We start from the raw sequence: 57,671 nt of genomic DNA on the forward strand, positions 1-57,671 counted from the left end.
GTCCTCCGACATCCGCGCCCGTACGTCCTGGCAGGTGAAGGGGGAGACGATCCCGCCCCGAGACCTGTCGAAGACGACACGCGCGGAGAACTTCGACGACTACTCCGCCGGCATCGCTCTCGTCGACGAGTCCAAGGCGAGCGGTACGGCGGTGTCGGCGGCCTCCGACGGCGCGTGGCTGAAGTTCGCGGACACCCGACTGGAGCCGGGCGCCGACGAGTTCGGCGCACGGGTCGCCGGGACCTCGTCCGGCACGGTGGAGGTGCGGCTCGGCTCACCGACCGGCACCCTCGTCGGCACGGCGCGCTTCGCGGGCACGTCGTCGCCGTACGACTACACGACGGTGACCGCGAAGCTGTCGGGCGCGACGAAGGGCCGTACGGACGTCTATCTGGTCCTGAGCAAGGGCGTACGCCTGTCTACGTTCACCCTGCGCTGAGGCCCCAGGCGAGCCCGAGCCGGTAGGCGGCGCACAGGTTCACATCGAGGAGGTAGGCCCCGGCGGCACCGCACTGCGCGGTGCCGCTGCCGGGGTCGACCGGCTGCCCGTGCCCCATGCCGGTGATGCTGTACGTCTCGACGGCGGTGTTCCCTGCCGGGTCCCGGAAGACCTGGTGGGGATAGCCGGCGACGGTGTCGCTGACGTCCGCGGTCTGGTCGGCCCCGTGCACATCGGTCCACTGCTTCATCAGGTCGGTCATGTTGACGGGCTTGACGGTGTAGTCGGCGCTGCCCTGGAAGACGGTGAGCGTGGGCCACGGGCCGGTGTAGCCCGGTCGGGCGGCGCGCACCCGGTCGCCCCACTGTTTCGCCGTCTGCGTGGCGCCGACGTACATGCAGACATACGGCGATCCGGCGGCCTGCGCGCATCCGTACGGCAGCCCGGCGACAATGCCGCCCGCGGCGAACTTCTCCGGGTAGTCCGCCATCATCACGGCGGTCATGCCACCGCCGGCGGACAGTCCGGTGACGTACACGCGTGAGGCGTCGCCGCCGACGTCGGCGAGTTGCCGGTCCACCATCTGCGCGACGCTCGCGGCCTCGCCCTGGCCGCGTTCGATGTCCCCGCTCTGGAACCAGTCGAAGCAGTTCGAGGCGTTGTTGCTGCTCTGCTGCTGCGGCAGCACGACGGAGAACCCCCACCGGTCGGCGAGCTGGAGCCAGCCGCTGCCGGTGCCGTACCCGGATGCGTCCTGCGTGCACCCGTGCAGGGCGACGACGACGGGCCGCCCGGCAGGAAGCCCGTCCGGCACGTACCGGAACATGCGCAGGGCTCCGGGGTTGGAGCCGAAGCCGGTGACTTCCTGGAGGGAGGCGGCGGCCGCCCTGCCCGGGGTGAGGAAGGCGGCGATCAGCGCGACCAGGAGGGTCGCGAGGAGGGTGCTGTGACGTGCGGCTCTGGTCTGGGTCATGGGGAGGGACCGTAGAAGCGTGAACGGTCCCTCGACATATGGTGCGGCACCACATCCGGCGCCGCGGTTGTGGGACTCCGGGCCGGGCCCTCAGGCCGGGACCGGGTTTGCGGCTCCCTCGGCGCGGCGCTCGCGCAAAAGGCCGCGGATGGAGCGGATCCGCCAGGCGGTGAAGGCGAGCACGACGACGCCGGTGAGGGCGGGCCACTTCCACCGGCCGGAGCTGTCCTTGGTCGCGGTGCGGGCCGAGGCCCCGTCGACGCGGGCGGCGAGGGGCTTGTCGGGAGGGGACGTCAGGATGCCGTCGATGCCGACGGCGGGGATCCGCACGCTGTGGTCGTCGGACTCGAACGACCCGGCACAGGCCCATCCGTCCTCCCAGAGGTCGCTCCACGCTCCGGTGGCGCGTCGGCAGTCGGTGACCTGGACGGTCCCGGGCATCCCGGTGAGTTCGGCGTGGGCCTGGACGATGCCGTGGCCGGCGAGGAAGACACCGCCGATGAGCCCGATGACGGCGAGACAGATCTCGCGGGGCAGCCTGGGCAGGAGACGGATCAGGAACATGCGTGGGTGGGTCCTTCGTGGGGTGGGGTGAGACCGTACGGCCGTGCAGAGGTGCGGGCCGAGGGCCCTGCCCAGGTCGGCCCGGAGTTCTTCGGCATACCCCCGGTCGCCGGTCGCGATCACCCTATGGCAGCTGTGTGGGTCCTGTGAAGGTGTACACGACAAAGGCCCCGCCGCTCGGAAGCGACGGGGCCTTGCCCACATGGGATGAGTGGAGATGGCGGGAATCGAACCCGCGTCCAACGGTGCGGAATCAGGGCTTCTCCGTGTGCAGTTCGCTGCGATTTTCTCGGCCCCGGCGATCACGCGAACAAGTCGCCGACGGGCCCAGTCACTGTTTGATTTCCCTCTTCACCCCGTGACCGGGATCAAGGTTTAGTCCCCTAGCTGATGCCAGGATCCGGGTCGGGAACAGCCCCGGGCTGACACTCCCATTAAGGAGCTATTCGATCACTACCTGATCAGGCAGCGAGAGCGAAAAGCTCGGGAGAATCGCTCTTGGAATTGGCGATTATTTTTTGCGGCATATGGTTTACGAGATCATTGCCGCTTCCTCGACACGCTTCCCCTGCTTCGACAGCCGCTGTCGAAACCGATCATCCCCATGTTGTGTTTTCAACCCCTCCGGAGAGGGCCCCTCCGAAGAGGGCGTGCACCCGCTGTGAGGTGCAGTGCCATCGTACGTGAACAACGAGCGACGATGCCACCGTATTCCCGGGCGCCGGGTCTGCTACACGCCGCGCTGCCTGCGCTTCGCCGCCGCGATCGCCCGGTCCGACTCCCGCCGGTCCTGCTTCTCCCGCAGGGTCTGGCGCTTGTCGTACTCCTTCTTGCCTCGTGCGAGGGCGATCTCGGCCTTCGCACGGCCGTCCTTGAAGTACAGGGCGAGGGGCACGATCGTGTGACCCGTCTCCTGCGCCTTGGACTCCAGCTTGTCGATCTCCTCACGGTGCAGCAGCAGCTTGCGCTTGCGGCGCGCGGAGTGGTTGGTCCAGCTGCCCTGGTGGTACTCCGGGATGTGGGCGTTGTGCAGCCACGCCTCACCACGGTCGATCTGGACGAAGCCGTCGGTCAGCGAGGTCCGTCCTTCGCGCAGCGACTTGACCTCGGTGCCGGTCAGCACCAGGCCGGCCTCGTAGGTGTCGACGATCGCGTAGTCGTGCCGGGCCTTCTTGTTCTGGGCGACGATCTTGCGCTTGCCGCCCTTCTCGCCGTCCCTGGCCTTCGCGGCCGCCCCGCCCTGCTTGGGCTGGGACTCCTTCGGTACGTACATTCCCTTGCTCATAGTGCCGTCCATTTTCGCACTACGCGGGGGTGTCCGGGCCAGCCCTTTAACGGCTGTCCGCAACGGCTGTCTAGTCGGCGTCGCCCAGGCCGTCGAGCACGGTCTCGGCCCGCTCGACGGCCGCCTGGCCCGGCGAGGTGACGTCCAGGTCGGGGGTGATGCCCCGGCCGTCGACGCTGCGGCCGGAAGGGGTGCGGTAGTGCCCGACGGTCAGTTCGGCGACGGAGCCGCCGGGGAGCTGGCGCGGCATCTGGACCGAGCCCTTGCCGAAGGTGCGGGAGCCCACGACGACCGCACGGCCGCGGTCCTGGAGGGCGCCGGTCAGCATTTCGGCCGCGCTCATCGTCCCGCCGTCGACGAGCGCGACCAGGGGTCTGGTGGTGTCGCCGCCGGGGGCGGCATGCAGGGCCTGCTGCTCGCCGTCGACGTCGTACGTGGCGACGAGGCCGCCGTCGAGGAAGGCGGAGGCGGTGGTCACGGCCTCGGTGACCAGGCCGCCGGAGTTGCCGCGCAGGTCGAGGATGATCCCGGCGCCTGCGGGGGCCTGCCGTACGGCGGTGCGGACGACGTCGCCGGAGCCCTTGGTGAACGCGGCGATCCTGATCACGGTGACCCCGTCGGCGAGCTTTCGAACGGTGACCGAATCGGTGGACAGATGCGCGCGGCGCAAGGTCTCGATCCACGCGTGCGTGCCGCGCTGCAGGCCCAGCCGCACCGCCGTACCGGCGGCCGCGTCGGTGGCGTCGCCGCGCAGTAACGACACGACCTCGGTGACGGGCTGCCCGTCGACCCTCTCGCCGTCGATGGTGCGCAGCCGGTCGCCCTTGCGGATCCCGGCGGCGGCCGCGGGCGAGTCGGCGGCCACCTTGGTCACCTCGATACGGCCGTCCCGCTCGCGCCTGGCCCACAGGCCGACGCCGGTGTACTGGCCGTCGAGGGCCTCCTCGAACTCCTGGTACTCGCCCTCGGAGTAGACGGCGCCCCAGCGGTCTCCGCTGCGGCTGACCGCGCGCTCCGCGGCCTCCATCGGGGACTTGCCGTCGGCCAGGGCCTCCTCGGCCGCCTTCGCCACGTCCTCGTGATGACCGGCGGGCACGCTCGAACGGGCCGCACCGGACGGGGATTTCCGGTCGCTCTCGGAGAAGGAGCCGGTCGCCGCGCCCGCGACGAGCACGCTCGCGAAGACCAATGTCAGGACGGCCCCGCGGCGAATGCGGCGGGGCTGGCAGAACAGGTCACGACCTGACATGCCGGTGAGTCTAGGACAACGCGAAGGGCCGCACGGCCGGTTGACCGTACGGCCCTCTTGGCATGCGTCACACCTTCAGGTACTTGCGCAGCGCGAAGAACGCGGCAAGCGCAGGCATCAGCAGACTCGTGGCGAGGATGAGCGGCAGCTTGGTCAACACCGCGTCCCAGCCGATGAAGTTGATCAGATTCAGCTTCTGGGACAGGGCCAGACCGTGGTCGATGATGAAGTACCGCGCGACCACCAGGAACCCGCAGGCGACCGTCCCGCCGATGAGCCCGGCGACCGCCGCCTCCGCGATGAACGGCGCCTGGATGTAGAAGCCGGAGGCACCGACCAGGCGCATGATCCCGGTCTCACGCCGCCGGCTGAACGCGGACACCCGCACGGTGTTGACGATCAGCATCAGCGCGACCACGAGCATCAGCGCCATCACGGCCCGCGCGGCCCAGTTCATGCCGTTCAGCAGTCCGAACAGATTGTCCAGAATGCCCTTTTGGTCCTGCACGGACTGCACACCGTCGCGCCCGTCGAAGGCGGTTGCGATGACCTGGTACTTCTCCGGGTTCTTCAGCTTGATCCGGTACGACTCCTGCATCTGGTCCGGCGTGAGGGAACTGGCCAGCGGGGAGTCGCCGAACTGCTGCTTGTAGTGCTTGTACGCATCGTCCTGCGACTCATAGGTGACCTTCTGGACGACCGTCGTCATCTTCTCCAGGTCGGAGAGGATCTGCTTCTTCTGGTCGTCGGTGACCGCGCCCTTGGCGCAGTTGGGGTCGGACTCGGCGTCGCTCTTGTTGCAGAGGAAGATCGAGACGTTGACCTTGTCGTACCAGTAGCCCTTCATCGTGCTGACCTGGTCGCTCATCAGGAGCGACCCGCCGAACAGGGCCAGGGACAGGGCGACGGAGACGATGACCGCGAAGGTCATGGTCAGGTTGCGGCGGAGACCGACACCGATCTCGGAGAGTACGAACTGTGCGCGCATGGCGACTGGTTGAGCCTTTCCGTGGACGTGGCGGTCAGTGCTGGTAGCCGTAGACGCCGCGTGCCTGGTCGCGGACGAGGCGGCCCTTCTCCAGCTCGATGACGCGCTTGCGCATCTGGTCCACGATGTTCTGGTCGTGCGTCGCCATCACCACGGTGGTGCCCGTCCGGTTGATCCGGTCGAGCAGCTTCATGATGCCGACGGAGGTCTGCGGGTCGAGGTTGCCGGTCGGCTCGTCCGCAATGAGCAGTTTGGGCCGGTTGACGAAGGCGCGCGCGATGGCCACGCGCTGCTGTTCACCACCGGACAACTCACCGGGCATCCGATCCTCTTTCCCGCCCAGGCCGACCAGGTCGAGCACCTGCGGCACGGACTTGCGGATCTCGCCCTTCGACTTGCCGATGACCTCCTGCGCGAAGGCGACGTTCTCCGCCACCGTCTTGTTCGGCAGCAGCCGGAAGTCCTGGAACACCGTCCCCAACTGGCGGCGCATCTGCGGCACCTTCCAGTTGGACAGGCGCGCGAGGTCCTTGCCCAGAACGTGCACCTGACCGTGGCTGCACCGCTCCTCGCGGAGGATCAGCCGCAGAAAGGTGGACTTTCCGGAGCCCGAGGACCCCACGAGGAACACGAACTCGCCCTTCTCCACTTCCAGGGACACATCCCTGAGTGCAGGACGGGTCTGCTTGGGGTAGACCTTGGAGACGTTGTCGAATCGGATCACGGATGCACCACGGGTCGCCGGGGGTAGATGAGCGTGACCATACGCGAGTCGGGTGCACAAGCGCAGGCGGCGGTTGGGGTTGGGTGCAGGTTGTGCCCTTTTGTACGGGACTTTGTCAGGGGCAGCCGCGAGACAAGCGTCACCGCCCCTCTCGGGGCGACCCCGCGCGACCTCCGGAGGAACCTGGCACAGTAGAGAGGGGAACGTTCGGCAACGACAAACCGTTCTCCCAGTGGAACGTATTCGCAAGGAGGGCGAGCGCATGACGTACGACCGGCTGGTGTGCGCAAACTGCGCGGCGCCCGTGAGCGAGGGCCGGTGCCCCGTGTGCCGTGCGAACCGCGAGCGGCTGCAGCAGGAGAACTTCTTCGCGGGGCTCAACCCCATGGCGCTGATCGCACTGCTGGCAGTGCTGATCGCCGCGGTGGCGCTACTGGCGCACCAGACCGCGTAGGGCGCGTCACAGGGGCACCGAGACGCCCGAGGGGCCCGGAGCGATGCACGCTCCGGGCCCCTCGTCGTACGTCGTCGCACACATTGCGTGTGCACACGGCTACCGTCAGGCAGCCGCACCGCCACGGCCGCCCACGAGGCGCGGCAGAAGGCGGAAGCCGACGCCACCGGCGATCATGGTGGCCGCACCGATGATCAGGAAGGTCGTCTGGCCGGCACCGGTCTCGGCGAGCTGCTGACCCTTGCCCTTGGTCTGGGTCTCGGTGTTCGAGCCGGTGTCCGTGAGGACCGAGGAGCCCTGGTCCTGGGTGGAGGTGCCGGCGTTGCCGTCGGGGTTGGTGTTGGAGTTGCCACCACCGTTGTTCCCGTGGCCGTGGCCGTTCCCATTGCCGCTGCCACCCGAGTTGCCGTTGCCGCCACCCGTGGTGCTGCCGCCACCCGTGGTGCTGCCACCGCCAGTGGTGCTGCCGCCGGTCGTGGCACCGCCCGTGGTGTCACCGCCGGTCGTCGCACCGCCGGTCGTGGCACCGCCCGTGGTGTCACCGCCGGTCGTCGCACCGCCCGTCGTGGCACCGCCCGTGGTGTCGCCGCCGGTGGTGCCGCCACCGATCACGCCACCGATCACGCCACCCGTGGTGTCGCCGCCGGTCGTGGCACCGCCCGTGGTGTCACCGCCGGTCGTCGCACCGCCCGTGGTGTCACCGCCCGTCGTCGCACCGCCGGTCGTGCTGCCACCCGTGGTGCCGCCGGGGTCGCAGGTCGGGTCGACAACGACGTCGCACGGGCCGCCGCCCGTACCCCCGGTGTCGTCGCCGCCGGTGTTGACACCCACGTTGACACCGGCCACGTTCACGTCGATACCCACCGCGGAAGCGGCACCGGCGGCGGTCAGCGAGGCACCGGCAGCGATCACTGCGCCAGCGGCTACCCGCGCGACGCGGAGCCGCGTCTTCTTCGTCATAAGGTTGCTACCCCCAGTAGCTCATCGTCATTGAGGCGGCGCTCGGGGGCCGTGATCGACGGAGGTGGCTGCGCTGCAAAATTCCCCCGGTTCACATGCGCCCCAGAGATACGCATGCCGCGCTTCACCCTTCCCATTTTTCAAAGCAACGTCAAGGGCATTGCGTGCGCAATGTCCACTTGCGGGTTGTTTACAGCGAGTTGGAACCTGTGAGTGTGATGTAAAACCCAGACAAACAGCAACTGCCGCCCGTGGGGCGGCAGTTGGCAAGTCGACAAAGTTACTTCTCTTGCTGCTTGCGCCAGCGAATACCCGCCTCGAGGAACCCGTCGATCTCACCGTTGAACACGGCCTCGGGGTTGCCGACTTCGAAGTCGGTGCGCAGGTCCTTGACCATCTGGTACGGGTGCAGGACGTACGAACGCATCTGGTTGCCCCAGGAGTTGCCGCCGTCGCCCTTCAGGGCGTCCATCTTGGCCTGCTCCTCCTGGCGGCGCCGCTCAAGGAGCTTGGCCTGGAGGACGTTCATCGCGGTGGCCTTGTTCTGGATCTGCGACCGCTCGTTCTGACAGGAGACGACGATGCCGGTGGGGAGGTGGGTGAGGCGCACCGCGGAGTCGGTGGTGTTGACGCCCTGACCGCCGGGGCCCGAGGACCGGTACACGTCCACGCGCAGTTCGGACTCGTCGATCTCGATGTGGTCGGTCTGCTCGACCACGGGAAGCACCTCGACGCCCGCGAAGGAGGTCTGGCGCCGCCCCTGGTTGTCGAACGGGGAGATGCGCACGAGCCGGTGGGTGCCCTGCTCGACCGAGAGGGTGCCGTAGGCGTACGGCACCTGCACGGCGAAGGTGGTCGACTTGATGCCGGCCTCTTCGGCGTAGGACGTCTCGATGAGCTCGGTCTTGTAGCCCTTCTGCTCCGCCCAGCGCAGATACATCCGCTGCAGCTTCTCGGCGAAGTCGGCGGCGTCGACGCCTCCGGCCTCGGCGCGGATGTTGACGAGCGCCTCACGGGAGTCGTACTCACCGCTCAGGAGCGTGCGGACCTCCATCTCGTCCAGCGCCTTCTTGACGGCGGCGAGCTCGGACTCGGCCTCGGCGCGGGTGTCCGGGTCGTCCTCCTCCTCGGCCATCTCGAAGAGCACGGCGAGATCGTCGATCCGCCCGCGCAGCGCCTCGGCCTTCCTGACCTCGGCCTGCAGGTGGCTCAGCTTGCTGGTGATCTTCTGCGCCTCGTCCGGGTTGTCCCACAGGGACGGCGCGGCCGCCTGCTCCTCGAGCACGGCGATGTCTGCCCTCAGCTTGTCGAGGTCCAGAACGGCCTCGATCGACTCCATGGTCGAGGAGAGGGACTTGAGCTCTTCGGATACATCGACGACTGCCACGCCTCCAGCGTAACGGCTCCGCCAAGCGGTGAGTGTCCGGCTACAGCACCGCGGCACCCTCAAGCGCGGGCAAGCGAACCACCCTGGTCACGGCGACGCCGGCGCCGAGTGCTTGGAGTCCTGTGGAGTCGCCCCCGCGTCGTCTCCCGACGTCGCCAGCCATGTCCCCACCCCGGCCGCCGCCACCAGCAGCGCCGCGGCCGCCCCCAGCACCATCCGGCGCCTGCGCGTCACGGCGCGGTGCCGTGCGGAACCCGGCCGCGGCGCGCCCGCCGGCCGAGGTACCCGGGCCGTTCCGCGGGCGCCGCCGGCCAGCTCGTCCGGGGCCGGGACCCTCATCGACGTATGGGTGTCCCGGTTGGAGTCGGCCGGCTTCGCGCCGGGTACCAGGGGGACCGCGCCGCGCCGTACCCGTTCGCGGGCCGGGGTGACCGCCTCCCCGGCCGCCGGCTCCGGCTCGTCCGCCGGCTCCGTGTCCGGCTCGTCCACGTCCAGCGGCGGCATGCCCGCGACCAGCGGCAGCAGTTCCCGCAGCCGGGCGCCCAGTTCCGAGGCGCGCAGCCGGGAGGCCGGTGCCTTGGCCAGGCACTGCACGAGGAGCTGCCAGAGCTCGTCCGGGATCCCGGGGAGCGGGACCACGGTCTCCGTGACATGGCGGCGCAGTACGGCGCCGGGATGGCCGCCGCCGAACGGGGTGAAGCCCGCCAGCAGCTCGTAGAGGACGGTCGCGAGGGCGTAGATGTCGACGGCCGCGCGTGGCGGCAGGCCCTCCACGATCTCCGGGGCCAGATAGTCCGGGGTACCGATGATCTTCGTCGCGCGGGTGCGGCGCGGGGAGTCGATCAGCTTCGCGACGCCGAAGTCGGTCAGGAGGGCGGGATGGGAGCCGCCGGGGCCCAGCGGGCCCTGCATGTCGAGGAGGACGTTCTCCGGCTTGACGTCGCGGTGCACGACGCCCGCCGCGTGCGCGGCGGCGAGGCCGTCCGCGACGTCGGCCACGATCGCCACCGCCGCCGCGGGCGCGAGCCGGCGTTCGCGGTCGAGGCGGGTGCGCAGGTCGGTGCCGCGTACCAGGTCCATGACCAGCGCGAGGTCGTTGCCGTCCACCACCAGGTCGCGCACGGAGACGACGTTCGGGTGGTCGAGACCGAGCAGCGCCGTGCGCTCCTGCACGAAGCGGCCGACGAGTTCCTGGTCGGACGCGAGATCCTCACGCAGCAGCTTGATGGCGACGGGTCCCTCGGGCCCCTCGCCCAGCCACACCGTGCCGGCGCTGCCCCGCCCCAGGATCTGGTTCGCGGTGTACCGGCTGCCGATCTTCCGTGCCAAGACTGCTCCTACGGGACGCGTTGTGTCGCTAAAGCTACGCGTCCGAGGAGCCAACCTTCACCGCAGAGACGGAAATCACCCGCCAGGTGTCGACAAATCACCAAGCTCGCTGCTCACTTGCCGCCTTTGTTGCCGACGAGGTCGCCCAGTTTTCCGATCCAGCCGCTCACGGTGCTGAACATGTCGGACAGCTGCTGCCAGTAGCTCTTGGTCGTGCCGATCCACTCCTGGAGCGGGCTCAGCTCCCAGACCAGCCAGCCCGCGACGAACAGGATGACGATCGTGAACAGGCAGCCCTTCAGACAGCCCAGCCCGGGAATCTTCATCCGGTTGGGGCTGGGCTCTCGCGACCGGCGCGGCTCACGCGCGGGCCGCTGCGGCTCCTGCGGAGGCGCGTACCGCTGGGGCTGCTGGTGCTGCGGTGGGGCGTACTGCTGTGGCTGTTGCTGCTGCGGATAGCCGTACCCCTGCTGCGGCCGCTGCTGACGGGGTCGCTGCTGCTGCGGGCGGGCGGCCTGTCGCTGGGGGCGGCGGCGCAGCGGGTCCTCGTCGGGGTCGAGGTACTGGACCTGCGTCTGCTCGTTGCGGTCGCGGGCGGCGCGCAGCTGGTTCTGCCAGGGGTGCGGCTGCTCGGGCTGCTGCCCGGGCTGACCCTGGGGCATCGGCGGCATGACGGCGGTCGGGTCCGCGGCCCCGGTGTTCGGGAGTACGGCGGTGGGGTCGGCGGCGCCCGGTGCGCCGCCGGTGTGGGGCAGGAAGCTGGTCGCCGCGTTCGGGTCGTACGAGCCCGCTCCGTGCTGCAGGACCTGCGTGGGGTCGGCCGAGCCGGGGACGGCGGCCGGCATCGGGTCGGGGGCCAGCAGGGCGCCGACGGCCTCCGCGGCGGCGATCTGCGCGGCGTTCGCGTGCACACCGACGCCCTCGGCCACGACGCGCAGGGCGCGCGCGAGGTTCTCGGCGCTGGGCCGTTCCTCCGGGTTCTTGCGCAGGCAGCGCTCTATGACCGTCCAGAGCGGGTCCGGAATCGTGGACGGGCGGCGCGGCTCGGCGCTCAGGTGCTGGTGCAGTACTTCGAGGGCCGAGCCGCCGCCGAACGGGGGACGGCCGGTGACCAGCTCGTACATCAGGATCCCGGCGCCGTAGATGTCGACGGCGGAGGTCTGCGGGCGGCCCTCGGCGGACTCCGGTGCGACGTACGCGGGCGTGCCGACGAACTCGTGGGTGCGGGTCAGGCCCGGGGAGTCGGCCAGGCGGGCGATGCCGAAGTCGGTGAGCATCGGGTGCATCTGGCCGCCGTCCTGCTTGAGCAGGACGTTGGCGGGCTTCAGATCGCGGTGCACGACGCCGTCGGCGTGGCTGGCGGCGAGCGCGTCGGCGATCTGGGCGGTGAGGAGGGATGCGGCCACCGGGCTGAAGGGGCCGTTCTCGCGCAGGTAGCGGTGCAGGTCGGGGCCCTCGACGAGGTCCATGACCAGCGCCAGCAGATCGCCCTCCACGACCAGGTCGCGGACCCGGACGATGTTCGGGTGGGTCAGGCGCAGCAGCACGGAGCGCTCTCTGAGGAAGCGCATCACGATGTCCGCGTCGCTGGCGAGCTCTTCCTTCAGGACCTTGATCGCGACGGTCTCGCCGGGCTGACCGGGCACGGCGGCCTCGGCCCCCGCGGTCTCTCGCTGGCGGGCCCGCCAGACGGTGCCCGTGGCGCCGCGCCCGAGCGGCTCCTCGAGCAGGTACTTGCTGCCTACCGGCCGCACGTCATGTGCTCCCTGCTGCTTGCTTACCGTTCCGACCCACTGTAGTGCCGCTGTGCGCGGCACCGACCTGTCGCCGTCCCAGCGTCTTACGTATGCCTCCCCGTGCATGTTCGAAGGAAAGACGCTCGACTCGGTCCGCCGGTTGCCCGAAGCAGACGTGACCGATCTCAAGCGATCGCCGACAGGTCACCTGTCAGGCACTTTTGCGGGCAGAGCCGACCAATCAAGATCACTTGCCCCCGAGCGGCGGGCGCGTTGTCAGTGGCAGGTGCGAGGATGCCTTGCGTAGCAGTACTGGCCGATGTGCTCGTGTGGGGTGGGGGTAGTCCGCGCCCGCGCAGACCCGCGCAGAAGGGACCGCTGACGGCGATGCAGATCCGGCTGACCGTCGTAGACCCCCTGGGCCCGCCCGACCGCGCGCGGGGCCGCACGGCGAGCTGTGACGTGCTGGTCACGGCGCCCGCCGGTACGGCCCTGGCCGCGGTGGCGTCGGCGCTGGCCTCGGCGGTCGCGGGCGACGCGAGCGCCTCGGCCTCCGGCGGCGCGGTGGTGCTGTACGCGGGCGCGGAGCGCCTGGACGACCGCCGCAGCACGCTCGGCGAGCCTCCGATGATCGACGGCGCGGTGCTCTCCCTGGGCGCCCCCGCCGAGCCGGAGCCGCACCCCGAGCTGGACGACGCCCCGACCCAGCTGCATGTCGTCGCAGGTCCGGATGCGGGCGGCGTGCATCTCCTGCACGGCGGCGAGATCCGTATCGGCCGCTCCGCCGACGCCGACGTCCCGCTCGACGACCCGGACGTCTCCCGCCTCCACTGTGCGGTCACGGTCGCCGCGGACGGCCAGGTCTCGGTCGCCGACCTCGACTCCACGAACGGCACGACCCTGGACGGCACCCGCCTGAGCACCCGCCCCGTGCGCTTCACCCCGGGCGCGCTGCTCCGTATCGGCGAATCGGCGCTGCGGGTTGCTCCGGCCGGGGGGCCGGGCGCGCGGGTGCCGACGGCGCCGGACGGCGAAGGGCACGTCCGGGTGGTCTCCGGGGGTGAGCGGGAGCCGGCGGCCGCCGACGGGACATCGGCGGCCCCTGGGAGTGGCACCCCGGCGCCCGCAGCGACGCTGCACGCACGCGTGGCCGACGGCGGCGACCCCTCCGCCACACCCCCCTCCGCCCAGGGACACGGCAGCGCCGAGCCCCCGCTGGTGCCTGAGCAGGGCGGCGCACCGCGGATGGAGATGAGGGCCGCAGGACCGTCCGCGGCGGGCGGCGACACCCACGCGGGCCACTTCGGCGCGGTCGCATGGGACTCACCGCAGGACACGGACGCCCCCGAGACCGGCCGCCGCAAGGGAACCCCGCTCCGCGGGACGGACGTGCCCCCGGGCCTGCGCAGGCGCGGGGGGCTCTCCGCCTGGGCACGACGGCTGGCCGGCGGCCGCGGCGAACAGGCCATGGCCGAGCATGACGTGTACGACGAGGACGACGATCCGGACCCGACAGCAGGGCCCGCGCCCCGCACCGGCCCCCAGCTCCCGGAGACCTGGCCCGACCCGGCGGCGCTGCTGCTGACGGCGCTCGGCCCCGGCCCCCGGCTGTGGGAGCGCGGGCCGGGGCACCCCGAGGCGCTCACGGTGCGACTCGGTACGGCGGACCGGGCGGCGCCCGACGGCTCCGGGCTGCTGCCCGCGGTGCCGGTGACCGCGGATCTGCGCGAGGCCGGGGCGCTGGGCCTGGCCGGCCCCCGCACCCGGCTGTCCGGGCTGGCCCGCGCGGTGCTGGCCCAGCTGGCCGCGCTGCACTCGCCCGAAGCCCTGGAGATCGTCCTGATCGCCGCGGACCGCTCCCGCCCACTGGAGGAGCGCACCGCGGAATGGTCCTGGCTCGGCTGGCTCCCCCACCTGCGCCCCGGCCACGGCCAGGACTGCCGCCTGCTCCTCGCCTACGACCGCGAACAGGCCACGGCCCGCACCGACGAGCTGCTGCGGCGCCTGGAGGACCAGCAGACGGAGGCACGGCACGGAACTCGGTCGGCGCCCCCCACCTACGACGTCCGTTCCCAGGCCCGCAGGCCCTCCTGGGCCCGGACCGACGACGGCGCGGAGGAGCCGGACGGCTTCCCCGGGCCGTACACCGTGGTCGTCGTGGACGGCGACCCCGGAGGCGCCGCGGTGCGGGAGGCGGTGGCGCGGCTGGCGCTGGAGGGGCCGCGGGCCGGGATACATGTCGTCTGCCTCGCCGAGACGGTGTCGGCCTCGCCCGCGTCACCGGTGACGGAGACGTACGAGGCGGCGTGCGCGGTGGCACCGGCCTTCCGGGACTGCGGCGCGGTCGCGCTGCTGAGCGGGGACGTGGCGACGGCGCTGCGACTGATGCGAGTGGCGCGGACCGGTTCCGCAATCCCCGGGGGCGGGACCGGAGACCGCCCGCCGACGCAGGCGGCGGACCCGGCCGTCCGCGCGGATGCGGCGTCACCGGCCGACACCCACACCATGCCCAGGCCCGTGCCCGCGCCCATGACCACGGCCACCGCCCACCCGCACCCCGGCCCCATAGGCCCCGGCACCGTGGCCGCCGTGGACGCGGTCTCGCCCGCCTGGGCCGAGCGGTTCGCGCGGGCGCTGGCGCCGCTCAGGACGGATGGTTCGGGGACCGAGCGGCACGCACGCGTGTTCGTGCCGTTGCCCCAAGCGGCGCGGCTGCTGGACGAGTTGGGGCTTGCGAGGGCCACCCCGGCGTCACTGATGGCGCGTTGGGCGGACGCGGCGGACGACACGGACTCGCTCGGCGGCCGGGCCTGGGTCGTGCTCGGCGCCGGTCCGCGCGGCCCGGTCAGCGCGGACCTCGCCGCCGACGGCCCGCACCTGCTGATCGAGGGCCCCGCGGGCAGCGGTCGTACGGAGCTGCTGCGGGCCGTGGTCGCCTCGCTGGCCGCGGCCGAGCGCCCCGACCGGCTGGGCATCGTCCTGATGGACGGCCGGGACAGCGTGAGCGCCGGGGGTGCCACCGCCGGGGGCGGCGACGACCTGCGGGTCTGTACGGACGTCCCGCACGTCACGACCCACCTCACCGCCAACGACCCCGTCCGCATGCGGGAGTTCGCGCAGTCCCTGAGCGCCGAGCTGAAGCGCCGTGCCGAGCTGCTGGGCCGCTCCACCTTCGCCGAGTGGCACACGGGCCGGGAGCTGTCGGGCCGCATGGTGGCCCAGCGGGCGACCGGTACGACCGCGACCGGCGACCTGGACTCCCCGCCCAGCTCGACCATTCGGCTGCGCCCGGGGGCGGCGCGCCGCCAGACCGAAGCGGCACCGCCCCTCCCCCGGCTGGTGGTGGTCGTGGACGATCTGGACGCCCTGGTCTCCCCCGCACTCGGCTCACCGGGCCGCCCGGCCGCGGGTTCGGTCATGCGGGCGCTGGAGGCGGTGGCCCGCGAGGGCGAGCGACTCGGCGTCCACCTGGTGGCCGCAACCGCCCCCGGCGGCCGTACGGCGGACACGGAACCGGCCCGGAAGGCCACCCTCCGGGTGGCCCTCGACGCCCCGGGCACCGGCCCTGACGACCCGGCACCGGGCCGCGGCAGCCTGACCCGCCCCGACGGCCGGACCACCCCCTTCCAGGGCGGCCGCGTCACGGGCCGCATCCCCCGCACGGCCACCCTCCGCCCCACGGTCGTCCCCCTGGACTGGCAGCGCATGGGCGACCCCCCGACCCGCAGACCCGTACGAGAACTCGGCAACGGCCCGACGGACCTGGCCCTCCTGGCCAGCGCCCTGGAACGGGCGGCACGCGAGGTCTCGGCGACTGAAGTGCCGTCACTGCTTTAGCTCCGTGGGTGAATCCAGCCCGTCCGGCGTTTGAGGACGAGGCCGTTCAGGCCGAAGCGGGGGTCTGGGGGCGGCAGCCCCCAGTGGGCGGTCACACCACCGCCGGACGCCTGGTCACGAGGCGGTCACGATCCCCCGGTTGACAGCGGACGCACACTTGCCGACCCCATCCCGCGGGCGTAGACCAGATCACACGGGACAGCGCTCGACGTTCGACGAAGAACGGAGAACGGGGCAGTGATGCGCAGCACGAGCAGCAAGAACCGGACACGCAGGGCCGCCAAATCCGCGGCCGCCCTCCTGGCGGCGGCACTCGCGCTGGCACTCACGGGCTGCGGCGGGGGCGGGGGCGGCGACAAGAGCAACAACGGCGGTGGCAGCTCGGGAAGCTCCGGCTCCGTCAAGCTGCCCAAGCTGAACGGCCAGACGCTGGAGGTGGCAGCCGTCTGGACCGGGGCCGAGCAGGACAACTTCATGAAGGTCATGGACGAGTTCAAGAAGCGCACCGGTGCGAAGGTCAACTTCGTGCCGACGGGCAACAACACCTCCACCTTCCTCGGTACCAAGATCCAGGGCGGCCAGCCGCCGGACGTCGCGTTCCTGCCGCAGGTCGGCGTGTTGCACCAGTTCGCGGACAAGGGCTGGCTCAAACCGCTCGGCGCGGACGCCAAGGCCCAGCTGGACAAGAACTTCAGCAAGGGCTGGGTCGACCTCGGCGCCTGGAAGGGCAAGCAGTACGGCGTCTACGCCAAGGCCGCCAACAAGTCCCTGGTCTGGTACAACACCAAGGCCTTCGAGGCGGCGGGCATCACGCGGACGCCGAAGACCTGGAAGGACTTCCTCAGCACCGCGCAGACCCTGTCGGACGCCGGCTCGCCCGCCGTGTCGATCGGCGGCGCGGACGGCTGGACGCTCACCGACTGGTTCGAGAACGTCTATCTCTCCCAGGCGGGCCCCGAGAAGTACGACCAGCTGGCCGCGCACAAGATCAAGTGGACGGACCCGTCCGTCAAGGACGCGCTCACCACGCTCGCCCAGCTCTGGGGCAAGAACGACCTGATCGCGGGCGGCACCAAGGGCGCGCTGAACACGGAGTTCCCGAAGTCGGTCACGCAGACCTTCTCCGGCTCCACCCCGGCGGCGATGGTCTTCGAGGGCGACTTCGTGGCCGCGAACATCAACGGCGACACCAAGGCGAAGCTGGGCACGGACGCGAAGGTCTTCCCGTTCCCGGCGGTCGGCTCCCAGGCCCCCGTGGTCAGCGGCGGCGACGTGGCGGTGGCGCTGAAGGACAACAAGGGAGCCCAGGCGCTGCTGACGTTCCTGGCCTCCACCGACGCGGCGGAGATCTGGGCGGCGCAGGGCGGCATCCTCTCCCCGAACAAGGAGATGGACCAGTCCAAGTACAAGGACGCGATCACCGCCCAGATCGCCAAGCAACTCCTCGCGGCCGGTGACAACTTCCGCTTCGACATGTCCGACCAGGCTCCGGCCGCCTTCGGCGGCACGGCCGGCATCGGCGAGTGGAAGGACCTGCAGGACTTCCTGAGGAACCCGAAGGACGTCGCCGGCGCCCAGCAGAAGCTGGAGGCCGACGCGGCCAAGGCGTACGCGGCCGGCTGACGGCGCGGCCATGACGTCCGTAGCGAACTCGACGGGGGGCGCCGGCGCACTGCCGACGCCCTCCGTCTCGCCGCACAAGAGCGTCACGGGGACCCGGCTGTGGGTGGCGGTGCTGTTTCTGCTGCCCGCGTTCGTGCTCCTCGGGGCGCTCGTGGTCTACCCGATCGGGTACTCCGTCTGGCGCAGTCTCTACGACGCCGACGGCTCCGGTTTCGTCGGGCTGAAGAACTACGGCGACATCTTCAGCAACGACGCCACTCTGACCGCCGTACGCAACACCGCGATCTGGGTGGCGGTGGCGCCCGCGATCGTCACCGCACTGGGTCTGATCTTCGCCGTGATGACCGAACGGGTGCGCTGGGGAACGGCGTTCAAGCTGATCGTCTTCATGCCGATGGCGATCTCGATGCTCGCGGCCGGAATCATCTTCCGTCTCGTCTACGAGCAGGACCCCCATCTGGGCGCCGCCAACGCGGTCGCCAAGTCCATCCATGACACGTTCGTGTCGTCCTCGGTGTATCCGGGTGCGCGGCCGAACGAGACGGCGACCGATCTCAGGCCGTCCGGCGGCGGCTCGTTCACCACGACCGGCACCGTGAAGGCGGGCACACCGGCCCTGCTCCCGCTGGTCGGCATCGCGCCCAACAGGCTGCCCGGAACCCCCGAGAACGCGAGGACGGCGAGCGGCCCGGGTGTCACCGGCACCGTCTGGCTGGACTTCAAGCTCGGCGGCGGCGGTACGAAGGGCAAGGTCGACCCGGGTGAGAAGGCGCTGAAGGGCGTCAAGGTGGAGGCCGTGAAGGACGGCAAGGTGGTCGCCTCCGCCAAGAGCGGCACCGACGGCACCTTCACCCTGCCGGCCGCGGCCGACGGGGCCCGGCTCAGGCTCCCCGCCTCGAACTTCTCGGCTCCGTACAACGGCATCGACTGGCTCGGCCCGACGCTCGTCACCCCGGCCATCATCGGCGCGTACGTGTGGATGTGGGCCGGCTTCGCGATGGTGCTGATCGCGGCGGGCCTCGCGGGCGTGGACCGCAATCTGCTGGAGGCGGCCCGGGTGGACGGCGCAAACGAGTGGCAGGTCTTCAGAAGGGTCACGGTCCCGCTGCTCGCACCGGTCCTGGTGGTCGTCCTCATCACGCTGATGATCAACGTGATGAAGATCTTCGACCTGGTCTACATCATCGCCCCGCAACCCAGTCAGGACGACGCCAACGTCCTTGCCCTGCAGTTGTTCCTGTCGTCCTTCGGCGGCGGCGGCAACGAGGGCGTCGGCAGTGCGATCGGCGTCATCCTGCTGCTGCTCGTGCTGCCGGTGATGTTCGTGAACATCCGCCGGCTGAGGAAGGAGCGTCAGCGGTGACCGCCCTCGACACGACCGTGCGCGCCAAGCGCTCCCTCGCCACACGGGTGGCGAGCGGCGCGGCGGGCGGGGTGATGCGGATCTTCCTGATCCTGGTCGCCCTGTTCTGGCTGGTGCCCACCTTCGGCCTGCTGGTCTCGTCGTTCCGCGACCCGACCGACATCGCCACCTCGGGCTGGTGGAAGGTGTTCACCGCGCCGAGCCAACTGACCGCCAAGAGCTACCAGTCGCTCCTGGAGAAGGACGCGATCACCCACGCGCTGTTCAACACCGTCTGGATCACGGTGCCGGCCACGCTCCTCGTGGTGCTGCTCGGCGCGATGGCCGGATACGCCTTCGCCTGGATGGACTTCAAGGGCCGCGACTGGTGGTTCCTGGTCGTGGTGGCACTGCTGGTCGTGCCGGTCCAGGTGGCCCTGATCCCGCTCGCCGACCTCTTCGGCAGGATCGGGATCTTCGGTGACATCATCGGCGTGGTCCTCTTCCACGTCGGCTTCGGACTGCCGTTCGCGATCTTCCTGCTCAGGAACTTCTTCGCCGAGATCCCGCGGGAACTCCTGGAGGCGGCACGGCTGGACGGCGCGGGCGAGACCCGGCTGTTCCTCACCGTCGTCATGCCGCTGGGCGCGCCGGCGATCGCGTCGCTCGGCATCTTCCAGTTCCTGTGGGTGTGGAACGACATGCTGGTGGCGCTGGTGTTCTCGAACGCGGAGTCGCAGCCGCTGACGGTCGCCCTGCAGCAGCAGGTACGGCAGTTCGGCAACAACATCGACGTACTGGCGCCCGGCGCGTTCATCTCGATGGTGATCCCGCTGGTGGTGTTCTTCGCGTTCCAGCGGCAGTTCGTCTCGGGTGTCATGGCGGGCGCCGTCAAATAGTCCTGGGGAACAACGCGCCACAGGGGGTGGGACGTTACGGCCCCGCCCCCTTCCGTTCACCCGAGGTCCCCCGTATGCCGCAGCCGGCGTAACCAAGTCACTCCATCGGCCGTTCCCGGGCAAGGCCCCGTCGTCCGCGCCGACCCCATGGATGTGCCTTGCCCAGGTTCAGTGTCATCGTCCCCGCGTACAAGGTTCAGGCGTATCTGCACGAATGCCTGGAATCGGTGCTGTCGCAGTCGTATCCCGATCTCGAACTGATCGCCGTCGACGACTGCTCCCCGGACGCGAGCGGCGCGATCATCGACGAGTTCGCGGCCCGCGATCCGCGCGTGCAGCCCCTGCACCTGACCGAGAACCAGGGCCTTGGCCGCGCCCGCAACGCGGGCCTCGCGCGGGCGAGCGGCGACTACCTGGTCTTCCTGGACGGCGACGACACCCTCACCCCGCACGCCCTGCGCGCCATCGCCGACCGCCTCAAGGAGACGGGCGAGCCGGACCTCGTCGTCTACGACTACGCGCGCACCTACTGGTCGGGCGAGACCGTCCGCAACGTCGTCGCCGACCAGCTCACCGAGCAGGGCACGGCGCCCTTCCGCCTGGAGGACCGCCCGGGCCTGCTGAAGCTGCTGATGGTGGCCTGGAACAAGGCGTACCGGCGGGAGTTCGTCGAACGCGAGGGCTTCACCTTCCCGCCCGGCTACTACGAGGACACCCCGTGGACGTTCCCCGTGCTGATGGCCGCGGAGTCCATCACGACCCTCGACCGGGTGTGCGTGCACTACCGGCAGCGCCGCCAGGGCAGCATCCTCTCCACCACCAGCCGTAAGCACTTCGACCTCTTCGAACAGTACGAGCGGGTCTTCGCGTTCCTCGACGCGCACCCCCAACTCGCCCGCTGGCGGCCGGTGTTGTTCCGCCGCATGGTCGACCACGTGACGAAGGTGTTCGCCCGCCGCGACCGGCTGCCGCGCGGCTCGCGCGCCGAGTTCCTGCGCAAGGCCCGCGCCCACTACCGCCGTTACCGCGTTCCCGGCCCGCCCCTCCCGCTGGGCTCCCGCCTGCGCCACACCCTGATCCGCTGGGGCCTGCACCGCACCTACCGCTCGCTGCAGCTGGCGGCGGCCCTGCACCGCAGGACGGTCAAGCTCTCCGTCAAACTCCTGCGCACCGCGAGAGCGACGGCGCTGCGTCTGCACTACCACATCCAGCTGCGGCTGCCGCTGCGCGCCGACCGCGCCGCCTTCACCGCGTACGACGGCCACGAGCACGGCTGCAACCCGGGCGCCCTGGAGGAGGCCTTCCGCACCTTCGCGCCGCACATCCGCACGACCTGGCTCCCCCGCCCCGACACGGCCGCCTACTGGACGACCCTGGCCCGCTCCAAGTACCTCGTCAGCGACACCGGCTTCGAGCCCCGCCTGGTCAAGCGCCCCCATCAGGTCCTGGTGCAGACCCTGGAGGGCACCCCGCTTGGGCACGCGGGCCTCGACCTCCAGGAACGCCCGGCCGCGGCGCGCGGCCTGGACTTCGAAGGGCTCCTCGACGACGTCGACAAATGGGACTACGTCCTGTCGGCGAACCGCCACTCCACCCTCACCTGGGAGCGGGTCTACCCCGGCAGCTACACCACGCTCGAATACGGCTCCCCGCGCAGCGACGTGTTCCAGAAGGCCACGTCGAACGACGTCACCCGCCTGCGTGAGTCCCTCGGCATCCCCGAGGACAGCGTCGCGGTCCTGTACGCCCCCGCCCGCCGCGACCACTGCCGCACCCAGCGCTCCCCCCTGGACCTGGAACGCCTGCTGCGCCGTCTCGGCCCCCGCTACGTCGTCCTCGCCCGCACCCACGGCCCCGTACCGAAGAGCGCCCGGATCATCGACGTGACCGGCCACCCCGGCGTCGAGCCCCTCTGCCTGGCCTCGGACGTCCTGCTCACCGACTACTCGTCCCTGATGTTCGACTACGCAGGCCTGGACCGCCCGATCGTGCTCCACTCGGCCGACGACGACCGGGCGGCGTACGAGGCGGCCCGAGGCACCTACTTCGACGTGCGGGCCTTCCCGCCGGGCGCGGTCGCCCGCAGCGAGGACGAGCTGATCGACATCTTCGCCACCGGCCACTGGCGCGGCTCCCGCTCCACGCAGCTGCGGACCGCGTTCCGCGAGCGCTTCTGCCCGTACGACGACGGACGCGCCGCCGAGCGCGTCGTACGCCGTGTCGTCCTGGGCGAAACCGACCTGCCGCCGGTGACTCCGCTCGCCGAGCGCCACCCCGTGCCCTCCGCGGCCGCGGCCCTCGCACGCTCCCCGCAGGCGACCGTGCCGCAACCCGGCGGCCCGCTGACCGTCACCGACAGCCTCTGAACGCCGTTCTCACTCCGGGGAGTTCGCATGCCCTCCAGCCCGTCGCGGCCCACACCGAGCCGGCCGTCCACCTGGCGTCCCACAGGGCGGCCGGGACGCCTCGGCTGAGACGTACCGGGTCCCCGCACGAAACTCGACAGAAAGAGCAGCATGCCCCGCTTCAGCATCATCGTCCCGTCCCATGGGGTGGCAGGCCGGCTGTCCCAGGCGCTGGACTCCGTGCTCGCGCAGTCCTTCGGCGACTTCGAGCTGATCCCGGTCTGCGACGGCCCCGGCACGCCCGCGGCGGACGTCGTCGACGGATACGCCGAGCGGGACTCCCGGGTGACCACGGTGCACTCGCCGCCCACGGCCGGTCTGTCCGGGGCGCGCAACACCGGGATGCGGGCGGCGACCGGCACCTATCTGCTGTTCCTCGACTGCGACGACACCCTCGTCCCCGGGGCACTGGCGGCGCTGGACGCCCGCCTGGCCGAGACGGGTGACGTGGACGTCCTGTACGTCGAGCACGAGCGGGTGCCCTGGTGGGAGGGCGAGCCGACCAATCCGGCCGCGCTGCTCCTGCCGAAGACACCGGCCGGCGCCTTCTCCCCCGACCAGGTGCCCGAGCTGACGGGCGTGCAGCTGCCGGCGTGGAGCGCCGCCTACCGCAGGGCCTTCCTGGTCGAGCAGTGCATCGGCTTCCCCGACGGCCACTTCACCGATGTGGGCTTCGGCGGGCTGGTCACGCTGGCCGCCGAGAAGGCCGCGGTGCTGCGCCAGGTCGTCGTACGGCATCTGGTGCGCAGACAGGGCAGCCGGCTCGCCCTCCCCGGCGAGCACCACCTCGAACTCCTCGCCCAGACCGACCTGGTCCTCACCCGCGCCGCCGAACTGGACCTGCCCTGCGACCGGTTGAACGCGCTGTTCGAACAGCTCTTCGCGGCCGTGCTGAAGACCGCCGCCCACCCCAGGCGGCTGTCCGGCAGGCGCCGCGCCTTCTTCCGGCTGGCGAGCACGCTGTACCGGCGGCACCGCCCCGTCGGCCACCGGACCCCGCCCGGCAGCCTGGGCCTGCAGCACCGGCTGCTGGCGGCCGGGGCGTACACGGCGTTCCGGGCCCTGCGGGAGGCCAACCAGGCAGCGGTGAAGGCGGCCGAGCGGCTGCCGCGCCCCCACATGGTCCGCACCCGCCTGCGGTACGCGCGCAATCGGCGCCGCCCGCTGGACCCCAATCTCGTCGTCTACTGCGCCTATTGGGGCCGCGGTTATGCCTGCAACCCGGCCGCGATCCACGCCAAGGCCCTCGAACTGGCCCCGCATCTGCGTTCGGTGTTCCTGGTCGAACCGGACCAGGAGCACACCATGCCGGAGGGCATCGAGTACGCGGTCATCGGCAGCACCAAGTACTGGGACGTGCTCGCCGCCGCCAAGTACCTCGTCAACAACGCCAACTTCGCGGACGCCGTCGTCAAGCGCCCCGGCAGCGTCCACCTGTCGACGCAGCACGGCACCCCGCTGAAGAAGATGGGCGTCGATCAGGCGACCTATCCCGTGGTGGCCGCGGCGACCGGCAGCTTCACCAAGCTGCTGGCCCGTATCGACCGCTGGGACTACAACCTCACCTCCAACCGTCACTCCACCGAGATGTGGGAGCGGGCCTTCCCCGCCGCGCACGAGACGCTGGAGTACGGCTATCCGCGCAACGACGTGTACTACACGGCGACGGCGGACGACGTGGCCCGCATCCGGCGGGAGCTGGGAGTCCCCGAGGGCAAGACGGCCGTCCTGTACGCGCCCACGCACCGCGACTACCACACGGGCTTCGAGACGGGCCTGGACCTGGAGGCCTTCTGCGAGGAGGCCGGCGAGGACGTGGTCGTGCTGCTGCGCGCCCACTACTTCTACGACCGGGGCACGGCGCGGAGCACCGGCCGGATCATCGACGTGACCGCGCACCGCTCCTCCGAGGACGTGTGTCTGGCCGCGGACGCGCTGATCACCGACTACTCGTCGATCATGTTCGACTACGCCAACCTGGACCGGCCCGTCGTGGTGTACGCCGACGACTGGGACGTCTACCGGGAGACCCGGGGCGTCTACTTCGACCTGATGGAGCACCCACCGGGTCCGGTCGCCCGGACACCTCAGGAGCTGGCCCGGGTCTTCCGCGACGGCTCCTGGGCCGGAGAGGAGTCGACGGCGGCACGGGCCGCCTTCCGTGAGCGGTTCTGCCAGTTCGACGACGGACGCGCCGCCGAGCGGGTCGTACGCCGGGTGCTGCTGGGCGAACCGCCCGAGTCGATCCCGCCCGTGATCCCGCTCGCCGAGCGCACCCCGGCCCCGGTCCCCGCCCTTGTGAGGAACTGAAACCCGTGCCCCGCTTCAGCATCATCGTCCCCGTCTACAAGGTGCAGGGCTTCCTGCGCGAGTGCCTCGACTCGGTGCTCGGACAGTCGTACCCCGACTTCGAGCTGATCGCCGTCGACGACCGCTCGCCCGACGGCTGCGGCGCGATCCTCGACGAGTACGCGGCACACGACGAGCGGGTGCGCGTGCTGCACCTGCCCAAGAACGTCGGTCTCGGCCGGGCCCGCAACGCCGGGCTGGCCGAGGCGCGCGGCGACTACGTCCTCTTCCTCGACAGCGACGACCACTACACCCCGGGCCTGCTCGCCGCCGTCGCCGACCGGCTGAAGTCGGCCGCGGACCCGGACATCCTGGTCTTCGACCATGTACGCACCCACTGGTGGGGGCGGGGCGGCCCGAGCGACGCCTCCGCCCTGCTGGCCGCCGCCGGCCAGGACGTCTTCAGCCTCCGCGAGAGCCCCGAGTACGTCCAGCTGTTCCTGGTCGCCTGGAACAAGGCGTACCGGAGGGCCTTCTTCCAGGAACACGGGCTGCAGTACGCGTCCGGCCTGTACGAGGACGCGCCCGTCACCTACCGCTCGATGGTGCTGGCCGACCGCATCGCCTGCCTCAACCGGATCGGCGTCGAATACCGGCAGCGCCGGCAGGGCGCGATCACCAAGACGCCGGGGCGCAGGCACTTCGACATCTTTCCGCAGTACGAGGGCCTGTTCGCGTTCCTGGAGGAACGCGAGGACCTCGCCTGGGCGCGGCCCCTGCTCTTCGAACGGGCCCTGGACCACATGCTGTTCGTGCTCGCCCGCGAGGACCGGGTGACGGCGTCGGACCGCTCCGCCTTCTACCGCGAGATGCGCGCCTTCCACCGCCGTCACTGCCCCGAGGACTTCACCCCGCCGGACGGCCCGCGCGGCACCGAGATGCGGCTCCTGGCGGGCTCGCCCTATCTCTCGTACGCGGCGCTGTGCGGGGTCCGCGGGCTGCGCAGGATCGCCGGGGCGGGCAAGCGGCGGACGGTCGGCAAGGCATCGGCGGTGGCCCAACGCACCTGGTACGCAGCCCAGTCGAGGCTCCCCCTCGATCCGCGCCTGGCCGTCTACTCGGCCACCCACCATGCGGGCATGCACGGCGACCCGGCCGCGATCCACGCCAAGGCCCGCGAACTCGCCCCGCACATCCGCGGGGTGTGGGTGGTCCGGGAGGACGCGGTGGACTCGCTGCCGCCCGGCACCGACTATGTGACGCCGGGTTCGCGGGAGTACCACACGGTCATGGCGCGTGCCACGTACTGCGTGAACAACGTCAACTGGCCGGGCTCCCTGGTCAAACGCCCCGGTCAGATCCATGTGCACACCCACCAGGGCACACCGCTCAAGTACATGGGTGCCGACCTGCTGACCAAGCCCGGCGCCCGGCACGGCTTCAGTGTGCCGAAGATGCTGCACCGCGCCGACCGCTGGGATCTGAGCCTGGTCGCCAACCGGCACTCCGAGCTGGTGTGGGACCGGGCGTACCCCTGTCACTTCACCTCGCTGCGGACCGGCAGCCCGCGCAACGACGTGCTCGTCGAGCAGCCCGCGGAGCACGGTGCGGCCGTCCGTGCGCGGCTCGGGATCCCCGCGGGGAACACGGTCGTGCTGTATGCGCCGACCCGCCGCGACTACCGCCGGGGCGGGCATGTCGACCGGATCGACCTGGCGCGGTTCGCCGCGGACCTCGGCGCCGGGCACACCCTCGTCGTACGTCTGCACCCCACTCTCGCCACCGGCACGGCGCGTGGGCTCGGCCTCGCCGATCTGCACGCACGCGGCGTGCTCGTCGACGCGACGGACGAGCCGCACGTCGAGGATGTGATGCTCGCCTCCGACGTGCTGGTCACCGACTACTCGGCCCTGATGTTCGACTACGCCAACCTGGACCGGCCGATCGTGATCCACGCCGACGACTGGGGCGCGTACGCGGCCAGCCGGGGCGCCTACTTCGACATCACCGCCGAGGCGCCCGGCCATGTGTCGCGCTCCTACCGGGAGCTGGCCTGGCTGTTCGCCTCGGACACCTGGCGCGACGAGGAGTCCGCGGGGCTCAGGGCCGCCTTCCGGGAACGGTTCTGCGAGTTCGACGACGGGCGGGCCGCCGAGCGGGTCGTACGGACGGTGCTGCTCGGCGAGCAGATGCCGGCGCCGCAGACGGCCGCCGTGGTGCCCGCTCCTGCGGCGGAGCGGGCGCACTCGCTGAGCTGACGGTGACCGGTCTTACTCGATGACGAGGTCGACGTCGATGTTGCCGCGGGTCGCGTTGGAGTACGGGCACACCTGGTGGGCGGTCTCGACCAGCTTGCGGCCGGTCGCCTCGTCCACGGTGTCCGGCAGCTCGATGCGGAGGGTGACCTTGAGCCCGAAGCCCTCGCCCTGCTTGCCTATGCCCACCTCGGCGGTGACCGCGGCGTCGCTGACGTCGACCTTCGCCTGGCGGCCGACGAGGCCGAGGGCGCTGCCGAAGCAGGCCGCGTAACCGGCGGCGAACAGCTGCTCGGGGTTGGTGCCCTCGCCGTTGCCGCCGAACTCCACCGGCGGGGCCAGCTTGACGTCGACCTTGCCGTCGTTGGTGAAGGCCCGACCGTCACGGCCGTGGGTGGCGGTGGCGACAGCGGTGTAGAGCGCGTCCATGGATGACCATCCCTCTCGAAGTCGTGTTCCGGCGGCCCTTCTGGCGGCCGCCTCACGACCACAAGTAGAGCACACAATTCAATTGCGCACAACTAAATGGCTCGCAAGGGCTATCCTGGACGCATGACGACCGCGCCCGACACCCCGACCACCGACTGGCTCCGCCTCGACCAGCAGATCTGCTTCTCCCTGAACGCCGCCTCACGCGCCTTCGGCGGCATCTACCGGGTGATCCTCAAGGACCTCGGGCTCACCTATCCGCAGTACCTGGTGATGCTGCTGCTGTGGGAGCACGGCGAGCTGCCGGTCAAGAAGCTGGGCGAGCATCTGCGGCTCGACTCCGGCACCCTGTCCCCGCTGCTCAAGCGGCTGGAGACGGCCGGTCTGGTACGGCGTGAGCGCAGCGCCCGCGACGAGCGCTCGGTGGAGGTCCGGCTGACCGAGGAGGGTGCCGCCCTGCGCGATCAGGCGGTTCAGGTACCGCGCCGGATCGTCGCGGCGACGGGCTTCGACGTGGAGGAGATCCGGGAGCTGCGGTCCCGGCTCGACGAGCTCACCCGGGGACTGGACGCGGCCACGGCGGCGGAGGCGGAGGCAGCGGAGCGGCGGACGTAGAGGAGGAAGGTCACCCGGCCGCTGACGTATCTCTCGCGCGCGGTGAACTGCTCCTCCACGACGGCCAGTTTGACGCGCTCGGTCGGGTCGGCCGGCAGCGGCCCCGAGCTCAGCAGCCTCGACTGGGCGACGACCCAGACACGGTCCACGCCGGCCAGCTTGCGCCGCAGCTCCTGAGGTGTGGTCTCGATGCCGCTCAGCGTCCCGGACCGGGGCCCGGACTCCCGCAGCGCGATGTCCCGCGCCCGGCGGAACGCCTTGGGATAGGCCAGCGCGGTCAGCCTCCAGTTCGACGGCAGGAAGAGCACCGGATCACCGGGACGGATGTCCCGGGCGGCCCGGGCGGCGACGGCACCGAGGTTCTCGGGGCGGTGCGCCGGGGAGCGGTCCTGCCGGTAGAGGGGGAGGCACTGGACGAACGCGAGGGCGACGGCGAGGACACCGGTGAGAGTGCCGATCCGGCCGTAGGGCAGCCGGTGCCTGGTCCACCGACGGTCGTCGGAACCGGTGGGCACACGACCACCGCCCAGCCGCAGGCGCCCCACCACCCCGGCCACCCGCTCGGCGCCGGCCGCGGCCAGCAACGGCGCCCCCGCCAGCGCGTACAGCACATACCGCTCGTGGAACAGCGGCCGGATCTGCGATACGGCGATCAGAAGCGCCGGGGGCAGCACGAGCAGCGGAAGTGCCACCGCCGCAAGGCGGCCCGCCCCCAGCCCCAGCACCATCAGCGCGACGGCCACCCAGAACACCACCCCGTCCGGGGCGAAGGCGAAGTCCCGCACCAGCAGCCCCGCCTGGTCCCACCCGGGTGTCACCAGCCACCCCACCTGCCCCGCCTGCTCGTGCGACACCCACACCAGGGGCAGCAGAAGGACCCCCACCAGCCCCGCCGCCCGCCCCCAGCCCAGCCACACCCTCTTCGGCACCCGCATGAGCGCCAGCGTCAGGGCATGCGCGCACAGCACCAGGACGACCAGTTCGTGCAGCAGACAGGTCACGGCGAGGACACCGCCGTACCAGCGCCAACCGTGCCGCGAGGGCCCCTCCACCGCGCGCACCAGCAGCAGTGTCGCCGCCGCCGCGCCCGCCGCGACGAGTGCGTACGACCGCCCTTCCTGGGCGTAGTGGCCGGTCATCGGGGTGATCGCGTACAGCAGACCCGCCCACAGGCCGACCCGCGGACGGACCAGCCGTACACCGAGGGCCGCGACCAGGCCGGCGGCCGCGGCGGCCCCGAGCACGGACGGCAGCCGGAGGACGACCTCACCGGGGTGGACGGCGAGGACGATGTGCATGAACAGGTAGTAGAGGCCGTGCACGGCGTCCAGGCCGTGCAGCAGCTGCCAGATCTGCGGCACCGTGCGCCGCCCCACCAGGAAGGTGACGCTCTCGTCGCCCCACATGCCGCCGCGGTCCAGCCCCCACAGACCGATCACGAGTATGACGACGGCGGGAACCGCCACGGCCACGATCTCCGCACCCACCCACCGACGGTTCGCCCGCCCTGCGTCCTCGCTCAGCACACGGCTGATTTTCTCCCGTGGAAAGGCTCTTACCGAGCATTGACGGTGTATTAGCAGGCATACACCATACGCCCGGCTTACGATCCGCCGTGATGAACGCCGTGACGAAAGCCGTGATGTCCGCAGCCGGAAAGCGCCGGCTCCTCGCCCTCGCCACCGCCTGGCTCGCCACCCGGGCCCTGATGCTGTGGCTGCTCGCACACGACGCGGCGCCCCGGCTCGGCGGGGGCACGGTCGCGCGGGAGGTGTGGCACCTGTACCACGACTGGTACGGCACCCTCGCGCACGGCGCCTTCCCCGCGCACGACCCGCTGTGGCAGTACCCGCCGGGAGCCGGCGCGGTGCTGCTGTCGCCCGCGCTGCTGCCGGGCCTGACGTACTTCCAGGCGTTCGTGGTGCTCACCCTCGCCGCCGACGCGGCGATCGCGCTGGCGCTGGCCGTCGCGGGCAACCGCCCCGGCCGCAGGCTCCTCGGGGCGGCGATGTGGGTGGGCGGCCTTCCGCTGCTCCTGCACGTCCCGCTCGCCCGCTACGACGTGCAGGTCACGGCCCTCGCCGTCATCTCCCTGTTGACATTGCCGCGCTCCACGCGTGCGTGCGGGGTGTTCGCGGCGCTCGGCGCTCTGGTGAAGGTGTGGCCGGCGCTGGTGCTGCTGGGCACGCCGAGGGGGCGTACGACGCGTTCGGCGTGGGTGTGGGCCGCCGTCACCGGGGCGGGGTCGCTCGCGGTCCTCGCGGCGCTGTTCGCCAACCCCTTCGCCTTCCTGCGCCAGCAGGGCGGGCGGGGCGTGCAGATCGAGTCGCTCGGCGGTACGGCGCTCGCCTTCGCGACGCACGCAGGGTGGCCGGGGAAGGTGCGCTACCAGTACGGCGCCATGGAGTTCACCGGTCCGCACGTGCGGACCGTGGCACACCTCTCCCTCGCGCTCACGGCGGTGGCCTTCGCACTGCTGCTCCTGTGGCGGCTGCGGGCCCGGCGCTGGACGCCCGCGACGCCGTACGACGCCGCGCTGAGCGCCGTGCTGCTGTTCACCGTCACCAGCCGGGTGATCAGCCCGCAGTACATGATCTGGCTGCTGGGCCTGGCCGCAGTGTGCCTGACCTCGCGGCACACCGTGCAGCGCCCGGTGGCCGCTCTGGTGCTGGGCGCGACCGCGCTGAGCGCCGTCGCCTATCCGGCCCTGTACGGCCAGGTCATCGCCTGCACCTGGACGGGCTGCGCGCTGATGCTCGCCCGCAACGGGCTGCTCGCCGCGGCCGCCGTGCTGTCCCTGGTCCGGCTGTGGCGCTCCACCCGCCCGGCGCCCGCGACCACCGCGCCCACGCCGGGACCGGACCCGGTCACCCGCCGCCTCCCCCAGCACTCCGGCGCATAGCAAACGCTGACGGGACTCACCGCCTGCTTGACTGACACCGCACCACCACGGGGCAACTGACGAAGGGGACGGCCGCACATGACCTGGCTGATCACCGGCGGCGCCGGATACATCGGGGCGCACGTCGTCCGGGCGATGATCGAGGCGGGCGAGCGGACCGTGGTGTACGACGACCTGTCGACGGGCGTCGCCGAGCGGGTGCCGCGGGGTGTGCAGCTGGTGGTGGGATCGACGCTGGACGGCGAGCGGGTCGCGCGCGCCCTCACCGTCCACGACGTCAGCGGGGTCATCCACCTGGCGGCGAAGAAGCGGGTGGGCGAGTCGATGGACCTCCCGCTGCACTACTACCGGGAGAACGTCGAGGGCCTGCGCGTCCTCCTGGAGGCGGTGACGGCGGCCGGCGTCCCGTCCTTCGTGTTCTCGTCCTCCGCGGCGGTGTACGGCATGCCGGACGAGCCCCTGGTGACGGAGGAGACACCCTGTCTGCCCATGTCTCCGTACGGCGAGACGAAGCTGGTCGGCGAATGGCTGGTCCGCGCGACGGCTCGCGCGACGAGCCTCTCCACCGCCTCCCTGCGCTACTTCAACGTGGCGGGCGCCGCGACCCCCGAACTCGCGGACACGGGCGTCTCCAACCTGATCCCCATGGTCTTCGAGAGGCTCACGGACAACGCACCCCCGCGCATCTTCGGCGACGACTACGAAACCCCTGACGGAACCTGCGTCCGCGACTACATCCACGTCGTCGACCTGGCCGAAGCCCACGTGGCAGCCGCCCGCACGCTCCAGTCCTCACCGGGCCGCCACCTCACCCTCAACATCGGCCGCGGCGAGGGCGTCTCGGTCCGCGAAATGATCGACCACATCAACGCCATCACCGGCTACGACCGCCCCCCGACGACCACTCCCCGCCGCCCCGGCGACCCGGCGCGGGTAGTCGCCTCCGCAGACCGCGCCGCCACCGAACTCGCCTGGAAGGCCAAACACGACATCCAGGACATGATCACCTCGGCCTGGGAGGGCTGGGTACGGGTACATCCGGAGGCGGCGCGGCGCTGAACACCGCGCGCGGCGGTCTGCGCCGACTTACGGCGCCGCCACTACTGGTTGTTCAGGTACGTCAGTACGGCCAGTACCCGGCGGTGGCCGCTGTCGCTCGGGGGCAGGCCCAGTTTGAGGAAGACGTTGCCGATGTGCTTGTGGACCGCGCGTTCGGTGACGACGAGGGTCTTGGCGATGGTCCCGTTGTCGTGACCTTCGGCCATCAGCGCCAGCACCTCGCGCTCACGCGGCGTGAGCGAGTCGAGCGGCGAGCCCTTGCGGCGGGTGAGGAGTTCCGTGACGACCTCGGGGTCGAGCGCCGTACCGCCGGCGGCAACCCGTTCCAGCGCGTCGAGGAACTCGTCGACCCGGCCCACCCGGTCCTTGAGCAGATAGCCGAGCCCGCTCGCACCCCCGGTCAGCAGCTCGGCGGCGTACGACTCCTCGACGTACTGCGAGAGCACCAGCACCGGCAGCCCGGGGATCCGCGCACGCGCCTCGAGCGCCGCGCGCAGGCCCTCGTCACGGAAGCCGGGCGGCATGCGCACATCGAGCACGGCCGCGTCGGGACGGTGCTCCAGGAGCGCGGGCAGGACCTCGGGCCCGGTGCCGGCGACGGCCACGACCTCGTGCCCGGCGGAGGTCAGCAGCAGAACGAGGCCCTCCCGCAGCAAGGCGTTGTCCTCGGCGATCACGACTCTCACGGCAGTTCCGCCTCAACTCCGGTCACCGGCGGCCAGGGCCGCAGCATACTCACAGCGCCTTGAGTGCCTCCGCGGTGGCCCGCGCCAGCCCCGCCAGGTAGTCCTTGGGCAGCTTCGGGCTGCGGATCACCACCGAGCGCCAGTAGAGGGGCCCGGAGATCAGGTCGAGCGCGAGGTCCTCGTTCAGCCCCCCGCTGACCTCACCGCGCTGCGCCGCCGCCAAGATGATCTTGAGGGCCACGCTTTCCTGCCCCTCGCGCAGGGTCTTCTGCATGGCCTCGGCGATCTCCGGGTTGCGGGCCGCCTCGGCCTGCAGGTCCGGGATGATCTGCGAGGCCACCGGGTGTCTCAGGGCACGCGAGGTGACCTCGTACAGCAGCCGCAGATCGCCCTCCAGGGAGCCCGTGTCGGGCGTCGGCAGGCCCAGCACCGCGAGCGCCGAGACGACGTCGAGGACCAGGTGCAGCTTGGAGCGCCAGCGGCGGTAGACCGCGGTCTTGCCGACGCCCGCGCGGCGCGCGATCCCCTCGATGGACATCCGCGCATAGCCGACGGCCGCGAGCTCCTCGAAGACGGCCGCACGGATGGCTTCCGTCACGTCCTCCCGCAGTACGGCCGCCCCCGCGGGGGTCCGGCGGCGCGGACGCGTCTGGGGCTCCTCGGCGTTCGTCGTCATGCGGACCAGCATAGGGGCGTTGCGACGAAACGGTTGCGTCGTTACGGCCCGACCCGACGAACACGTTACGACGAAACGGTTGCGTTCCGACGTCGACGTGTCCTACGCTCGCGTTGCGACGATACGGTCTCGTCCCGACGTAAGAAAACGTGAAGAGAAACGTAAGGAAACGCCGGACACCGGACCGTCCCGCGGACGGACCGGACGACGCCAGCACCCCCTCCCCCGAGTGAAAGCAGCGGATGTGAGCCAGGTCCTCGACACACCGCCCCCGACGCCGGCCCCGGCCGACGACGACCTCGCGGCCCTCGCCGCCCGCCACGGCCTCTCGGTCAGCGGCGCCCGCCCCTCCCTGCCCGAGTACGTACGGCAGCTGTGGGCCAGGCGCCACTTCATCACGGCGTTCGCCACGGCCAAGCTCACCGCGCAGTACGCCCAGGCGAAGCTCGGCCAGGTCTGGCAGGTCATGACCCCGCTGCTGAACGCGGCGGTCTACTACTTCATCTTCGGCGTCCTGCTCGGCACCAAGCGGCACGTCCCGGACTACATCCCGTTCCTGGTCACGGGCGTGTTCATCTGGACGTTCACCCAGAGCTCGATCATGGCGGGCACCCGCGCGATCTCCGGCAACCTGGGCCTGGTCCGGGCGCTGCACTTCCCGCGGGCCGCGCTGCCGATCTCCTTCTGCCTCCAGCAGCTGCAGCAGCTGCTGTTCTCGATGGCCGCGCTGGTCGTCATCCTGCTCTGCTTCGGGGTGCCGCTCGCGTTCTCCTGGCTGCTGGCGTTCCCGGCGCTGGTCCTGCAGTTCACCTTCAACACCGGCGTCTCGCTGATCATGGCCCGGATGGGCGCCAAGACTCCGGACATCGCCCAGCTGATGCCTTTCGTCCTGCGCACCTGGATGTATGTGTCCGGCGTGATGTGGAGCATCGACAAGCTGGCCGGCAAGCACAGCGGCCTGCCGCACTGGGTGGAGCCGGTGCTCCAGGCCCAGCCGGCCGCGGTCTACATCGACCTGATGCGCTTCGCGCTGATCGACAGCTTCCACGCCAAGCAGCTGCCGCACCATGTGTGGCTGTACGCGGCCGGCTGGGCCCTGCTCGCCGGGGTCGGCGGCTTCATCTACTTCTGGAAGGCTGAGGAGACGTACGGCCGTGGCTGAGCACACCAACGAACGCATCCCCACCGTCGTCGTCGACGGCGTCGACATCGTCTACCGGGTCAACGGCACCGGTGCGGGCAAGGGCTCCGCCACCGCGGCGCTCAACCGCATGGTCCGCCGCAAGCAGACGGAGAAAGCGTCCGGCGTCCGCACGGTGCACGCCGTCAAGAACGTCTCCTTCGTCGCCTACAAGGGCGAGGCGGTCGGTCTGATCGGCACCAACGGCTCCGGCAAGTCGACCCTGCTGAAGGCGGTCGCGGGCCTGCTGCCGGTCGAGAACGGCCACATCTACACCGACGGCCAGCCCTCCCTCCTCGGCGTCAACGCGGCCCTGATGGGCGACCTGACCGGCGAGAAGAACGTCTACCTCGGCGGCCTCGCCATGGGCATGTCCCGCGAGGAGATCAGGGACCGCTACGAGGGCATCGTCGACTTCTCCGGCATCAACGAGAAGGGCGACTTCATCACCCTCCCCATGCGGACGTACTCCTCCGGCATGGGCGCCCGCCTGCGCTTCTCCATCGCCGCCGCCAAGGACCACGACGTGCTCCTCATCGACGAGGCGCTCGCCACCGGCGACCGGTCCTTCCAGAAGCGCTCCGAGGGACGCATCCGCGAACTGCGCGAGAAGGCCGGCACGGTGTTCCTGGTCAGCCACAACAACAAGTCCATCCGCGACACCTGCGAACGCGTGCTGTGGCTGGAGCGCGGCGAACTGCGCATGGACGGCCCGACCGAGGAGGTCATGGCGGCGTACGAGGAGTTCACCGGCGGCGCGGACAAGCCGAAGGCCGCCTGAACACCGCCACCGAAAACGAGGTGCCCCGAGCCGGTCGGCTCGGGGCACCTCGTTTTCGTACCGCCTGCTACGAGTGCGTGCGCAGCAGGGTGCGCATCGTGCGCATCGCCACCGACAGGTTGGCGAGGTCGAACGTCTCCGAGCTCTGGATCTCCTCCAGCGTCGTGCGCGCCCGGCCCAGGATCGCCGTGTTCTTCTCCTCCCAGGCCTTGAAGCGCTGTTCGGGAGTCGAGGTGCCGTTGCCCACCGCCAGGACGTCCGCGGTCAGCGCCGCGTGCGCCGCGTACAGGTCCTCACGGATGGAGGCGCGGGCCATGGACTGCCAGCGGTCGGCCCGCGGCAGTTCGATGATGCGGTCCATGAGCTGGGTGATGTGCAGCCGGTCGGCGAGGTCGTAGTACACCTCTGCGACGTCCAGCGGCTCCTTGCCCATGCGGTCGGCCACCGAGACGATGTCGAGCGCCGGGAAGGCGGAGGAGAACCCGGCCACGCGGGTGGCGAGCTCGTCCGGGACGCCGGCGCCGGTCAGCTCGTCGTGGATCTGCTGCCACCACTCGAGGTCCGCGCCGCGCAGCAGCTTGGTGAGCTGCTGCCACACCTGCTCGACGCGCTCGCCGAAGAAGTCCACCGTCTCCGCCAGCTGCAGCGGCTGCGGCCGGTTGTTGAGCAGCCAGCGCGTGCCGCGCTCCACCAGCCGGCGCGAGTGCAGCCGGATCCGGGTCTGGACGGCGGCCTCGACCCGGTTGTCCAGGCCCTCGACCGCGTCCCACACCGGTGCCGAGCAGAAGATCGCCCGGGCCGCGGTCTGCGCCCGCACGATCTCCTCGAGGGAGGCGCCGGTCTCCTCGCGCAGCCGGTGCAGATAGGTCGTACCGCCCGTGTTGACCGTGTCGTTGACCAGGACGGTCGTGGTGATCTCGCGGTGCAGCGGGTGGCCGTCGATGCGGTCGCCGAACGTCTCGCGCAGCGCCGTCGGGAAGTACGCGTGCAGCAGACCGCGCAGATACGGGTCGTCCGGCAGCGAGGTGTGCAGCAGCTCCTCGGCGACCGTGATCTTCGTGTACGCCAGCAGGACGGCCGTCTCGGGGCCGGTGAGGCCCTGGCCGGCGCTGAGGCGCTCGCGGATCTGGCGGTCGGTGGGGAGGAACTCCAGCGCCCGGTCGAGGTGCCCCTCGCGCACCATGTGGCGGATGAACCGCTGCTGGGCGTGGAGCATGTCCTTGGACTGGGCGAGGGCGTTGGCGAGCGCCGTGTTCTGCGCGTAGTTGTTGCGCAGGACCAGCGCGCCGACCTCGTCGGTCATCTCGGCGAGCAGCTTGTTGCGTTGCTTGACGGTCATGTCGCCGTCGGCGACCAGGCCGTTGAGCAGGATCTTGATGTTCACCTCGTGGTCGGAGGTGTCCACACCCGCGCTGTTGTCGATCGCGTCCGTGTTGATCTTGCCGCCGTGCCGTGCGAACTCGATCCGGCCGAGCTGGGTCAGCCCCAGGTTGCCGCCCTCGCCGACGACCTTGACCCGCAGGTCGGCGCCGTCGACCCGGATCGGGTCGTTGGCCTTGTCGCCGACGTCCGCCTGGCTCTCCGTGCTGGCCTTCACATACGTACCGATGCCGCCGTTCCACAGCAGGTCCACCGGGGCCTGGAGGATGGCCTTCATCAGGTCGGCCGGGGTCATCTTGGAGACCTTGCCCTCGATGCCGAGGGCCTCGCGGATGTGCGAGTTGAGCTGGATGGCCTTGGCGGTACGCGGGAACACGCCGCCGCCCGTGGAGATGAGCTCGGCGTTGTAGTCGGCCCAGCTGGAGCGCGGCAGCTCGAAGATACGGCGGCGCTCGGCGTACGAGGTGGCCGCGTCCGGGTTCGGGTCGATGAAGATGTGCCGGTGGTCGAAGGCGGCGACCAGCCGGATGTGCTCGCTCAGCAGCATGCCGTTGCCGAACACGTCACCGGACATGTCGCCGATGCCGACGACGGTGAAGTCCTCGCTCTGCGTGTCGACGCCCAGCTCCCGGAAGTGCCGCTTGACGGACTCCCAGGCGCCGCGGGCGGTGATGCCCATGCCCTTGTGGTCGTAGCCGGCCGAGCCACCGGAGGCGAAGGCGTCACCGAGCCAGAAGTTGTACGTCTGGGCGACACCGTTGGCGATGTCCGAGAACGTGGCGGTGCCCTTGTCGGCGGCGACCACGAGGTAGGTGTCGTCCTCGTCGTGCCGTACGACGTCCGCCGGGGGCACGACCTCGCCGGCCACCATGTTGTCGGTGATGTCGAGCAGCGCCGAGATGAACGTCTTGTAGCTGGCGATGCCCTCGGCCAGCCACGCGTCCCGGTCCACGGCCGGGTCCGGCAGCTGCTTGGCGACGAAGCCGCCCTTGGCGCCGACCGGCACGATGACGGTGTTCTTCACCATCTGCGCCTTGACCAGGCCGAGGATCTCGGTCCGGAAGTCCTCACGCCGGTCGGACCAGCGCAGACCGCCTCGGGCGACCTTGCCGAAGCGCAGGTGCACACCCTCGACACGGGGCGAGTACACCCAGATCTCGTACGCCGGGCGCGGCGCCGGCAGGTCCGGGATCGCCTGCGGGTCGAACTTCATGGACACGTACGCGTGCGGCTTGCCGCCCGCCGCCTCCTGGAAGAAGTTCGTCCGCAGGGTCGCCTTGATGACGGTCAGGAAGGACCGCAGGATCCGGTCCTCGTCGAGGGAGGCCACCTGGTCGAGGGCCGCGTCGACCTCTTCGAGCAGCGCGTCGACGATCTCGTGCCCGGCCCGCTGCCGGTCCGGGGACATCCGCGCCTCGAACAGCGAGACGAGCAGCCGGGTGGTGTGGACGTTGTTGCGGAGGGTGTCCTCCATGTAGTCCTGGCTGAAGGTGGAACCGGCCTGGCGCAGGTACTTGGCGTACGCCCGCAGCACCATCGCCTGCCGCCAGGTCAGTCCGGCGCTCAGCACCAGGGCGTTGAAGCCGTCGTTCTCCGCCTTGCCCGTCCAGGTGGCGGCGAAGGCGTCCTGGAAGCGCTCGCGGGCGTCGTCGCCGAGGTAGTCGCCGCCGCCGTTCTGCAACCTGGGCATGCGCAGGCCGAAGTCGTAGATCCACGCGCTGGTGCGGTCCGAGCAGCGCAGCTCGTACGGCCGCTCGTCCGTCACCTCGACACCGAGCCGGCTGAGGGCCGGCAGCACCGCGGACAGGGAGACGGCCTCACCCTTGCGGTAGATCTTGAACCGGCGCTCCTCGGGGGCGGCGCCGACGGGCTCGTACAGACTGAGCGAGAAGTCCTGGCCGCTGTCGGCCTGTGCCTCGCTGAGCTGCTCAAGGTGGACGAGGTCGGCGACCGCGGCACGGGGGGTGTGGTCGGCCTTGTAGCCCTCGGGGAAGGCGTTGTTGTAGCGGCGCAGCAGTTCGGCGGCGCGCTCCTCGCCGCACTCGGCGTTCAGCGCCTCGGCGAAGCCGTCGGCCCAGGAGCGGGCGGCCTCCACCAGGCGGGCCTCGATGCGGTCCTTGTCGGCGTCCGACAGCTGCGGCAGCTCGGTGCCCTGCGGGACCCGGACCACGAAGTGCAGCCGGGACAGGATCGACTCGGTGTTCCAGGCCGTGAAGTCGACGCTGGTACCGCCGAGTTCCTCCTTCAGGATGTCGATGATCCTCAGGCGCACACCGGTGGTGTAGCGGTCGCGCGGGAGGTAGACGAGGGCGGAGTAGTAGCGCCCGTACTCGTCCTGCCGCAGGTAGAGGCGCAGCCGCCGGCGCTCCTGGAGGTACAGGACGGAGGTGGCGATGGACTCGAGCTCGCTCGCCGGCGTCTGGAAGAGCTCGTCGCGCGGATAGGTCTCCAGGATCTGCAGCAGGTCGCGCCCGTCATGGCTGTTGGGCGAGAAGCCGGCGCGCTCCAGGACCTCCTCGACCTTGCGGCGGATGACCGGGACCCGGCGCACCGACTCGGTGTAGGCGGCGGAGGAGAACAGTCCGAGGAAGCGGCGCTCGCCGACGACATTGCCGTCCGCGTCGAACTTCTTGACGCCGATGTAGTCCAGGTACGAGGGCCGGTGCACGGTGGCCCGGCTGTTCGCCTTGGTCAGGACGAGGAGCTTGTGCTCGCGGGCCTTGGCGCGGGCATCGGCGGGCAGCCGCTCGAAGGACGGGCTCACCGGGTGGCTGTCGTCCCCGGCGTGGTGCGGGTCGGAACGCAGGATGCCGAGGCCGGTGCCGGGCACGGCGGCCAGCGAGTCGTCCTCACGCAGCTGGTACTCGCGGTAGCCGAGGAAGGTGAAGTGATCGGCGGACAGCCAGCGCAGCAGCTCGCGGGCCTCCTCGATGTCCTGCTCGCGCAGGTCGGTGGCGACGGGCTCCTTGGGCAGTTCGTCGGCCATGCGCAGCGCCGCGTCCCGCATCTTGTCCCAGTCCTCGACGGCCTCGCGGACGTCGGACAGCACACGCAGCAGGTCGGCGGTGATCTGCTTGAGGTCGCCACGGTCGGTCTCGCGGTCGATCTCGACGTGGATCCAGGACTCGGTGTGCGCGTCGTGCGGCAGTTCGCCGCCCGGCTGCACACTGAGCACCTCGATGAGCTTGCCGGTGACATCCCGGCGGACGACGATCTGCGGGTGGATGACGACGTGGATCCCGCGTCCCTGGCGCGTCAGCTCATTGGTGACGGAGTCGACCAGGAAGGGCATGTCGTCGGTGACGACCTCGACGACGGAGTGGCTGCACGTCCACCCGTTCTCCTCCACCGTGGGGGTGTGGACCCGCACGTTGGCCGTGCCCTGGGGGCGATTCTCGGCCAGCCGGTAGTGCGAGAGCGCGGCTCCGAAGATGTCGACCGGGTCGCGGCCGTTCAGGTCCTCCGGGGCGGTGTGCAGGTAGTAGCGCTGGAGGAACGCGAGCACGGTGTCCCGGTCTGGGGTGCTCTCGTCCGTCGTCCCGGTCGGTAGGTGCCCCCCGACCGGGCTGTTCTCAGCTACCCGGGCGGCCCTCTCGAGCAGCTCGGCCTTGGCTTCGTCCAGCTTGGTCTGCATTGTCCTCTGGCTCCTGTCGCGCGCCGTTGCGTGACGTAGAAGGAAGTACGGTCTCTTCCCCTGCGGCTCGACGCCACGGCCCGGGTTCTCCGGTCTGCTCCGACGCTATGCCGCAAGGTGAGATGAGCGGGAAGATATGAGCCATATTTGAGCTGCCCCGATGGTGTGACGCTGCTCTCCGCAGCGGCCGCTTCCAGGGGGCGAATGGCATCCCGGGAGCCCTTTTGGCCCCCTCCTGCCCGCGAAGACCAGCGACCGCCGCCCGGTCACGGAGGTGGTCCGTGCTCGCCGGGCGCAGGGCAGGGGCAACGGTGCCCCCGCGAGCTATCGCGCTGATCACGCCATAAGGCTATCGCTCGGTACGGGGGGCCCGTCATGAGCCGTATGTGTACAAAACCGGGGGTGGAACTTTGACACTCTGCACAGCGGCAAAGGCCCCACTGTCGTGCGGGCCGACGAAACGAACCCCTCATCTGATCCCCCTTGCCCGAATACGACCGGACCCCTTGGCAAGGCCTCCCCCAGGAGGCACGTTTGCCCATGACAGCGCACGCCCGCCCGAGGGGAGCCGCCCGACATGACCGCGAAAATCCTCATCGTCACCGGCGACGCAGCAGAGTCACTCGAGGTCCTGTACCCCTACCAACGCCTCCGCGAGGAGGGCTACGACGTCCATATCGCGGCCCCGCCCGCAAGAAGCTCCAGTTCGTCGTCCACGACTTCGAACCCGGTTTCGACACCTACACCGAGAAGCCCGGCTACACCTGGCCGGCGGATCTCGCCTTCGCCGAGGTCGATCCCGGCCAGTACGCCGCCCTCGTCATCCCGGGCGGCCGCGCCCCCGAGTACCTCCGCAACGACCCCGAACTCCGCAAGATCCTCAAGTCCTTCTTCGACGCGGACAAACCGGTCGCCCAGATCTGCCACGGCCCCCTGCTCACCGCGGCGGTCGACGGCCTGCGCGGCCGCCGCGTCACGGCGTACCCCGCCCTGGAACCCGACATGCAGTCCGCCGGCGCCACCTTCCAGGACACCGAGGCCGTGGTCGACGGCACCCTGATCTCCTCGCGCGCATGGCCGGACCACCCGGCGTGGATGCGCGAATTCCTCACGGTGCTACGGGCGAAGGCCCCGGTGGCGTGACGCAGCCGCGCCCGGCTGCTGGGGCGGCTCCCGTCGAAACCACCCCGCCTGCCGGCCTCAGTGTCGGGCGCTGCAAAACCCCGCCCAGCCCCGCGGCCCCCCTACGCAGCCAACCGCTCCGCCTCAGCAACCGCCTCCCCCAGGGTGTCCACCACCGGCACCCCCACCACCTCGAGGCTGGCCCGACCGTGCGACCCGCCGGTGTACAGCACCGCCCGCGCCCCCACATACCGCGCGGCCACCGCATCATCGGCGGCGTCCCCGATCACCACCGTGCGGGCCGGGTCCACACCGACCAGTGAGCCAAGGTGCCGCACCATGTGCTCCGCCTTGCTGCCCCCCGAGGGCCCGGTCCGCCCGTCGACGCGTATGAAGTGCGTCTCGATCCCGAACCCCCGCACCAACGGGACGAGTTCGTCATGCGTGTACATGCTCAGGATCGACTGACTGCGTCCCGCCGACCGCCACCCGGCGAGCAGCTCCGCCGCCCCTTCGGTCAGCCCGCAGCCGATCCGGTGCTCGGCGTAGTACCGGTGGAAGGTCTCGTCCATGACCTCCCATTCGGCATCCGTCGGCAGCCGACCCATGAGCCGCTCGTAGAACCTGGGCACCGGCACGCAGTACAGCGCCCGGTACCGCTCCAGCGTGATCGGCTCGAGGCCGAGCTCGGCGAACGCCGCGTTCGTCGCCCCGATGATCGCGTCATTGTCGTGGAACAGCGTGCCGTTCCAGTCCCAGACAATGTGCGCCCCTGTCTGCTTCCCCATGCCAAAAACGTACCCGCCGCCACTGACAATCAAGAGACGGTGGGCTCAGTCCCCGAGGCCGACCAGGTGGGGGATCTCCTGCGTCGCGTACCACAGCAGTTCGTGGTCCTCGGCGCCGTCCACCACGAACTGGGCGTCGTCGTCCCCGCGGTCCGCCGCTTCGAGCGCCTCGGCCGCGGCGGCCACGTCCTCCTCCGCATCGTCGAGGTCGACGTGCACGGCGGCGGCCTTCGCCAGCGCCACGGTCCCGGTCACCCGCACCTCGCCGAGCGCGGCCGGGTCGAGGCCCCGGTCCGGGTCCGCGGACGCGGCGCCGTCGGGCACGTCGACGGCGACCACGACCCGGCGCCGTGCCGCCGCGGGGTCCGCGGCCAGCAGCCGGAGCGAGGCCAGCGCGGCGCGGTTGAGGGCCGCGTACTCCAGTTCCTCGATGTCGTCCGAGAGGTACCACTCGCGCAGGGCGGGCGTGACGGCGTACGCCACGAGCGGCCCTGCCCCCAGCTCTCCCGTCTTGTACGCCTCGGCGAGACCGGAGAGGGTCAGGGGGACGTAGACGCGCATGGCTGGCCGCTTTCGTGGTCGGTGGCTGGGCGCTCACGCGCCTCCTGAAGCGCCTTCAGGATACGTGCGGGCGTCCCCTTTCGAGTCCCTGCCCGCAAGCCCGGAGGCGTCCACTTCAGGCCTCGGAATTCACCCGGGGCACCCCCGTGATCACGGGGTTCCCCACCCCCTCCGCCACCCTGATAGGTGAAGATTCCGACCGCCCCGGCCCGGCTCCCCGTGTGCTTGCTGCCGTCACCCCTGGCCCCGTACAAGATCCCCAACACCAAGTTACCGACGGGTATCAACTCGTCTCACCGAACGGGGACGCACATGCACAAGATCATGACCAGGGCACAGCACCAGCCGGGCGCCCGCCCTCCCGGCCGCCGCGATTCCCGCCGCCCCGGCGGCGCCCCGCCCCGCACCCCGGGCGGAGCCCCGACCCGCACCGCCCCGGGCGGCGGCCGCCCACCGGGCACCCGGACGGACAGCCCCTCCCCGAGCACAGGGCCCGCCGACAACCGCCCGCCGACAGCCCCTGCCGCTGCGGCCACGAGCACTACCAGCGCCCGCACGGGACCGGGGCGCCCGCAGGGCACCACCACTACGGCTCCGGGAGCGCATGCCGCCACCGAAGCCCGCGCCACCACCCACGGGTCGTCCAAGACGGCTCCCGCCCCAGAAGAAACCGCCTGCCCCACAGGTCACTCCCGGCCGATCCCGCAGCCCCGCCCCACCGATGTCTTCGCCGACCTCCTCCTCGCCGTGCTGAGCGGTCAGCGCCCCGTCCACTCGATGCTGCGGCACACCGCGGGCCGGGCCTACGACGAACTGGCCTGGCTCGCCGAACGCGGCCCCCTGCGCACCCGCGGCGCACGCCCGGTCGTCCGCGACATCGGCTACTACGAAGCCCGTCCCGGCGCCGTCGAGGCCTTCGCCCGCATCGGCGCAGGTGACCAGCTGCGGGCCATGGCCTTCCGCCTGGAACGGGGCCGGGACCTGCGCTGGCGCTGCACGGCGGTGGAACTCGGCGGTCCTCGCCCGCCGCGCCCCACCGGGGACGACTAGACGACCGGAGGGGCTGCCACCCAGCCCGCACCGCAGTACGCGGAAGGGCCGGGCCACCCCGAGGTGACCCGGCCCTTCAAGCCGCTACGACGCGCCGCTCACTTCTTGCGGCGACGCCCGCTCCGGGACTGCTTGCGCCGCTCGGCGCGCGTGAGACCGTCGGCCTCCGAGCGCACCGGCTCCTCGTCGCCCACGAAGTCGCCCTCGATGGTGCCGCCCTCGCCGTCCACGGTCGGCGCGGAGAAGTGCAGGTTCCGGCGCTGCGGAGCGTCCAGCCCCTTGGCGCGGATCTCCGGGCGGCCGCCCGCCTGCGCCGGCACCACGTCCTGCTTCTCCATGTCGACCGGCTCGGCGTCCTCGACCGGGACCTCCTCGACCTGCTGCTCGACCTGGACCTCCAGGTTGAACAGGTAGCCGACGGACTCCTCCTTGATGCCCTCCATCATGGCGGTGAACATGTCGAAGCCCTCGCGCTGGTACTCGACCAGCGGGTCCTTCTGCGCCATCGCGCGCAGGCCGATGCCCTCCTGGAGGTAGTCCATCTCGTAGAGGTGCTCGCGCCACTTGCGGTCCAGGACCGACAGCACGACCCGGCGCTCCAGCTCACGCATGATCTCGGAGCCGAGCTGCGCCTCGCGTGCCTCGTACTGCTGGTGGATGTCTTCCTTGATGGACTCGGAGATGAACTCGGCGGTCAGACCGGCCCGGTCACCGGCCGCCTCCTCCAGCTCCTCGACGGTCACCTTCACCGGGTAGAGCTGCTTGAAGGCGCCCCACAGCCGGTCGAGGTCCCAGTCCTCCGCGAAGCCCTCGGCGGTCTCCGCGGCGATGTACGCGTCGATCGTGTCGTCCATGAAGTGGCCGATCTGCTCCTGCAGATCCTCGCCCTCCAGGACGCGGCGCCGCTCGCCGTAGATGACCTCACGCTGGCGGTTGAGGACCTCGTCGTACTTCAGGACGTTCTTACGGGTCTCGAAGTTCTGCTGCTCGACCTGCGACTGCGCGGACGCGATCGCGCGCGTGACCATCTTGTTCTCGATGGGCACGTCGTCCGGGACGTTCGCCATCGACATCACGCGCTCGACCATCTGGGCCTTGAAGAGCCTCATCAGGTCGTCGCCGAGCGAGAGGTAGAAGCGGGACTCGCCCGGGTCGCCCTGACGGCCGGAGCGACCACGCAGCTGGTTGTCGATACGCCGCGACTCGTGCCGCTCGGTGCCCAGGACGTAGAGCCCGCCGAGCTCCTTGACCTCTTCGAACTCCGCCTTCACGGCCTTCTCGGCACGCTCCAGGGCGTCGGGCAGGAAGTGCGCCCACTCCTCGATGTGCTCCTCGGGGTCGAGGCCGCGCTGGCGCAGCTCCGCCTCGGCGAGGTCGTCGGGGTTGCCGCCGAGCTTGATGTCCGTACCACGACCGGCCATGTTGGTGGCGACGGTCACAGCGCCCTTGCGGCCGGCCTGGGCGACGATCGTCGCCTCACGGTCGTGCTGCTTCGCGTTCAGCACTTCGTGCTGGATGCCGCGCTTGGAGAGCTGCTGCGAGAGGTATTCCGACTTCTCGACCGACGTCGTACCGACGAGGATCGGCTGGCCCTTCTCGTGCTTCTCGGCGATGTCGTCGACGACCGCCTCGAACTTGGCCACCTCGGTGCGGTAGATCAGGTCCGACTGGTCCTTGCGGATCATCGGCTTGTTGGTCGGGATCGGGACGACGCCGAGCTTGTAGATCTGGTGGAACTCGGCCGCCTCGGTCATCGCCGTACCGGTCATGCCGGACAGCTTCTTGTAGAGGCGGAAGAAGTTCTGCAGGGTGATCGTGGCGAGCGTCTGGTTCTCGTCCTTGATGTCCACCCCTTCCTTCGCCTCGATCGCCTGGTGCATGCCCTCGTTGTAGCGGCGGCCGGCGAGGATACGGCCGGTGTGCTCGTCGACGATCATGACCTCGCCGTCGATGACGACGTAGTCCTTGTCCTTCTTGAAGAGCTCCTTGGCCTTGATGGCGTTGTTCAGGTAGCCCACCAGAGGCGTGTTCACCGACTCGTAGAGGTTGTCGATGCCCAGCCAGTCCTCGACCTTGCTGACGCCGGACTCGTGGATGGCGACCGTGCGCTTCTTCTCGTCGACGTCGTAGTCGCCGGTCTCCTCGATGCCCTTGAGCGGGTTGCCCGCCTCGCCCTTCTTCAGGCGCGTGACCAGCTTGGCGAAGTCGCCGTACCACTTGGTGGCCTGGTCGGCCGGGCCGGAGATGATCAGCGGCGTACGGGCCTCGTCGACCAGGATGGAGTCGACCTCGTCGACGATGGCGAAGTTGTGGCCGCGCTGCACCAGTTCGTCCTTCGACCACGCCATGTTGTCGCGCAGGTAGTCGAAGCCGAACTCGTTGTTCGTGCCGTACGTGATGTCGCACTCGTACTGCTGGCGGCGCTCGGCCGGCGTCATGTTGGCGAGGATGCAGCCGACGCTCAGTCCGAGGAACTTGTGGACGCGGCCCATCATCTCGGAGTCGCGCTCGGCCAGGTAGTCGTTGACCGTGATCAGGTGAACGCCGTCCCCGGACAGGGCGTTCAGATACGCCGGCAGCGTGCCCACCAGGGTCTTGCCCTCACCGGTCTTCATCTCGGCGACATAGCCGAGGTGGAGCGCCGCGCCACCCATCATCTGCACGTCGTAGTGACGCTGCCCGAGGACGCGCTTGGCGGCCTCGCGCACGGTGGCGAACGCCTCGGGGAGCAGGTCGTCCAGGCTCTCGCCGTCGGCGTACCGCTGCTTGTACTCATCGGTGAGGGCCCGCAGCTCGGCGTCGGAGAGGTCGACGAAATCCTCTTCGATGGAGTTGACCTGGTCCGCGATGCGGTGCAGCTTGCGCAGGATTTTGCCTTCGCCTGCACGCATGATCTTCGAGAGGACGGACACGGGGGTTGGTCTCCTTGCCGGTCGGGCCTGGGACGGTCGGTTTCCATTTGACTTGCTGAGCAACGGCCATCGTATGCGAGGACCCCACCAAGCCGGGAGGCCCGCCGGTACGACGACCGCCGAAGGCTTCGGGCACCGCTTCAAATCTTCTTCAAAGGGGACAACGGACGGGCCCTGCGGATGGTGCCGCATGACGCCCACGAATTGCGCGAATTGTGATCACGCGCTCACGCACGGCAAAAGGATGGCGTCCGTGTCGGGCCTGCGAGGAGAATCAGCCGATGGAACCCGTCACGCTCACGACCTCCCGGCTGCTCCTGCGCACGGTCGGCCCCGAGGACACCGACGCGGTGTACGCCGCGGCCCAGGATCCCGACATCCAGCGCTGGACGACGATTCCCTCGCCCTACCTCGCCGAGCACGCCCGCACTTTCACCGAGGAACTCGCCCCCACGGGGTGGGCGAACGGTTCCATACTCACCTTCGCTCTGTTCCTCCCCGAAGGGGAGGAACTCGTCGGCATGCTCAGCCTCACCATGCATTCTCTGAGCATGGCCGAGATCGGGTTCTGGGCCACGAAGGAGCACCGCGGCAACGGCTATGTCACCGAGGCCGTCGTCGAGGTCTCCCGCTGGGCCTTCACCCAACTGTCGGTGGACCGCGTGGAATGGCGTGCGGAAGTCGGCAACAACGCCTCCCGCGCGGTGGCGGAGCGCGCCGGCTTCGTCATCGAGGGCGTGCTGCGCTCCGCGATCATCCACCGGGGCGTGCGCCGGGACTCCTGGGTGGGTGCGCTGCTGCCCTCGGACCTGGGGCTGGCCTCGACGGCGCCGTATCTCCCCGCACCCGCCTCAACCACGGCCGTCCAGTGACGAATTCGCAGGTCATCTAGCGTTGTCAGTGCCGCCGTCTATGGTGCCGACCATGACGTCCCCGCGCCCCGCCACCGATCTCTCGGCAGACGAAGCCCGCCGCATCGCCCTCCGTGCCCAGGGCCTTCTCGGCGCACCCGACCGCAGAGCCGGCGTCCGCGGCGTCCTGCGCCATCTCGGCGCGGTCCAGCTGGACACGATCTCGGTGCTGGCGCGTTCCCACGAGCTCATCGCGTACGCCCGCCTCGGCGCGGTGGGCCGCGCAAAGGTGGAGGACGCGTACTGGAAGGCGCCGGCCACCGCCCCTCACGCCTTCGAGTACTGGTCGCACGCCGCGTGCATCCTCCCCATCGAGGAGTGGCCCCACTTCGCCTTCCGCCGCCGCGCCTACCGAAACCGCCCGCACTGGAACCACGCCCTCCCGGACGGCACCTACGACCAGGTCATCAAGCAGCTCCGCGCCGAAGGCCCCCTCACGGCGACGGAGTTGGGCGGTGCGAAGCGCACCAGTGAGTGGTGGGACTGGTCCGGCGCCAAGGTCGCCGTGGAGCGTGCGCTGATGTACGGGGAGGTGGTGTGCGTGGAGCGCCGCGGCTGGAAGCGGGTGTACGACCTCGCCGAGCGCGCGATCCCGGACGCGCTGCTGCACGACGAGCTGGATGACACGGAGTGCCTGCGCCGGCTGGTCCGTCTGGCGGGCCAGTCCCTGGGCGTCGGCACGCGCGCGGACATCGCCGACTACCACCGCCTCAAGGGCGAGCAGGTCGACGCGGTGATCGCCGACTCGGGCCTGGTCCCGGTCACGGTCGAGGGCTGGTCCAAACCGGCCTGGGCCGACCCGGCCGCCCTGGAGACACCGCCGCGCGGCCGCCACCGCACCACGCTCCTGTCCCCCTTCGACTCCCTGATCTGGGAGAGGGCGCGCACGGAGCGGATCTTCGGCTTCACCCACCGCCTGGAGGCCTACACGCCGAAGCCGAAGCGGGTGTACGGCTACTTCGCGATGCCGGTCCTCGCCGGCGGCCGCCTCGTCGGCCGGGTGGACCCGGCCCGTGACGGCGCCACGCTGGTCGCCAAACAGGTCACCCTGGACGGCCCCAAGGCGGTCCCGGCCGTGGCGGAGGCGCTGGTCGAGGCGGCCAGCTGGGTGAACTGCACCGGCGTACGCGTGGAGCGCGTGGACGCCCCGGAGCTGCACGAGCCGCTCACCAGGGAGGTGACCCGGGCACTCGTCGCGGCAATGCGCTGACCGGGGGCCACCGGCCCGTCAGCGGATCTCGAGGATCTTCTCCCGCATCGCGTACACCACCGCTTCCATCCTGGAGTGCAGCTGCAGCTTCTCCAGGATGTTGCGGACGTGGTTCTTCACGGTGTTCTCGGAGATGAACAGCTCCTTGGCGATGTCCCGGTTGTTCATCCCGGTGGCGACGAGTTTGAGGACCTCCAGCTCGCGGTCCGTCAGCCGCGGCGCGGGCACCAGCCGGCGCTCGTCGGTCCGCTGGATCATCGACTTGAACTCGGTGAGCAGCTTCGACGCCATGGAGGGGCTGATCTGGGACTGCCCGTCGGCGACCGCGCGGATGGCGGTGGCCACCTCGTCCGTGGAGATCTCCTTGAGCAGATAACCGGTCGCGCCCGCCTTGATCGCGTCGTAGAGGTCGGCTTCCTCGTCACTGATCGTCAGCATGATGATCTTGGCGCTGGGGGCGACCTCCTTGATGGAGGTGCAGGCCTCGATCCCGCCCCGCTTCGGCATCCGTACGTCCATCAGGACGATGTCCGGCAGCAGGTCGGCCGCCTTGTCGACGGCCTCCGCACCGTCCCCGGCCTCCCCGACGACCTGGATGTCCTCCTCGGCCGCGAGCACGATCTCCAGGCCCCGGCGGAAGAGGGCGTGGTCGTCCACGACGAGGACTCTGATCGGCTCCTTGCGTGGAGAGCCCGCGTCCGGGCCCATGCCGACGACGCCGCCGTCGGCATCCTCGTCATGCATCGGTCCGAAGCTGTCCGCCATCGTTCCTCCCCCTGAAGGCTGTGGCCTGTGGTGCTGTGCCATCGCCAACCCAAGGCAGTGACCCACCGGTTGGGCCATTGCCGCCATGATTCCATGCCCGGGCGACAACGCGATGACAGAGCTGCTCGTGAAGGGGTCGCACACCGATGCCCCTGGGGGCGCACAGGCGCTCCAGGGGCACCGGCTCAGCCGTCAGCCGCGCGGGTCAGCCACCCAGCGTGCCGCCCGGCGCGGGAGACTGCGCCTGGGCAACCATCGGGTCGGTGCTGAGGTGGATGACGCCGTAGTCGTAAGCGTGCCGCCGGTAGACGACACTGGGTTCCTTCGTCTCGGAGTCGACGAACAGGTAGAAGTCGTGTCCGACCAGTTCCATCTCGTAGAGGGCCTGGTCGAGGGTCATGGGGGAGGCGACGTGGGTCTTCTCGCGGACGATGAGGGGGCCTTCGCCCTTGACCTCCAGTGAGCCGATCTTCTTGGTGGGCACTCCGTCCTGGTCTTCCTCGTGGACGGGGTGGCCGTTCCCGTTGAGCGTCGCCGCGCCCGGAACGTGGTCGGGGACCTCGGCGGCCGAGATCCTGCGCGCGCCGCGGCGAGAGAACCGCTTGTCGTGCTGCTTGCGCAGCCGGGCATCCAGCTTCTCCGCTGCCAGGTCCAGCGCCGCGTAGGGGTCGCTGGCCGCTGCCTCCGCCCGGATCACCGGACCGCGGGAGCGGAGCGTGATCTCCACTCGGTCACAACGGTCGGCCTGTCGGGGGTTGGGCTCCTTGGACACCTCGACGTCGAGGCTGATCACCTTGCCGTCGAGCTTCTGGATCTTCTCCAGCTTCAGCTTCTCGGCCACGTGCTTGCGGAACCGCTCGGGCACCTCGGTCTTGCGGCCCTTGACGACGATGTCCACGCAGAACTCCGTTCCCGGATCACTCCGCTCCACTGGCGGAGCATCTCCCTTTTGCACCAGGTTCCGGCGAGCTCCGGAACCTACGGACTCGGTGACTTCCACCTCCTCCCCCGCGGACAAGATCTCCACTCCACCGCCACGGGTGATTGTGAAAAACCCGCAGCACGGCATTCGGGTACGAGAGCGATGGCCTGCGCCTTTCTCTCACAACCGAACATATCTCGCCCGGACGGATGTCGTCACCCTCTACCGCGGCGTACCTCCGTTCAGGTGAATTGACCCTCTCATTACCTGCAACGATGCAAGTTGGCAGTCAGTTCCGGTTTATTTCGAAAGAATCTGGGGGCGCTGCGACCACGGCTGCGCAGATGACGTCACCTGCGCGACCCGCACCCGCCATTCCTGGCACTGAGTGCATACGGCCGGGCGACCCGACCGCCGAGCCGGCGATCTGTTCTCCTGTGCCTTCCCGAACGGCTGCCCTGTACACAGCCGTAGTTGCTTCGCCGTACGAAACCAGCCCCGAGAACTGCCGTTGTGCGACCGCCTGTTGTTCTCTCCTCCCGCAGGCGCCCGCCCTTTCTTCCGGCTCTGTCGCCGTCCGCACGGCACGCGCCGCTTCGGCCAGGGACGCGCCGGTGGTCATCAGGTCGTCGACGAGCACGACCGAACCGCCGCGCAGCAGCCGCTCTGCGCCCGGAGCCACCGCCAGGGCGCCCGCGAGATTGTCCATCCGCTGCCGGGAGTTGAGCCCCGACTGGTCGGCCACCGTGCGCCGCTGCCGCAGCACGGCGAGGACTCGGGCCGCGGTTCCGGTCCGCCGCAGCTCGCCCGCCGCCGCGAGGGCGATCCGCCGTGCCGGGTCGTGGCCGCGCGCCCGCACCGCCGCACGTGCGGACGGAACGGGAACGAGCAGTACGGGCACTCCACCGCCCGCAGCCGCAGGGCCGGCCGCCTCCCTGAGCGCCGCCTGCACGGCACCTGCCAGTGCCGTGCCGAGCGGTGCTGCGAGGGCCAGCGCGCCCCGTTCCTTGTGGGCCAGCAGCGTGGCCCGCACCTCGTCGGCGTACCGGGCGGCCGCGTGCACCACGGGCAGCCCGGGCGGCTCCGGCACCGGTCGCACCCGGCCCGGTGCGGTCCCGCTCAGGACGGCACGGCACTCCGGGCAGAGCACCGTGCGAGGCCTCCCGCAGCCTCCGCACTCGGCCGGCAGCACCAGGTCGGTGAGGTCCTGCCACCACCCCCGCATGCCCACCACTCTGCCAACGCCCGAGCTCCCCGGCCAGCCCTGTGGATAACTTCCCTGTGGACAAGTCGCCCGGGGTGCACATCGCCCCCTCGACGCGGCCGAAACGGCCACCCCCGGGCAGCCTCACCGGCTCTCCCGCCCGACGGCGTCACCCCGGATAGACCGGCGCCACCCCGTCCGTGACCTTCTGCCACTGGCCGCCGGACGGCAGTCGTACGATGCCGTCCTCCGAGCCGGCCACCAACGGCAGCCGGTCGGACTGGGCCGCGGTGATCTCCTTGATCCCGGACAGGGCCGCGGGTGCCGGTCCCTCGGGTGTGGAACCGTCGACCTGCGCGTACCGCATGGTCTGCAGTCCGCCCTGTTCACGCCCGACCACCACGAGCCGGCTGTCCCCGGCCCACGACATGGCCGTGACGTCCTGCAACTCCGGTGTGGCGGTGTGCAGTCCGAGCACCGAGACGGTCGGCCGCCCCTCCGCAGCTTCCTGCCGCCGCTCGATCCGCCCGATGAGCAGGGACTTCGTGCTGCCCTTCGCCACCACGAGCGCTATACGCACTCCGTCGGCGGCCACCCGGACGTCCCTGATACGGCCGTCCAGCTCCGGGATCTTCACCGCGAGCGGTTCGCCCCTGCCCTGTTCCAGCAGGAGCAGCCGGGGGTTGCCGGGGTCGCGGTCGGCCACCCAGAGGTCGCCGTTGACATCCCAGCTGGGTGCCGTCAGCCGGTCCTGATCCGACTTGGCGTGGCTGGTCAGTAGGGGGGTGCCGAGCGAATCGCCGGAGACCAGCGACGCGACGTACAGCTCCTTGCCGTCGCCGGAAACGGCGGCCGCTTTGCTCTCGTCGTGCGAAACGGCGACCGAGCGCAGTTCCTTCTCGCCCTCGCCGAACGCCCCGGCCACCGGTTCGGTCTTGGAGTTGGGATTGTTGCCGGTTCCCATTCGTACGAGCCGGTTCTTGCTGTCGATGAAATACAGGTAGCCGGGCTGCTGCACCGAGCCGCGCGCGGTGGCGGCGTCGGCCTCGCGGAGCGAGCAGAGCCGCGAGTTGCCGGACTGCAAGTCGACCTGGTCCACCGCGGGGGTCAGGTTCTGCACGGTGAACAGGATCTGGGCGGCCATCTCGCTGCACTGGCCCTGACCGACCCGGCGGGCCTTCTCGTTCAGCGGCACGGTCAGCGTGTTCTGGTCGTCGGGCGTCAGCGCGGTGACGCCGTCCTTCAGCGCCGTATCCGTCGGGAAACTCGTCCGCACCACGTGATCGAGCCAGTGCGTGGGCCCGTTGAGGAGTGAGCGGACCATCTGCGTCATGGGATCGACGCGCCGACGGACGTACACGGGATCGGCGACGGCCGCCGGCTGCGTCGTGCTCCCGGCCGCGACGTTCGAGGCGTAGTAGTACTTGTTGACGGACATGTAGTTGCGCTGGAAGTCCGACTTACCCATGACGATGCCCTGCGGAAGCCTGTCGATGCGCCACTGCTTGGTCTTCTTGTCGCGCGTGAGATGCACCGGCGCGTCATAGGGACCGTCGTCGGGAGAGTACGCCTGCTGCTCGTCCACTTTCGCGACCCTGGTACCGGTCAGTGTGAACGAAAGGTCGTCGCCCTCCCGGCCGCCCAGGCGGTTGGGGTCGATGCCGGGCCCGTTGGCGAGGACCGTGCTGGACTGCCCCGGTTTCCATGTCTGTGACGCCGTCTTGGTCAGGTACTGCCGCGCCGTCGAATAGTTCGGATCGTCGCTGGTCAGCGCCTCGAGAAATCCGGAGACGATGTCCGAGGGCTGGGCGTCCTCCTGGGGCGGCATGGCGAAGACCCGCACCTGGGTGTCCTGTCGCGGGGTGGAGTCGACACCGCTCAGGTCTCCGCTGTCGGGCATCGAGGCGCATCCCGCCAGCAGTACGACGCCACACGCTGCATACGTCGCCGCGCGCATCGGTCTGCGCGCGGCGCCCCCCTCGCGGTCAGCGCCCACGAAATGCCTCCCCTTGCTTCTTCGACTCCTCCGGCCCGGCGTCCGGGCGGTTCGAGGTCCCGGCCCCGTCCTCGCCGGGCGTCTCGTTCTGCCGTCTGGCTCCGGAAGTGGGACGGGGCACCACGCGCGCGCCGTTCCCGGGCAGTGCCGTCGGGTCGGCCGTGGCGGCCGCACCGCCCAGCCTGGGGGCCATGGGCGGTATCTGGTCCGCGGCCGGCTGCGCGGGCACGGTGGCGGCTTTGTCACCGCGCGGCAGCCCGGCGTCGTTGAGTCCTCGGTTGCGCCGCGAGTCCTTGGGCTCCAGGGGTATCGGCGAGCCCCGCAGCGGCTCGTCCGCGGTCCGCGGCAGCGTCAGCCGGAACTGCGAGCCTCCGCCGGGCTCTCCCCAGGCCTGCAGCCAGCCGCCGTGCAGCCGCGCGTCCTCCAGGGCGATGGACAGCCCCAGGCCCGTACCGCCGGTCGTACGCGCGCGTGCCGGGTCGGCCCGCCAGAAGCGGCTGAACACGCGCGTGGCCTCACCGGGCTTGAGTCCGACGCCGTAGTCGCGCACCGCGACGGCGACCGCTCCTCCGGCCGAGGCGAGCTTGACGAGGACGTCCTTGCCCTCGCCGTGCTCCACGGCGTTGACGACGAGGTTGCGCAGCACCCGCTCCACGCGCCGCGCGTCCGCCTCGGCGACGACGGGCTGCTGATCGCCCAGCACACGTATGTGCGTGCCCTTGCGCTCGGCGAGCGGCTCGGCCCCGCTGACGACGCGCCGTACGACCTCCCTGAGGTCTATCGGCTCCGCCTCCAGCGCCGCCGCGCCCGCATCGAACCGGCTGATCTCCAGCAGATCGGCGAGCAGCGACTCGAACCGGTCCAGCTGGTCGGCCAGCAGCTCCGCCGACCGCGCGGTCACCGGATCGAAGTCCTCCCGCGCCTCGTGGATGACGTCCGCCGCCATCCGTACGGTCGTCAGCGGTGTCCGCAGCTCGTGCGACACGTCCGACACGAACCGCCGCTGCATCCGCGACAGGTCCTCCAGCTGCTGGATCTTCAACTGCAGGTTCTGCGCCATCTTGTTGAAGGCCTCGCCGAGGCGGGCGATGTCGTCCTCGCCGGTGACCTTCATACGTTCCTGCAGCCGCCCGGCGGACAGCCTCTCGGCGATCCCCGCGGCCATGCGCACGGGTGTGACGACCTGCCGTACCACCAGCCAGGCGATGGCCCCGAGCAGTACGACGACGAAGAGTCCCGCGGTCGCCAGCGTGCCCTTGACCAGGCTCAGTGACTTCTCCTCCTGGGTGAGCGGGAAGAGGTAGTAGAGCTGGTACGGCTCGCCGTTGGGGTCGTTGACCTGCTTGCCGATGACGAGTGCCGGCTGCGACTCCTTGTTGTTGCTGTACAGGATGCGGGTGTAACTCTGGGCGGCCGCCGTGTCGTCGTTGATCCGCGCGCGCAGGTCCTCGGGCACGCTGGCCGTCGGATCGACGAACCCCGAGGCACGGGGCCCGCGCCCGCCGCCGCTGTTGTCGTCGCCCGCGGGCAGCGTCACCACGTCGAAGGCGCCCTGGCCACCACTGGACAGGGACTCCACGAGGTCGCTCATCCACGAGGTGAGGTTCTGCGACTGCCGTTGATCCGCCGCCGTGCCGTCGTCACTGGTCCCGACCGCTGCCTCGTCGGCCTTCTGCTTGGCCACCGCGAACCCACCGGTGGCCTGGCTCTGCGAGGCCTTCACCTTGGCGTCCAGCAGCCCGTTGCGCACCTGACCGATGACGACGAATCCGAGCAGCAGCACCACACCCAAGGACATCAGCAGCGTGGTGACGACGACCTTGAGCTGTATGTTCCGCCGCCACAGCCGCATGACGGGCAGCAACGGCCGACGGACCCAGCGCATGAACAAGCGGAGCACCGGGCTGCCCTGGACTCCGCCCTGCAGCAGACCACCCTCCAGCAGCCGGCCCCAGCGCGATCCTGTCGTCTTCCGGCCGACAGGCCGCCCGGCGCTGGCCCTGTCCGGCCCCGGCGCCGAAGCGGCACTGTCACCGGACATGTCAGCTGGGCCCTGCCTTGTAACCGACGCCCCTGACGGTCACCACGATCTCCGGCCGCTCCGGATCCTTCTCGACCTTGGAGCGCAGCCGCTGGACGTGAACATTCACAAGCCGGGTGTCCGCAGCGTGCCGGTATCCCCACACCTGCTCGAGCAGCACCTCACGCGTGAACACCTGCCACGGCTTGCGCGCCAGCGCCACCAGCAGATCGAACTCCAGCGGCGTCAACGCGATCGACTGCCCGTCCCGCTTCACTGAGTGACCGGCCACATCGATGACGAGGTCACCTATGGCCAGCTGTTCCGGCGCCGGTTCCTCCGACCTCCGCAGCCGCGCCCGGATCCGGGCGACCAGCTCCTTCGGCTTGAACGGCTTCACGATGTAGTCGTCGGCACCCGACTCCAGCCCGACCACCACGTCGACGGTGTCGCTCTTGGCAGTCAGCATCACGATCGGCACGCCCGACTCCGCCCTGATCAGGCGGCACACTTCGATGCCGTCCCGCCCGGGCAGCATCAGGTCGAGCAGCACCAGGTCGGGTTTGCTCTCACGGAATGCGGCCAGCGCCTTGTCGCCGTCGGCTACGAAAGACGGCTCAAAACCTTCACCACGCAGCACGATGCCGAGCATCTCGGCCAGTGCCGTGTCGTCGTCGACGACAAGGACTCGTCCCTTCATAAACGACATCATCCCATTCTCATAACGGTGGCGAAGGTGCAGGTGAGCAGCGTCACTGGCCCGTGACGATAGTCGTACCCGGCCGTCACTGTCTGCCCCTGTCCCGCGACGTCGATGTCAGCCACGGATGTCAGCTACCCAGGGTAGGCGCAGGCTGACCATACGGTCGGCCCGGTGACTCCTGGCCGGACTGCTACCAGCTCCCCCTCAGCTGATCGTCACCTCGCGCGACCTGGCACAGAGCTCCGCAAGGGCTTCAGCCGTCACGGGCGAGACGGCACCCTCTTCCGTGACGATCGCGGTCACCAGCTCGGGCGGCGTCACATCGAACGCCGGGTTGTACGCCTGCGTCCCCAGGGGCGCCACCGGAACCCCGCCTCCCGCTTCCGCTCCTGCCACCGGCACCTGAGGTGCGGTGACCTCCGTCACCTCATGGCCTGGTCGCTGCTCGACCTCGATGGAGGCCCCGTCGGGGGTCTCCGGATCCACCGTCGTCAGCGGTGCCACCACGATGAACGGCACATGGTGGTACCGCGCGAGCACCGCGAGCGGATAGCTCCCGACCTTGTTCGCCACCGAACCGTCGGCCGCAATGCGGTCCGCCCCGATCAGCACCGCGTCCACCTCGCCGGCCGCGAAGAGCGAGCCCGCCGCGTTGTCCGTGAGCAAGGTGTACGCCATGCCGTTGCGGGCCGCCTCATAAGCGGTCAGGCGAGCGCCTTGCAGCAACGGACGCGTCTCGTCCACCCACAGTCGCCGCAACCTCCCCGCGCGGTGCGCCGCGAGCGCCACCGCGAAGGCGGTCCCCTCCCCGCCCGACACCAGCGACCCGGTGTTGCAGTGGGTGAGGATCCGGTGCCCGCCACCGGGCAGCAGCTCGTCGAGAAGTGCCAGCCCGCACTCGGCCATACGGGCACTGGCCTCAGCGTCCTCCTTGTGCAGCCGACGGGCCGCGGCAAGCGCCGCCGCCGCGGCCTGCCCGGCATCGCCGCTCCTGGCGAACTCGCTACGGTAGGCGCTCTGGGCCCTGCGCACACCGACAGCGAGGTTCACTGCGGTGGGCCGTGCACCTGCCAGCGCGGTTGCGGCGTCGTCCACGTCGAAGCCGCGTGCGGCGGCGAGCGCGACACCGTACGCTCCGGCGATGCCCAGCAGCGGCGCCCCGCGCACAGCCAGCGAACGGATCGCCTCCACCAGCGCGGGCGCGTCCGTGCAAACCCGCTCGACCTCCTCGGCCGGCAATCTCGTCTGGTCGAGAAGTACCAGTACGGGTCCTTCTGGTGGCTCCTCCCAGCGGATCGCCGGTATCTCGGTCGGACTGCTGTCTTCGCCGGATTGCACGTACTGATCAGCCATGCGATCAGTCTGCCCCTTATTCCGCAGACAATTGAAGGTGTGCAGCCCATACCGCGGCCGGTACCTCGGCGACC

The 57,671-nt window shown here is 70.5% G+C and carries 41 protein-coding genes, 1 other RNA gene and 2 pseudogenes (1 of these 44 running past the window's edge); 18 read left to right on the forward strand and 26 right to left on the reverse strand.

The annotated features are described in order from the left end of the window. On the forward strand, window positions 1–439 hold the 3' portion of the coding sequence (locus ABD355_RS25405; RefSeq protein WP_344402926.1) for a glycoside hydrolase family 3 protein. Its footprint begins 2,471 nt before the window's first position; 439 of the gene's 2,910 nt are visible here — the last part of the coding sequence; its start codon lies off the left edge, out of view; its stop codon occupies window positions 437–439. On the opposite strand, the gene ABD355_RS25410 is transcribed toward ABD355_RS25405, so the two are convergent. The 7 genes from ABD355_RS25410 to ftsE form a co-directional block, all read right to left on the reverse strand. Further along, on the reverse strand, window positions 426–1,412 hold the full coding sequence (locus tag ABD355_RS25410) for an extracellular catalytic domain type 1 short-chain-length polyhydroxyalkanoate depolymerase (protein ID WP_344402927.1): 987 nt from the start codon (window positions 1,410–1,412) through the stop codon (window positions 426–428). The two genes, ABD355_RS25405 and ABD355_RS25410, sit on opposite strands and share 14 nt — an antisense overlap. 90 nt (window positions 1,413–1,502) lie before the next feature. Beyond that, the gene (locus ABD355_RS25415) at window positions 1,503–1,976 is read right to left on the reverse strand and encodes a hypothetical protein (RefSeq protein WP_344402929.1); all 474 of its coding nucleotides are present in this window, start codon (window positions 1,974–1,976) and stop codon (window positions 1,503–1,505) included. Window positions 1,977–2,185: 209 nt separating this feature from the next. After that, window positions 2,186–2,580: a transfer-messenger RNA gene (gene ssrA, locus ABD355_RS25420) on the reverse strand. 126 nt (window positions 2,581–2,706) lie between these two features. Next, complete coding sequence (smpB, locus tag ABD355_RS25425) at window positions 2,707–3,249, reverse strand: SsrA-binding protein SmpB (protein ID WP_344402999.1); 543 nt, start codon at window positions 3,247–3,249, stop codon at window positions 2,707–2,709. A gap of 82 nt (window positions 3,250–3,331) precedes the next feature. Beyond that, a complete protein-coding gene (locus ABD355_RS25430; RefSeq protein ID WP_344402931.1) occupies window positions 3,332–4,510 on the reverse strand; it encodes a S41 family peptidase in 1,179 nt (392 codons plus the stop codon). A 67-nt stretch (window positions 4,511–4,577) separates the two neighbouring features. Continuing rightward, window positions 4,578–5,498 (reverse strand): permease-like cell division protein FtsX, encoded by a 921-nt coding sequence (gene ftsX / locus ABD355_RS25435; protein WP_115907857.1) that lies wholly within the window; start codon window positions 5,496–5,498, stop codon window positions 4,578–4,580. Between the two features lie 34 nt (window positions 5,499–5,532). Next, window positions 5,533–6,222: a cell division ATP-binding protein FtsE gene (gene ftsE / locus ABD355_RS25440; RefSeq protein ID WP_030943440.1), complete on the reverse strand. Its 690-nt coding sequence runs from the start codon at window positions 6,220–6,222 to the stop codon at window positions 5,533–5,535. 262 nt (window positions 6,223–6,484) lie between these two features. Here ftsE and ABD355_RS25445 point away from each other — a divergent pair, with 262 nt between their 5' ends. Further along, window positions 6,485–6,676, forward strand: a complete 192-nt coding sequence (locus ABD355_RS25445) for a hypothetical protein (RefSeq protein WP_016438128.1) — start codon at window positions 6,485–6,487, stop codon at window positions 6,674–6,676. A gap of 105 nt (window positions 6,677–6,781) precedes the next feature. On the opposite strand, the gene ABD355_RS25450 is transcribed toward ABD355_RS25445, so the two are convergent. The 4 genes from ABD355_RS25450 to ABD355_RS25465 all read right to left on the reverse strand — a co-directional run bounded on the left by ABD355_RS25450 (window position 6,782) and on the right by ABD355_RS25465 (window position 12,106). Beyond that, window positions 6,782–7,636, reverse strand: coding sequence for a hypothetical protein (locus tag ABD355_RS25450; RefSeq protein ID WP_344402932.1), 855 nt, complete (start codon window positions 7,634–7,636; stop codon window positions 6,782–6,784). 280 nt (window positions 7,637–7,916) lie between these two features. After that, window positions 7,917–9,023 (reverse strand): peptide chain release factor 2, encoded by a 1,107-nt coding sequence (gene prfB / locus ABD355_RS25455; protein WP_344402933.1) that lies wholly within the window; start codon window positions 9,021–9,023, stop codon window positions 7,917–7,919. Between the two features lie 87 nt (window positions 9,024–9,110). Beyond that, a complete protein-coding gene (locus tag ABD355_RS25460; protein WP_344402934.1) occupies window positions 9,111–10,352 on the reverse strand; it encodes a serine/threonine-protein kinase in 1,242 nt (413 codons plus the stop codon). Between the two features lie 113 nt (window positions 10,353–10,465). Continuing rightward, complete coding sequence (locus ABD355_RS25465) at window positions 10,466–12,106, reverse strand: serine/threonine-protein kinase (RefSeq protein ID WP_344402935.1); 1,641 nt, start codon at window positions 12,104–12,106, stop codon at window positions 10,466–10,468. A 369-nt stretch (window positions 12,107–12,475) separates the two neighbouring features. On the opposite strand from ABD355_RS25465, the gene ABD355_RS25470 reads away from it, so the two are divergent. The 7 genes from ABD355_RS25470 to ABD355_RS25500 all read left to right on the forward strand — a co-directional run bounded on the left by ABD355_RS25470 (window position 12,476) and on the right by ABD355_RS25500 (window position 26,741). After that, the gene (locus tag ABD355_RS25470) at window positions 12,476–15,925 is read left to right on the forward strand and encodes an FHA domain-containing protein (protein WP_344403001.1); all 3,450 of its coding nucleotides are present in this window, start codon (window positions 12,476–12,478) and stop codon (window positions 15,923–15,925) included. A 240-nt stretch (window positions 15,926–16,165) separates the two neighbouring features. Then, a complete protein-coding gene (locus tag ABD355_RS25475) occupies window positions 16,166–17,548 on the forward strand; it encodes an ABC transporter substrate-binding protein (RefSeq protein ID WP_344402936.1) in 1,383 nt (460 codons plus the stop codon). A 10-nt stretch (window positions 17,549–17,558) separates the two neighbouring features. Next, window positions 17,559–18,911 carry a carbohydrate ABC transporter permease gene (locus ABD355_RS25480; RefSeq protein ID WP_344402937.1) on the forward strand — a complete coding sequence of 451 codons (1,353 nt, stop codon included), beginning with the start codon at window positions 17,559–17,561 and terminating at the stop codon, window positions 18,909–18,911. Then, complete coding sequence (locus ABD355_RS25485; RefSeq protein WP_344402938.1) at window positions 18,908–19,789, forward strand: carbohydrate ABC transporter permease; 882 nt, start codon at window positions 18,908–18,910, stop codon at window positions 19,787–19,789. The genes ABD355_RS25480 and ABD355_RS25485 overlap by 4 nt, the downstream gene beginning before the upstream one ends. 158 nt (window positions 19,790–19,947) lie before the next feature. Then, window positions 19,948–22,155 (forward strand): bifunctional glycosyltransferase/CDP-glycerol:glycerophosphate glycerophosphotransferase, encoded by a 2,208-nt coding sequence (locus ABD355_RS25490; RefSeq protein WP_344402940.1) that lies wholly within the window; start codon window positions 19,948–19,950, stop codon window positions 22,153–22,155. A 150-nt stretch (window positions 22,156–22,305) separates the two neighbouring features. Further along, window positions 22,306–24,504: a bifunctional glycosyltransferase/CDP-glycerol:glycerophosphate glycerophosphotransferase gene (locus ABD355_RS25495; protein ID WP_344402941.1), complete on the forward strand. Its 2,199-nt coding sequence runs from the start codon at window positions 22,306–22,308 to the stop codon at window positions 24,502–24,504. Window positions 24,505–24,509: 5 nt separating this feature from the next. Beyond that, window positions 24,510–26,741 (forward strand): bifunctional glycosyltransferase/CDP-glycerol:glycerophosphate glycerophosphotransferase, encoded by a 2,232-nt coding sequence (locus ABD355_RS25500; RefSeq protein ID WP_344402942.1) that lies wholly within the window; start codon window positions 24,510–24,512, stop codon window positions 26,739–26,741. 12 nt (window positions 26,742–26,753) lie between these two features. On the opposite strand, the gene ABD355_RS25505 is transcribed toward ABD355_RS25500, so the two are convergent. Next, on the reverse strand, window positions 26,754–27,167 hold the full coding sequence (locus tag ABD355_RS25505) for an organic hydroperoxide resistance protein (RefSeq protein WP_344402943.1): 414 nt from the start codon (window positions 27,165–27,167) through the stop codon (window positions 26,754–26,756). Between the two features lie 123 nt (window positions 27,168–27,290). Here ABD355_RS25505 and ABD355_RS25510 point away from each other — a divergent pair, with 123 nt between their 5' ends. Next, entirely contained in the window at window positions 27,291–27,782 is a 492-nt protein-coding gene (locus ABD355_RS25510; RefSeq protein WP_344402944.1) for a MarR family winged helix-turn-helix transcriptional regulator, read from the forward strand. Window positions 27,783–28,708: 926 nt separating this feature from the next. Here the strand turns inward: ABD355_RS25510 and ABD355_RS44885 are convergent. After that, window positions 28,709–29,188: pseudogene (locus tag ABD355_RS44885) on the reverse strand (glycosyltransferase family 39 protein); the annotation flags it as partial. A gap of 212 nt (window positions 29,189–29,400) precedes the next feature. On the opposite strand from ABD355_RS44885, the gene ABD355_RS25520 reads away from it, so the two are divergent. Both ABD355_RS25520 and galE read left to right on the forward strand, forming a co-directional pair. Beyond that, window positions 29,401–30,684 (forward strand): glycosyltransferase 87 family protein, encoded by a 1,284-nt coding sequence (locus ABD355_RS25520; protein WP_344402945.1) that lies wholly within the window; start codon window positions 29,401–29,403, stop codon window positions 30,682–30,684. Window positions 30,685–30,762: 78 nt separating this feature from the next. Next, window positions 30,763–31,743 (forward strand): UDP-glucose 4-epimerase GalE, encoded by a 981-nt coding sequence (gene galE, locus ABD355_RS25525; protein WP_344402947.1) that lies wholly within the window; start codon window positions 30,763–30,765, stop codon window positions 31,741–31,743. Window positions 31,744–31,784: 41 nt separating this feature from the next. On the opposite strand, the gene ABD355_RS25530 is transcribed toward galE, so the two are convergent. Together ABD355_RS25530 and ABD355_RS25535 are read right to left on the reverse strand one after the other, a co-directional pair. Beyond that, entirely contained in the window at window positions 31,785–32,429 is a 645-nt protein-coding gene (locus ABD355_RS25530) for a response regulator (protein WP_344402948.1), read from the reverse strand. 49 nt (window positions 32,430–32,478) lie between these two features. Further along, window positions 32,479–33,105, reverse strand: a complete 627-nt coding sequence (locus ABD355_RS25535; RefSeq protein ID WP_344402949.1) for a TetR/AcrR family transcriptional regulator — start codon at window positions 33,103–33,105, stop codon at window positions 32,479–32,481. A gap of 244 nt (window positions 33,106–33,349) precedes the next feature. On the opposite strand from ABD355_RS25535, the gene ABD355_RS25540 reads away from it, so the two are divergent. Next, window positions 33,350–34,267, forward strand: coding sequence for an ABC transporter permease (locus tag ABD355_RS25540; RefSeq protein ID WP_344402950.1), 918 nt, complete (start codon window positions 33,350–33,352; stop codon window positions 34,265–34,267). Next, window positions 34,260–35,066, forward strand: coding sequence for an ABC transporter ATP-binding protein (locus tag ABD355_RS25545; RefSeq protein ID WP_344402951.1), 807 nt, complete (start codon window positions 34,260–34,262; stop codon window positions 35,064–35,066). Before ABD355_RS25540 ends, ABD355_RS25545 begins: the two co-directional genes overlap by 8 nt. A gap of 67 nt (window positions 35,067–35,133) precedes the next feature. Here the strand turns inward: ABD355_RS25545 and ABD355_RS25550 are convergent, their stop codons facing one another. Further along, complete coding sequence (locus ABD355_RS25550) at window positions 35,134–40,080, reverse strand: NAD-glutamate dehydrogenase (protein ID WP_344402952.1); 4,947 nt, start codon at window positions 40,078–40,080, stop codon at window positions 35,134–35,136. 577 nt (window positions 40,081–40,657) lie between these two features. Here ABD355_RS25550 and ABD355_RS25555 point away from each other — a divergent pair. After that, a pseudogene (locus ABD355_RS25555) lies at window positions 40,658–41,223 on the forward strand (DJ-1/PfpI family protein). Window positions 41,224–41,324: 101 nt separating this feature from the next. Here the strand turns inward: ABD355_RS25555 and ABD355_RS25560 are convergent. Together ABD355_RS25560 and ABD355_RS25565 are read right to left on the reverse strand one after the other, a co-directional pair. Continuing rightward, a complete protein-coding gene (locus ABD355_RS25560; RefSeq protein ID WP_344402953.1) occupies window positions 41,325–41,990 on the reverse strand; it encodes an HAD family hydrolase in 666 nt (221 codons plus the stop codon). Between the two features lie 45 nt (window positions 41,991–42,035). Next, window positions 42,036–42,551: a DUF6912 family protein gene (locus ABD355_RS25565; protein ID WP_344402954.1), complete on the reverse strand. Its 516-nt coding sequence runs from the start codon at window positions 42,549–42,551 to the stop codon at window positions 42,036–42,038. A gap of 312 nt (window positions 42,552–42,863) precedes the next feature. Between ABD355_RS25565 and ABD355_RS25570 the strand changes: the two genes are divergently transcribed. Beyond that, window positions 42,864–43,601, forward strand: coding sequence for an Rv3235 family protein (locus ABD355_RS25570; protein ID WP_344402955.1), 738 nt, complete (start codon window positions 42,864–42,866; stop codon window positions 43,599–43,601). 98 nt (window positions 43,602–43,699) lie between these two features. Here the strand turns inward: ABD355_RS25570 and secA are convergent, their stop codons facing one another. After that, window positions 43,700–46,513, reverse strand: coding sequence for a preprotein translocase subunit SecA (gene secA / locus ABD355_RS25575; RefSeq protein WP_344402956.1), 2,814 nt, complete (start codon window positions 46,511–46,513; stop codon window positions 43,700–43,702). Between the two features lie 281 nt (window positions 46,514–46,794). On the opposite strand from secA, the gene ABD355_RS25580 reads away from it, so the two are divergent. Both ABD355_RS25580 and ABD355_RS25585 read left to right on the forward strand, forming a co-directional pair. Then, window positions 46,795–47,385, forward strand: a complete 591-nt coding sequence (locus ABD355_RS25580) for a GNAT family N-acetyltransferase (RefSeq protein WP_344402957.1) — start codon at window positions 46,795–46,797, stop codon at window positions 47,383–47,385. A 52-nt stretch (window positions 47,386–47,437) separates the two neighbouring features. Further along, window positions 47,438–48,634, forward strand: coding sequence for a winged helix-turn-helix domain-containing protein (locus ABD355_RS25585; RefSeq protein ID WP_344402958.1), 1,197 nt, complete (start codon window positions 47,438–47,440; stop codon window positions 48,632–48,634). Between the two features lie 18 nt (window positions 48,635–48,652). Here the strand turns inward: ABD355_RS25585 and ABD355_RS25590 are convergent, their stop codons facing one another. The 7 genes from ABD355_RS25590 to mtnA all read right to left on the reverse strand — a co-directional run bounded on the left by ABD355_RS25590 (window position 48,653) and on the right by mtnA (window position 57,597). Further along, complete coding sequence (locus ABD355_RS25590; protein ID WP_099929264.1) at window positions 48,653–49,399, reverse strand: response regulator; 747 nt, start codon at window positions 49,397–49,399, stop codon at window positions 48,653–48,655. Between the two features lie 205 nt (window positions 49,400–49,604). Then, on the reverse strand, window positions 49,605–50,297 hold the full coding sequence (gene hpf, locus ABD355_RS25595; protein WP_260326615.1) for a ribosome hibernation-promoting factor, HPF/YfiA family: 693 nt from the start codon (window positions 50,295–50,297) through the stop codon (window positions 49,605–49,607). Between the two features lie 313 nt (window positions 50,298–50,610). After that, window positions 50,611–51,546: a ComF family protein gene (locus ABD355_RS25600; RefSeq protein WP_344402959.1), complete on the reverse strand. Its 936-nt coding sequence runs from the start codon at window positions 51,544–51,546 to the stop codon at window positions 50,611–50,613. Between the two features lie 148 nt (window positions 51,547–51,694). Continuing rightward, window positions 51,695–53,521, reverse strand: a complete 1,827-nt coding sequence (locus ABD355_RS25605) for an LpqB family beta-propeller domain-containing protein (RefSeq protein ID WP_344402960.1) — start codon at window positions 53,519–53,521, stop codon at window positions 51,695–51,697. Beyond that, window positions 53,511–55,562 (reverse strand): MtrAB system histidine kinase MtrB, encoded by a 2,052-nt coding sequence (mtrB, locus tag ABD355_RS25610; RefSeq protein ID WP_344402961.1) that lies wholly within the window; start codon window positions 55,560–55,562, stop codon window positions 53,511–53,513. The genes ABD355_RS25605 and mtrB overlap by 11 nt, the downstream gene beginning before the upstream one ends. 1 nt (window position 55,563) lies before the next feature. Next, complete coding sequence (gene mtrA / locus ABD355_RS25615) at window positions 55,564–56,253, reverse strand: two-component system response regulator MtrA (protein ID WP_187284748.1); 690 nt, start codon at window positions 56,251–56,253, stop codon at window positions 55,564–55,566. A 195-nt stretch (window positions 56,254–56,448) separates the two neighbouring features. Next, window positions 56,449–57,597, reverse strand: coding sequence for an S-methyl-5-thioribose-1-phosphate isomerase (gene mtnA, locus ABD355_RS25620; protein ID WP_344402962.1), 1,149 nt, complete (start codon window positions 57,595–57,597; stop codon window positions 56,449–56,451). Window positions 57,598–57,671: the final 74 nt, after the last annotated feature.

Origin of the sequence: Streptomyces longisporus (assembly GCF_039532765.1) — a bacterium.
In the GTDB taxonomy this organism is placed as follows: Bacteria; Actinomycetota; Actinomycetes; order Streptomycetales; family Streptomycetaceae; genus Streptomyces; species Streptomyces longisporus.

Bases quoted from the DNA above. Each gene is read 5' to 3' on its own strand.
- ABD355_RS25410 (WP_344402927.1), bottom strand. From the start codon at position 1,412: ATGACCCAGACCAGAGCCGCACGTCACAGCACCCTCCTCGCGACCCTC.
- ABD355_RS25415 (WP_344402929.1), bottom strand. From the start codon at position 1,976: ATGTTCCTGATCCGTCTCCTGCCCAGGCTGCCCCGCGAGATCTGTCTC.
- smpB (WP_344402999.1), bottom strand. From the start codon at position 3,249: ATGTACGTACCGAAGGAGTCCCAGCCCAAGCAGGGCGGGGCGGCCGCG.
- ABD355_RS25430 (WP_344402931.1), bottom strand. From the start codon at position 4,510: ATGTCAGGTCGTGACCTGTTCTGCCAGCCCCGCCGCATTCGCCGCGGG.
- ftsX (WP_115907857.1), bottom strand. From the start codon at position 5,498: ATGCGCGCACAGTTCGTACTCTCCGAGATCGGTGTCGGTCTCCGCCGC.
- ABD355_RS25445 (WP_016438128.1), top strand. From the start codon at position 6,485: ATGACGTACGACCGGCTGGTGTGCGCAAACTGCGCGGCGCCCGTGAGC.
- ABD355_RS25450 (WP_344402932.1), bottom strand. From the start codon at position 7,636: ATGACGAAGAAGACGCGGCTCCGCGTCGCGCGGGTAGCCGCTGGCGCA.
- ABD355_RS25470 (WP_344403001.1), top strand. From the start codon at position 12,476: ATGCAGATCCGGCTGACCGTCGTAGACCCCCTGGGCCCGCCCGACCGC.
- ABD355_RS25475 (WP_344402936.1), top strand. From the start codon at position 16,166: ATGCGCAGCACGAGCAGCAAGAACCGGACACGCAGGGCCGCCAAATCC.
- ABD355_RS25480 (WP_344402937.1), top strand. From the start codon at position 17,559: ATGACGTCCGTAGCGAACTCGACGGGGGGCGCCGGCGCACTGCCGACG.
- ABD355_RS25495 (WP_344402941.1), top strand. From the start codon at position 22,306: ATGCCCCGCTTCAGCATCATCGTCCCGTCCCATGGGGTGGCAGGCCGG.
- ABD355_RS25505 (WP_344402943.1), bottom strand. From the start codon at position 27,167: ATGGACGCGCTCTACACCGCTGTCGCCACCGCCACCCACGGCCGTGAC.
- ABD355_RS25510 (WP_344402944.1), top strand. From the start codon at position 27,291: ATGACGACCGCGCCCGACACCCCGACCACCGACTGGCTCCGCCTCGAC.
- ABD355_RS25520 (WP_344402945.1), top strand. From the start codon at position 29,401: ATGAACGCCGTGACGAAAGCCGTGATGTCCGCAGCCGGAAAGCGCCGG.
- galE (WP_344402947.1), top strand. From the start codon at position 30,763: ATGACCTGGCTGATCACCGGCGGCGCCGGATACATCGGGGCGCACGTC.
- ABD355_RS25535 (WP_344402949.1), bottom strand. From the start codon at position 33,105: ATGACGACGAACGCCGAGGAGCCCCAGACGCGTCCGCGCCGCCGGACC.
- ABD355_RS25550 (WP_344402952.1), bottom strand. From the start codon at position 40,080: ATGCAGACCAAGCTGGACGAAGCCAAGGCCGAGCTGCTCGAGAGGGCC.
- ABD355_RS25560 (WP_344402953.1), bottom strand. From the start codon at position 41,990: ATGGGGAAGCAGACAGGGGCGCACATTGTCTGGGACTGGAACGGCACG.
- ABD355_RS25565 (WP_344402954.1), bottom strand. From the start codon at position 42,551: ATGCGCGTCTACGTCCCCCTGACCCTCTCCGGTCTCGCCGAGGCGTAC.
- ABD355_RS25570 (WP_344402955.1), top strand. From the start codon at position 42,864: ATGCACAAGATCATGACCAGGGCACAGCACCAGCCGGGCGCCCGCCCT.
- ABD355_RS25580 (WP_344402957.1), top strand. From the start codon at position 46,795: ATGGAACCCGTCACGCTCACGACCTCCCGGCTGCTCCTGCGCACGGTC.
- ABD355_RS25585 (WP_344402958.1), top strand. From the start codon at position 47,438: ATGACGTCCCCGCGCCCCGCCACCGATCTCTCGGCAGACGAAGCCCGC.
- ABD355_RS25590 (WP_099929264.1), bottom strand. From the start codon at position 49,399: ATGGCGGACAGCTTCGGACCGATGCATGACGAGGATGCCGACGGCGGC.
- ABD355_RS25600 (WP_344402959.1), bottom strand. From the start codon at position 51,546: ATGCGGGGGTGGTGGCAGGACCTCACCGACCTGGTGCTGCCGGCCGAG.
- mtrB (WP_344402961.1), bottom strand. From the start codon at position 55,562: ATGTCCGGTGACAGTGCCGCTTCGGCGCCGGGGCCGGACAGGGCCAGC.
- mtrA (WP_187284748.1), bottom strand. From the start codon at position 56,253: ATGATGTCGTTTATGAAGGGACGAGTCCTTGTCGTCGACGACGACACG.
- mtnA (WP_344402962.1), bottom strand. From the start codon at position 57,597: ATGGCTGATCAGTACGTGCAATCCGGCGAAGACAGCAGTCCGACCGAG.